Genomic DNA, 57,202 nt, shown 5'->3' on the forward strand with positions numbered 1-57,202 from the left:
TGGTAGGATGCAGGAAACATATTGGTTTAGGGGAGCTGCACTGAGGCTCCCTATTTTTTGTCCCCTTTATTGTCTCAAAGCCCTGTACCGCATGACGTTGAGTACCCTTGTCACCCGTTAAGGCCAGATGGTGGGAAACAGCACCGGCAGCACTACGACAATGACGGCGATGGCGATCGCCCCGCCCAAACTCAATGATTTTAAATAGTCCACAAAGCTGATATTGATGGCATCGCCGACAATAAAGGTGGCCGGGTCGCCCACCAGGGTCAACAATCCGGCACTGTTAGCCACAAACACCATCAAAATCAGCAGCGGCACAAAATTCACCCCCAACTCCATCGCCATGGGAGGAATCAGCGGGGCCAGCAGCATCACCGTGGTGGCATTGGGCAGCACGGCACAGATGGGGGTGGTAATAGCGACAATCCCCAGGAGCAGGCGCTTTCCCTGGCCGCCCGCCATCACCACCATCTGGGTAGCCAGATAGTCAAAAATGCGGGTCGGCTCAAAGGCGCGCACCATCACCATCACCCCAAAGAACAGCGCCAGGGTGGCGTAGCTCTGGGCAATGTAGTCAACGGCTTCGGTCAGAGTCAGCACGTTGAGAAACAGCAGCACCATCGCCCCCAGCATGGCGGCAATGGTGAGCTGAACGCGCTCGGTGATGATGCAGGCCAGCACGCCCACAAAAACGCTCAACGCAGCGACGGCAGCAAAACTTTCCATGGTCGTCTCCTGGATGAGGGGGAACAAACTGAGCCAAACACCAGGAGCACGCATGTCTCCTCTCAAGGCCGACGAAGTTAGCTGACGGGCTGGGCGTGAGAGTTCGCCCCCTTGCGATCGCAAAGTTTGCCCCAAAGGTTGGGTCCTCCGCTTTGGTCACAGACCAAACTAGGCCAATGGCTCAGATAAATTTCTCCAAAGGTAGCACTATTTTATAGAGCTTAAAAGGGTATGACAGATCTCAATGGCAGTCGATGAACTATCACTGGTTCTGTCAGTTCGTTACCTTGTCAACTTTTTTACCCCTTCTCTTACTATGCCTCAGCGCCCTTCCCCAACCACCCGCCTGGCCTATTTCTATGATGTGCCAGGTACCGTACCCGGCACCCTTCAGGCTGCTGCATCAGCGGCCAGCACTCAGCTTGACCTGATTGACTACAACGCCGATACGGTCATGCAATTGTCCCCGGCTACCCCCGAGGACTGTGCCGCTTACCTGGATACGACGTCGGTTTCCTGGATCAATGTGCGGGGCTTAGGCCATGCCGCCACCCTCCAGGAGTTGGGTCAGGTCTTCACCCTGCATCCCCTGGTGCTGGAGGATTTAGTCAATGTGCCCCAGCGCCCTAAGGTCGAAAACTACGGTGACCAGTTGGTGATTGTGACCCAGATGGTGACCTATTTACCCCAGCAAAACCGCTTGGTCCATGAGCAAATCAGCTTTGTGCTCAGTCAGCATTACCTGTTAACCGTGCAGGAAGAGCCAGACTATGACTGCTTTGAACCCATTCGGACTCGCATTCAGCAAAACCGAGGGGTGATTCGCCGCATGGGGGCCGCTTATCTGACCTATGCCTTGCTCGATGCGCTAGTAGATGGCTTCTTCCCGGCTTTAGAAGCCTATGGAGACCGGCTGGAAAGCCTGGAAGATGAGGTCGTCTCTCACCCCAGTGAAAAGACGCTGCACCAGATTTATCGGCTGAAACAGGAGTTGGCCAACCTGCGCCATACCGTCTGGCTGCAGCGAGAAACCCTGGCCAGCCTGTTACGAGACAACGATGAGTTTATGGGGCAAGACCTCGATGTCTACCTGCGGGACTGCTACGACCATGGGGTGCAGCTGTTGGATATTGTGGAAAGCTACCGCGATCGCTGCTCTGGGCTGATGGACATTTATCTGTCGGCGATCAGCAACCGTATGAATGAGGTGATGAAAACCCTGACCGTCATTTCTACTATTTTTATTCCGCTCACCTTTATTGCCGGCATTTATGGCATGAACTTTAACCCGGAGGCATCGCCATACAATATGCCGGAGCTGAACTGGTATTGGGGTTATGTGGCGGTATGGGTGGTCATGGGGGCGATCGCTGCTGGCCTCATGTATTTCTTCTGGCGGCGGGGATGGTTTCGCAATCTTTCCCGCTAACCGGCATTATTCATGGGCAAACCCACGGTTGCGTACTCGATGTCTAGATTTCCAGCATTGGCTGGAAAACGGATGGACATGAATTCTGGAACAGCTTCGCCAAGCGTGAATAAGTAGCAACGCCCAGTCATTTATAAGACGATTGAGCTGCTATTTTAGCGTAGCTGTACAAGACGGATGCTTTCAACGATTAAAATTGCTGCCCATACTAAGATACTAAGGCCAGCCGCTGCCGCAGCAATATCTTTAGTGATGCGGATACGATCGTTCTGTCGAGGCTCCACGAAATCACACAAGACTTCGATGGCGCTGTTAAACAATTCAGAAATCAGCATTAGCCCCATCGTTAACAATATCAAACTGACATCTACCCATTGTCGCAAGAAGAAAGCGCCGCCTAAAATGGGCACTGACAAAATCACTTTATAAGCAACACTAAAGTCAGTTACTACTGCAACATGAAGACCTGACAAGATTATCTTTAGCTTTTGAACTGGATGATATCCAGATGTGCGAAACTTGTTGGTCATGAGTAAATAGTCCTTTTCTGGGTTGAACCTGTTCAGGGTTTATTTGTCATTGCTACATGCTCTCTTTGCAATCCCGATAGTGATGCTTATAGCAGCCGCTGATTGAGCCAGAAGTTGAGGAAGGGCAAGGCAATGCGGTAGCTAAACTGGGGGCCATAGATCAGCCCTTTCTGCTCCAGGCTATTGAGAGCCCCCTGCAAGCCACCGCCCCGCGACAGCTGGTGTTTTTTGATGTAGGCGCTGGCCTGGGGGCTGTCGGTGGGGTCGAGGGCCAGACTCTCCAGCACGCGGGCCTGGGTGGGGGGCAGCAGCAGCAAGAGCGCCTCAAAGGTGACGCTGATATCTTGAATCAGCGACAGAATGCTGCTGTGCACCTGGTGAGCCTGAATCAGGCCATTAGCAGGCTGAGGATTGACGGCGTGGTAGTCCAGCCAGATCCGCTGAGCCAGGGTAATGGCATCTTTCATGTGGCCTTGTACATAGCGCAAGTACAGCTCCAACGCACGGCTATCGGGGTCAAATTTAAGGCCTGCCGTCGCCATACTGCTGATAATCCAGGGATGCAATTCTTCGTCACTCAGCGGTGCCAGAGAGATCACCGGCAGCTGACTGGCCAACATCCAGGGCTCGGCCACGGTGGCGACCAGGGCATAGCTGACCCGACTCTGGCGCTCAATTTCTTGGCGCAGATGGGTTTCCCACTTGCCCTGGCGATCCCAGGAGCGGATGTGGGGAAAGTTGTGAAAGATGATCACCACCTGGCAATCTAGCCCTTCGGCGAGCTGCTGGGGCAGGGCCAGCAGCCCCTCGAACAACGCCCAATCTTTCCCCGAGGGGATCGGCCAGACGAGCCGTCCTTGAGATGAGAGGGTTTTGTCGAGGGTGAGGGGCTGATCCAGACTCCACTGCTGAATTTGGGCTAGCTCGTCTGGCTCTGAAAACGTGTGGATAAGACCGTCGGCCAGAAACCGCAGGAACTGCCCTGCATTGCGGCAGCGGAGAAAGTCGATTTCTAGACAGCGGGAGCCGACCTGCCGCGCGGCGCGGCGGATCAGGGTGCGCCGCCCGGAGCCCGATATCCCGGTCACGACAAAATCCCGGTCCTGCCGCAGCAGGGTGCAGATCTGCTGTAGCTCAGCTTCTCGGCAGACTAGCGATTGAGAGACAAACATAGTTGCCATAGCTAACTTTTGTGTCAGCACTATTTTTTAGTGCTATAGATATCTATTAGGTACGTTTTGATCGTATCACCCCAGTCTTTGAGGTAAACAAAATCCATGGTTCACAGCGCAACCTCCCACCCTAATGCCAGCTCATTTTCCAAACTGCCTTCCAATCAATGGCATACCCTTGAGCCGCAGCAGGCGATGAGGCTGTTAAGCAGCAGCCCCGAAGGCTTGAGCAACAGTGAAGTCCTGCGCAGGCAGCAGACCTACGGCCCAAACGAACTGCAAGAAGGCGCTACCCGCAACCTTTGGATCATTCTGTGGGACCAGTTTAAAAACATCATGCTGCTGATGTTGATTGCGGTGGCCCTGGTGTCGTTGGTGCTGGATCTGCAGCAGGGCGGGTTTCCCAAGGATGCGATCGCGATTTTTGCGATCGTGCTGCTAAATGGTCTGCTGGGCTACCTGCAAGAGAGCAAGGCCGAAAAAGCCCTGGCGGCGCTCAAAACGATGACCTCTTCCCGAGTGCGGGTGATGCGCAGCGGCTTCGAGCAAGAAGTCGATGCCAAGGCGTTGGTACCGGGTGATGTGGTCTTGCTGGAAACGGGCGTCCAGGTGCCCGCCGATGGGCGCTTACTGAATGCCGCAAACCTACAGGTGCGAGAAGCGGCCCTGACCGGGGAAGCTGAAGCGGTGATCAAACAGCCCGATGCCACCCTGTCGTCAGAAGCCGCCCTGGGCGATCGCGTCAATCTAGTCTTTCAAGGCACCGATGTCTTGCAGGGCCGGGGTACGGTGCTGGTCACCCAGACCGGGATGCAAACGGAGCTCGGTCGCATCGCTACCCTAATTCAATCGGTGGAAAGCGAACCCACCCCCTTGCAGCAGCGGATGGCGCAGTTGGGCAACGTGCTGGTATCCGGCTCCCTGGCGCTGGTTGCTTTAGTGGTGGTGGTCGGCCTGCTGCGGACGGGTGACCTCAGCCTGTTTGATGAACTCCTGGAAGTGTCGCTCAGCATGGCGGTAGCCGTCGTCCCCGAAGGTCTCCCCGCCGTGATTACCGTGACCCTGGCCCTGGGTACCCAGCGCATGGTGCGCCGCCACGCCCTGATTCGCAAGCTACCTGCTGTAGAAACCCTGGGCTCAGTTACCACCATCTGCTCAGACAAGACTGGCACCCTGACCCAAAACAAGATGGTGGTGCAGCAGATCCAAACCCTGACCCATGACTATCACGTCACAGGGGAGGGGTATGCCCCGGTCGGCAGCATTCTGGGCAACGAACCAACCAGCAGTCCAGAGGACTCTCCAGCGCTAGAGGGGCTGCTGATCGCCAGTGCCCTCTGCAACGATGCCGCTTTGAGCCAGAGCGGCAGCATTTGGACCGTTTTGGGAGATCCGACGGAGGGGGCCTTGCTGGCCCTGGCGGGCAAAGGTGGCTTCAACGCCGGCAAGTTGAGTCGTCACTGCGATCGCCTGGCCGAAATTCCCTTCACCTCCGAGCGGAAGCGCATGAGCGTGGTCGTGCAGCCCTGTGAAGAAGGCACTTGTCCGCTCACGGGCAGTAGTCCCATCATGTTTACCAAGGGATCGCCCGAGCTAGTGCTGGAGCGGTGCCAATTTTTCCAGGGCGAGGGGGACGCAGAACCGCTGACGGCTGACCTACGGCAACGGGTGCTGGCCCAGAATGACGCCATGGCCTCTCTTGGTCTCCGGGTACTGGGGTTTGCCATGAAATCTCTGACCCCTCCAGCATCCCTCGACAACCTGGAAATCCAGGAGCAAGACCTGATTTGGCTGGGACTGGTGGGCATGCTAGACGCCCCTCGGCCAGAGGTGCGATCGGCGGTCGCCGCCTGTCGGCAGGCAGGCATCCGGCCCGTGATGATTACCGGTGACCATCCCCTCACGGCCCGGGTGATTGCCGAAAATCTAGGCATTGCCCAACCCGGAGACACCATTATGACCGGGCGAGAGCTGACCCATCTCTCCAGCGATGAGCTAAAGCGCACGGTGTCCCACGTCAGCGTCTACGCCAGGGTCGCCCCAGAGCATAAGCTCCGCATTGTGCAAGCGCTGCAAAAGCAGGGAGAATTTGTTGCCATGACCGGCGACGGGGTGAACGACGCCCCCGCCCTCAAGCAGGCGGATATTGGCATCGCCATGGGCATCACCGGCACCGATGTGAGCAAAGAAGCCAGCGATATGGTGCTGCTCGATGACAACTTCGCCACCATTGTGGCTGCCACCGAAGAAGGGCGGGTGGTGTACGACAACATTCGCCGCTTTATCAAATACATCCTGGGCAGCAACATTGGCGAGGTGCTCACGATTGCCGCCGCTCCCCTGATGGGGCTGGGCGGCGTGCCGCTGTCGCCGCTGCAAATTTTGTGGATGAACCTGGTCACCGACGGCGTTCCGGCCCTGGCGCTGGCGATGGAACCTGCCGAACCCAATGTGATGCACCGTCCGCCCCACAACCCCAGAGAAAGCATTTTTGCCCGAGGACTGGGAGCCTATATGGTGCGAGTCGGCATTTTGCTGGCAATCTTGACCATCGGTCTGATGGGCTGGGCCTTTCAACATACCCACGCCGCTGACTACCCTGGCGACCCCGATACCTGGAAGACGATGGTGTTTACCACCCTGTGCCTGGCCCAGATGGGCCACGCCCTGGCCGCCCGCTCCGACGTGCGCCTGACGGCTCAGCTCAATCCGCTATCGAACCCCTATGTGTGGGGCGCCGTGTTGCTCACCACCGGGCTGCAGATGGCGCTGATGTATGTGCCTGCCCTGCGGCAATTTTTTGGGCTGCATCCGCTGTCAGCGCTAGAACTGGCTATTTGCGTTGGCTTTAGCGCGCTGGTGTTCGTCTGGCTGGAGGCCGAAAAGCTGCTCATGCAGCTGGTCTACCGCCGCCAGAGGCAGCCATAATTCCCCCTTATCCCTTTTCCTCATACCCGATGAAACACCCTCTAGCTTTGGCCCAAAGTCCCTGGTTTGGTCTGCCCCAAACGGTGCTGGCACCGATAACCAAAATCGTCATGAGCCTCAAAGCTCAAGCACCAGCGATGCTGACGTCAATGTTTGCGGCATCTAATAGTTTTATGACCCCGATCGGCTACCAGACCAACACCATGATCTACGGGCCGGGGGGCTACCGTTTTGTCGACTTTCTACGGGTCGGCACGCCCTTAAACCTGATTATGGCGCTGATTACGCCGCCTCTCATCATTGCCTTCTATGGACTCTAAACCTTGCCCATCTAAGTTCTCCCAGGAAATTAAAACCCTGCTAGAACAGCTGGCCCATCGGCCCCTGACCCTGGCCCACATCTTAAGCGAAACGTCGGAGCGTGGGTTTAGCCTGGTGATTGGTCTGCTGGTGCTGCCGTTTCTGTTTCCCATGCCCCCTGGAGTCACCACCCTTTTAGGGCCTGCCTGCCTGCTGCTGTCGCTGCAAATGACCCTGGGACGGCGATCGCCCTGGCTGCCCCGACGAGTGGCTCAGCTCCAGTTTCCCTCGGTGCTGGCCCGGCAAGTGCTCAGCAATCTCAGTCGCGTCACCCGCCTGACAGAACGGGTCGTGCGGCCCCGGTTGACCAAAATAGCCGGGAGCGCCCATGTCTGGCAGATCAACGGCCTCTGCATGAGTTGGCTAACGCTGCTGCTGATGGCCCCGATTCCCATGACAAATCCCATTCCCACGGTGGGGATTTTGATCTTTGTGATTGCAACGCTAGAGGCCGACGGGCTGATGATGTGTCTGGGCTATGCGGCCACCGGGCTGACAACAGGGATGTTTGGGCTGTTGATCTACGGTTTGTGGCGATCGCCCGATCTGATCATGCGCTGGTTGCAGTGAAGGTCGTGAGGGCATCGTGGGCCAACACTTTTTCAGGCTGAACCGGCCCGGCTCCCCAAAACCCCAAAAAAAGGGCAGGTGACCCTGCCCAAAGGAGATACGTTTTCGAACCAAGATTCAAGGTTCTCAGGCCCCTAGGCCAGGGTTTCGGGGCAATAGCCCAAGCCCATCACAAACTGACGGCGAAAGGCTTCAATTTCTTCGCGATCGGGTTTGCCGTGGGAGACGATCGCCACCTGGTAGCGGCGCATGACATCAATCGGCGACTGCCCAGTTTCTAGACCCCACAGAGCCATGCGCACCCGAATGCCGGGGTCGTAGGCGATGCCGAGTTCATTCATATAGGCGCGAAAATCTTCGGCGTCGGCAACATCCATATTGCCGTTCATTTTGATGCGAATGACCCATCCGTCAATTTGATGAATCACCGTCATAAACTCTAGGGGTAACCGGGTGCAACCTAGCAGATGTTCGACCACACGGAGGGTCAAACTGGCATTGGCGAGGTAATAGGTGTATTCCATCTTGACCTTTAGACAGGTGCTACAGTTCTTATTGTCTTGGATCAGCCCTGAGGTGGTTAGGGTTAAGTCCCCCAACCTGACCTGGGTGTATCCCCCCAACCTAGAACGGCATGTGCGATAGTCAAAGACTGGCTCCAGACGGCCAACCAGCGTTATTGGATTATTCTCTGGCGGCCTATCAATATAGTCTGCCCTCAGAAAAAATTGCTCAAACCCCGGTTACCCCCAGAGATGCGTCGCGCCTTTTAGTAGTAGACGGTGCGACGACCCAGCGCCATGGCCACTTCTACGACCTGCCGACGCTACTGCACCCCGGTGATCTGCTCGTACTCAACGACACGCGGGTGATTCCGGCTCGGCTGCGCGGGTACAAACCCGGTGGCGCTCGGGTAGAAGTCTTTTTGCTAGAAGACCAGGGCGATCATCGCTGGCTGGCACTAGTGCGTCCGGGGCGGCGGCTGAAGCCGGGGTCAACGGTGCTGTTTGGCCCCAACCCGGATCAGCCCGATTTGGTGGCCCAAGTACTGGCCACTGACCCCGATACCAGCGGTCGAGTGCTGCAGTTTGAGCCGCGATCGGGACAGTCGCTCTGGGATCTGTTTGAGCGGCTGGGGGAAGTCCCGCTTCCTCCCTACATTACGGATACAGCGGCCTCCCCCGATCAGTATCAGACGGTGTATGCCGAGGCCGCAGGGGCGGTGGCGGCCCCGACGGCGGGGCTGCATTTTACGCCGGACTTATTTGAGCGTCTGGAGGCGGCTGGGGTGGCGCGATCGCAGATTACCCTCCACGTGGGTATCGGCACCTTTCGCCCAGTGGAGGTCGACAACATTCTCGACCACAAAATGCACGGCGAATGGATCGACGTATCGGCAGAGACCGTAGAGCAGATTCAGGCTACCCAGGCCCGGGGCGGACGGGTCATTGCTGTCGGTACTACCGTGGTGCGGGCCTTAGAAGGAGCCGCCCAAGGTGGGGAACTGCAACCCTACCAGGGCAAAGTCAACCTGTTTATTTATCCGGGCTACCAGTATCGAGTGATCGAGGGGCTGATCACCAATTTCCATTTACCGGGGTCGAGCCTGCTGATGCTGGTTAGCGCCCTGGTCGGACGTGAGCGGCTGCTGACGTTATACGAAGAAGCCATTCAGCAAGACTACCGATTTTACTCCTTTGGCGACGCCATGCTGATTTTGCCCGAAGCTGTGCAAGCCTCGCCTGCAGGACAAGAATACGCCTGAAGAGTTATGCCGCCGACGCTGGGGCTGCCGAAATCACTGGTAACCCCCTGGCCCTGGTGCGGGCGCTCGAAACCCTGGAAGAAATGCGACAAAAGGTACCAATCCACGGCAACCCGGCTTTTGCGCCGCTGTTTATCGTCAATCCTCTCTCGAAGGTAGGGTTGATGACTCTGTTTATGACCCACCCTTCAACCGAAGATCGGATTCAGCGCTTGAAGGCGATCGCAGAACAGGCTGAAGCCAAGGCTACATCTACGAGTAGTCAGGTATTCAGCCCCAGCACGTAGCACAGGCACCATCGGGGTCTCCAGTTTTTGACTGCTTGGGCTTATTTTTGACCCAATTGTTTGAGCAGGTGTCTGGGGCGAGCAAACACCACGTCTTGATAGCGGTTTGGATGTCGAGTGAACATATAGTGCTCGTACTCATACCAGTGCATCTCAGCCTTCTCCTGATTACATTGGTAGCAAATCACCCAGAGGTTGCTAAAGTCGAGCGCCAGCCACGGATATTGAGCCCGGGGTAGCTTATGGTCAATACTTCTCCCGTTACTGCGGCTAAACCGCTCTCCACAAATCGGACAATGGTGCTCTGAGTTATCCCTGACCCAAGCCTGACTGTCTGGGGTGGTGCCACATTCACTATCGCCATGGATATACCGCCAGTAGTCAAACCGGCGATAGTCCTCAAAATCTTGCTGGGTAAGTTTGTGATAGCGGCGATTGCCTACTTTATTGGCGCGTGTGAAGAGATCTTCTAGGGTTGGATCAGATCCTGAAGCCATAGCTCACCTAAGCAACTATCCTTTTCGAGATTTTGCTGCGTTCCGTTTTGCCCTAGGTCGAGATGCTGCACTATAGTCAATCATTTCGACGTCTTGATCGGGAAACTGGTTGTCGATTTGTTCAGAGATGGCATCTACCTCGACTTGTAACGTTTGCTCAAAAGCCTTAATTTCATCAGGCGTCTGATATTTTTGACCAATTTGATCGGCCTTCAGAAAAAGATCTTCGAGGGTTGGATCATCGGGCTTAGGGGAAGTCAAAATATCATTGATTTTTTGATAAAGCTGAATGACATTGTCCCAGCCAATATTTTTGTAGCCATTGTCCTTTAGCCAGGCTTGGTCAGCCTTGTGTAGTTTTTTTCTGCGGTTGGTGTTAGAGCGCTGAACTTCGCGATAGTTCATGCCACTGAACAAGCGCTGCTTTCGTCTTGTGCCTGCCATAGTTTGGCCTCTTTACCCTAAAGTCCAGCGAAATAGACGAATGATTGCTTTACGCAGTTCACTATCTTCGTACTGCAACAGCATTTTAGTGTCTCGGGCTAAGCGCAGACGAATTTGATCGACAATATTCTTGAGTTCTTTGTTATCTCGCTTGAGCTGATTATTGGCCTCGCTCAACTCATCATTCTGAGTGGTTAGCTGCTGCATCTTCAAGCTTAAATCCCGATTCTGGATGTTGAGCTGATCAACTTGAGCTTGAAGTTCTCTCTGCTCCTTGGATAAGTTTCCTCTACGATTCACTAGGGCCTGATTGGATGCTTCTAGATCTAAGATAGATTTTTCTAATTTCTGATTCTCTACTTGGAGTTGCTCAAATTTCTTCTCTGCCTGACTGCGCTTCAAACCATAGTAACGATTGTTTTGAGATAGCTCACCGTTCTTTTCAACAACAACTTCTACAAATTTTCCTATGGTAGAGTTTTGACCCAGCAAAATCAAAAGATTTTCGCAATCTTCTAAGCTGAGCCCTTGGGTGATATTTTTATTGATGCCGTATTCTTTTTTTAGAATAGTTTGTATATCGCGTTTAGCTGGCATCTGGCTTGTCCCTTTACAAGACCTAAGCTCTAGTCTACCCAGCACTGGGGCAGTTGCCTAAGGCGAGTTCATCGCCACAACATAACTTTAAAGGAATAATTTAAAGAGATGCTGTTAGTGCGATCGCAGGGTAGCTGTCCCTTAATACAATGCTGCTCAGCCATGCTGTAGAAGAATTGAGCAGCGATGACACAGCTTGAGATCAGCGACCAGACCCCTGCTATGGGAGTAACCTGCCGGGTCAAAGCTTGCCCAATAGCGATGCAACGGCAGCCCAATTCTTGGCTTCCTTGCATTATTAATAGTCTGGCTAAGGCGATCGCCCTGCCCATACTGAATTGCGGTAGCCTCAATAGCGATCGCAGTTCAGTCATTCTAGACAGGTTTCTGGCAAACAAGTTAAAGTGGTACTGAGTATGAATTACTTCCCCTGCTATGGATGAATCAGTTGCCCTCAACCAGCCCATCACCTCTCTGGACGATGCCATCGAGCGTTGCCAGACGCTCGGCATGCGGCTGAGTCGGCAGCGGCGTTATATTTTAGAGCTGCTGTGGCAGCATCAAGGGCACCTCTCCGCCCGCGAAATTTACGATCGCCTCAACCAGCAGGGTCGGGAGATTGGCCATACCTCGGTTTACCAAAACCTCGACGCGCTTTCCGAGCAAGGCATTATCGAATGCGTTGAGCGCGCCGACGGTCGCCTCTACGGCCACCTGAGCGATTCTCATAGCCACGTCAACTGTCTCGACACCAACGAGATCATTGATATCCAAGTAACGCTGCCTCCAGATCTGATTCAACAAATCGAGGCCCGCACCGGAGTCACTATCACCGACTACCGCATCGACTTTTTTGGCACTACCACGGCTGTTTAGTAGGGGCATTGAGCCAGTAGGGGCACCGTGGTAGATCCCAGTGCCCCGAACCATCGACTAGGTCGATCGCACCGGTCGCTGGCGCGGTGGTACGGGCTTACCTGGGGCCAACAGTTGAATCATCGACTCCACCAGCCAGGGGGCTAAGCGCTGAGCCCATACCGTTGCATGGCTCTGCCAACCCACTAAAATCTCAGTCTGGCCCTGCTTGAGCCCACGCACCAGGGCGGCGGCCACCTGCTCTGGGGTGGATGGCTGCACCCCCCGAAACCAGTCAAACCCCTTCACCATGTCGGTGTCAGTCAGCGACGGCAAAAGCGCCACGACCCGGACGTGGTGAGGGGCCAACTCGCTACGCAGCGCCTGGGTAAAGCCCACGATCGCAAACTTAGTGGCCGAATAGGTCGCCATGGTGGGGGCCGCCACCTTGCCCATGAGGCTAGAGACGTTGACAATGCAGCCCTCCTGGCGGACGGCCATACGGCGGGCCACGAGCCGAGTCACCGTGTACAACCCAATCAAATTAGTCGAAATCTCAGACTGCACCTGGGGCAGTTTGGCCTGTAAAAACGGGGTTTGATAGGCCACCCCCGCACAGTTGACCAGCAAATGCACCGGGCCGTAATGTTGCCAGGCCCGAGCAATCACCACGTTGGCCTGTATGGGGTCAGTCAGGTCTACGGGGAGAATGATCGCTTCGGCCCCTAGGTGCTCTACCTCAGCCGCAACCATGGCTAAGCGTTGGGCATCGCGAGCAACGAGCAAAATGCGTCCCATACCTTGATGGGCTAAGGCGTGGGCAATGGCCCGGCCAATGCCGCGAGATGCCCCGGTAACTAGAGCGGTTTTACCGTAAAAATCCATAAAATACCTCCTGCTGAATCTGCAATCGGTCAGTCAGCGAAATAGAACTGGGTTGAGAGCGTTCTCAACCATGGGATGAAGTGCTGTGCATGGGCTCAAACCGACCGGGGTGAAGTCCCAGCCATCCAGGCTGAGGGGCAATATCGGTCTGCTGAACGGTTGAGCGACTTGAGGACTGAGCGCAAACTAACCGCGACTGTGCCCAACGAGGGCAGCGAGTATGGGCACAGTCGCGGAGCCGGTAACCCTAGGGGCGATCGCCTAGCCTGCCTAGGCAACTGAATGGTTTGTCTGAGGCATAGTTGTAGTTCTCTCCAATGAAAGATCATCAACGAAAGGTCGTTCAAACCCACGCCTCAGACGTTAGCACCGGGATCAGGCACCGACAACGATCCTGAGGGAAGTGGGCAGATTGTAACGGTACTTATCATCATTCTCAGAAAGGCGTTGTTGGGGAACATTGGCTTTCTCTGAGTTACTTTTAATCGTTCCCAGAGAATTCTCTAGTTGCCGAGATTTGGTAGCTCCATCTACCTCTATGAGAGCTGCCGCGCCAGAAACCCCAAACCTGAGAGGAATGACTTGTAGCCTAAGTTACGTATCGCCATGTTGCAAAACGTAGCGGCGAGAGTTCGGATCGTCGATCGATCGGCGCGTGGGTGAAGTGCGGGGCTGAACACTGTTCAAACCATCGGCTCTGCCCAGGTGTTCACCAGGTGTTCACCAGGGGAGCCCATCTCGCCCCCTGTTTTAGGGCAGTGCTCATCAGTTAGAGAGAACGCGGTAATCTGACGGAACAGCACCCTAGGGTTGCTCACTATCTGTATTGATTGGCGCTGCCTATGGCCTCCACCGATATTTTGATTCTCTCCAATGGGCCAGGAGAAATTTCAACCTGGGTGCGCCCGGTGGTCAAAGCCCTGCGAGGGACAGAGACCGGTTTGCTTGACTCGTCCCAGGCCCGCATTTCAGTGGTGCTGTCGCCCTGTGCCAATGCTTCAGGACGCGAGGCCAAAATGGCCCGCAGTCTGCCCGAGGTCGATCGGGTGCAGGGGCCAGAGCATTTTTTCTCATTTTTGTTGACCGGCCAGACGGCTGACCGATGGACTTGGCACCCCCAAGGCGTGGTGCTGTTTTTGGGGGGTGACCAGATTTACCCGGTGATCATCGGCAGACGCCTGGGCTATCGCACGGTGATCTATGCCGAATGGGATGCCCGCTGGCACCGCTGGATCGATCGATTTGGCTGTATGACCACCCAGATTGTTAAAGCGGCCCCGGCCCCTTATCGGGCGAAATGCCAAGTGATTGGCGATCTAATGGCCGATGTACGGAGTGATGCCGAGGGGATGCAGACGGTGCGCGATCGCCTGGGTCTGAAACCCAACCACGACCTGATCGGCCTCATGCCTGGCTCCAAAAAGAATAAGCTCAGCGTCGGCCTACCGTTTTGTCTGGGCGTTGCTGAGGCCATGCATCGTCTGCGACCCCAGACACAGTTTGTGATTCCGGTGGCGCCCATGCTGTCGTTGGCGGCGTTGGCACAGTTTGCCAATGCGACCCAAAATCCCGACATACAACTGTTTGAAGGGGCCGCTACGGCAGAATTGATGGAGCCAGCAGCCCCCCTACCCCGGTTGCGTACCCCCAACGGAATAGACGTACTGCTATGGCAGGTTCACCCCGCCTACGATGTGATGAGCCAAATGCAGTTTTGTATCACCACCGTCGGTGCCAACACTGCCGAGTTGGGTTCCCTCGGGGTGCCGATGATGGTGCTGCTGCCGACCCAAAAGCTAGAGGTGATGAAAGCCTGGGACGGCATTCCCGGTTTGCTGGCTAATCTACCTCTGGTGGGGGATAGCCTAGCCAAAGCCATCAATCGGCTGGTGCTACGGCAAATCTACAGAGATGGCAAGCTGTTTGCCTGGCCCAATATCTGGGCCCAGCGCGAGGTGGTGCCCGAGCGGATTGGCCCCCTTAAGCCCGCTGCGGTGGCAGCCGAGGTGGTGGACTATTTAGCGCATCCCAGCACCTTGGCCACGATGCGGCAAGACCTGCGATCGGTGCGGGGGGAGGCTGGGGCGGCGGCCAAACTGGCGGCCATTGTAGTTGAAGAGCTACAGTCAGGGTGTTGAATCTGGGGCGATTGATCTATGGCTAGGACACCCATGGCCAACGCTGTTTTCTGGGGGCCAGTGTGGGGCTTGGCCCTGATGCAGGGGGCGATTACCTTGCTCTGGGTGGTGTATAACCTCTACCTGGTGCAGTTGCTGACCGCCCTAGGGTTTGCCCAGGGGCTAGCGTTGGGGTTGCTCGTGCTAGAAAATCTGCTGGCCATGGTGATTGAACCTCTGATGGGCACCTTTTCTGACCAGATGCAGCACCGGATGGGCACCCGGTTTCCGATTATCAGTCTGGGAGTTGTGCTAGCCGCAGGTTTATTTGTGGTGGTGCCTTCAGCGTTGATCTGGGGCCAGGGGCCGCTGCTGCGCTGGGGGCTGCCGCTGCTGCTAGTAGCCTGGGCCCTGGCGATGGCGGTGTTTCGCAGCCCGGCACTGTCGCTGCTGGGGCGCTATGCCATTGGTACGCAGCAACCTCGGGCGGCGAGCATTTTGACCCTAGTGGGTGGCCTATCGGGGGCGATGGGGCCGCTGGCGGGGCAATTTATTTTGGGTCTGGGGCCGTTTGTCGCCTTTGGCCTGGGGTCTGGAGTGCTGGTATTGGCAACCCTGGCGTTGCGGTGGTTGGGGCCCAAGCAGGCTGTGGATGAGGCTCGGGACGTGGCCTCGGTGACGGCCTCAGCCTCCACGCCCTGGTCTGGCCTGGGGCTGGTCTTTGGCGCTGGCGTAGGAGTGGGCCTGGGCTTTAGGCTAGTGATGATGGCGCTGCCTGCGACCCTGACCCAGCAGGTGCCCCAGGCCAATCAGCCCCTGGTTTTGGGCACGTTGTTTGTAGCCTTGGCCCTGACGGCGATTCCGGCAGGAAAGTTGGCCCAGCGCCTGGGCAATCGGCGGGCGATGGTGCTGGGGCTCGGTACCCTGGCAGGCCTGGCAATTTTAGTCGGGGCGATCGCCAGTACAGTCATGGGGGTGGTGCTAGCGGCCCTGTTTGGGGCCGCCCTCAGCCTGGTGTCAAACGGCACGCTGCCCTTTGCCCTGGCGATGGTGCCCCCCCAGCGGGCCGGGCTGGGTACGGGCACTTACTTTAGCGGGGGGGCGCTGGCCGCCAGTGTGGGAGCGGGGTTATTTGGCAATCGGGGGTTGACCCCGGCGGCGATTACCGTGGCCGCTGCGATCGCATTTTTATTAGCCGGGCTGTGTGTGGCCTACAGCAAGCGCTTTAGTCGGCTGTGAGCGGTCTCGTCAGCCCCAAGGTTGAATATTAGAGTTTTAGACCATCAGCCATCGGCGTTTGGATCGCTTCGGTTGGTCGAGTGACTTCGAGATAGATATGCTCTAGCCTGACCGGGTGTCGAGCGATCGAGTCGAGGGGAATGCCCTCGAACTGGCTGATCAGGTCTTTCAGTTCGAGCTGCTCGGGTACCCAAAAAGCCAGGTCGCCGCCGTAGCGACGGTGGGTGTAGCCGAGCTGTTGACCCCGGGCGATCGCCCCCTGGGGGTCGCTGGTTTCGAGGGTGACAATCTCCTTGGCGGGAATCTGCGATCGCAGCTCTGCTAGCGTGCCTTCTGCCAACAGCTGGCCCTGCCGCAAAATACCAATGCGCTGGCACAAACGCTCCACTTCATCCAGCAGGTGTGAGGTCAGCAGTACCGTCACCCCCATCGCCTTAAACTGGCGAATCAGCTGCCAGAGTTCTTGCCGGGCCTCAATGTCTAGCCCCGTCGTGGGCTCATCCAGGATCACCAGCTTGGGCCGATGTAAAATTGACGCGGCCATGCTCAGACGTCGCTGCATGCCGCCGCTCAGACGCTCGACGGGGGTATGTTTTTGGTCGAGTAGATTGACCGCTTCCAGACAGACCTCCACCCGACGACGGCAGTCTTGGCGAGTCAGGCCGTAGAGGCGGCCAAAGAAAAACAGGTTGTCGCTACAGGTGAGACTGCCGTAGAGCAAATTGCCCTGGGGCATGACCCCAACCCAGGCTTTAGTCGCCGCGCTGGCGACCTGGTTGCCAATGATTACCGTGCCGCTATCGGCCTTCAGCAACCCGCAAATGATATTGATGGTCGTGGTCTTGCCAGCACCATTGGGGCCGAGGAGACCATAGATTTCTCCCGGCTGGAGGGCTAAGCTAAGATTTTGCAGTACCGACTTAGAACCGTAGCGCTTACAGAGATTTTCGAGCTTTAACATGCGGGTGCGCAACTTTGTGGCCGAAGGTGGTTCCCCCCCCTTGAGTTAGCTATGCTCAAGACGGGAGGCAGGGAAACGCCCCTGTATCTTATCAGTGAGGACCCTATGGCTGGCGATCGCGAACTGGTGTTAGCTGCAAATAAGGCTTTCTACCGCTCTTTTGAGAAAAAAGACCTGGAGGCGATGGAGGCAGTGTGGTCAAAGGGCATGGGCTGTCTCTGCATTCATCCTGGTCGCGACGCCCTCAAGGGCTGGACTGACATCCGTGACGCCTGGGAGCGCATTTTTCAAAATACCAGCTATATCGAAATTGACATCGATATTCTTACCGTTGAGACCAGTGGCGATCTAGCCTATGTGGTGCTCATCGAGAATGTGCTACAAATTAGCGGTGGTCGTCGCCTAGAGGCCCGATCGATGGCGACCAATGGGTTTGAACGCATGGCCGGACAATGGTATGTAACCCACCACCACGGCAGCCCAGTGATAGATTGAGCCCGTCTCTTAAGTTGGTGCAAGAAAGCGTAGCAGCGGACACATAAAGTTAATTTTTTCCACAGCTTTAGACTCACTTAACGCGCAGCCGATATTGTACGGGTACCTTCTGTGGCTCTAGGAGACTGGCGATGAGTAGCTTTAGTTCTGATTTAACCGCCCGAGACTATGAGGTTAAGATTGGCGATTACTTCAGCCGTGGCTGGGAGATCTTTAAAGCCAAGGCCCCACTCTTTATTTTGTTCACCCTGTTGCTGGTGCTGATCCAGGTCGTGATTGCTGTCCTCCCCTTTCCTATAGGTTCTGGAGGTGGCGAAGATTCCCCCGGTGGAGGCATCTTGAACCTCGCCTTCAACATCATCTCTCCGGTTTTGACCGCAGGCTATTACTTTGTTGCCTTCCAGATAGCGCGGGGGCGCGACACCGACTTTAATAACTTTTTTCAGGGCTTCAGCAAGTTTTTGCCCATCTTTCTCACGGCGTTGGTTTCAAGTATTTTGACAATTATTGGCTTTGCCCTGCTAATCTTGCCAGGAATTTATTTGGCTGTAGCTTATCTGTTTGCCCAGCCCCTCGTAATCGATAAGAGTGCCGACTTTTGGCAGGCTATGGAAACCAGTCGCAAACTGATCACCAAAAAATGGTTTTCATTCTTTGGCCTATTGCTACTGCTGTTCTTGCTTAACGTTGTCGGCGCTATTCTGCTGGGCATTGGTCTATTGGTGACGATTCCACTGTCGATGTGTATTATCACCGCCGCCTATGAAGATATTGTCGGTCTCAACTCGGTCGCTGAAGGTTAGGATCGCATTTGGGAAGCTGACTATACTGGGCCTAGCTAATGCTATTCAGGATGCTGTGATGTTCCATGCCATCAACTGCTCAACCGCGCGGTTGGGTCGGCTGGTTCTAAGATAGATACGGCTGGGTCGTTGCCGGGGAGTATTCTCAGCCCTAGAAGTGTCTGGCAGTGTTTGCGATTGTCCAAACCTTGGTACCTGTCATCTTCGACTGGCTGGCTAGCCTTGTGGTTCTGCCTGGCTCTGGTCATTCGTCTATTATTTTTAACGAGTAAACCCTTCTGGATGGATGAGGTGGCCACGGCGATCTTTACCCTGGGCAATAGCAGTCACTCTGTGCTCCTCGATCAGGTGATTTCGTTAGACCAGTTGCTCACCCCCCTACGGGTGCGCCCAGAGGCAAGCATAGGCTCCACCATCAACTACCTAATGCAGGAAGACAACCATCCGCCGGCCTACTTTGTCTTGGCCCACCTCTGGATGAATCTCTTCCCCCCTGTGCAGGGACTCGCTTCACCGTGGGCGGTGCGAGCTTTGCCAGCCCTGCTCGGGGCCGTCACCGTACCCGCCGCTTATCTGGCGGGGTGGTTGGGGTTTCGCTCGGTGCTGGCGGGGCAACTTGCTGCTGCTTTTATGGCGGTGTCTCCCTTTGGGGTGGCTATGGCCCAAGAGGCCCGGCACTATAGCATGGCCACTCTGATGGTTACTCTAGGGCTAGCCTGTTTTGCGGTTGGGGCCTGGAGCTTGCGCCAAGCTGAGGCCGGAGAGGGATTGCCAGCGCCAATTTCACCAGCTTTTGGGCTGTTGTGGGTGGGGGTCAATGCCCTGGCGTTTGCGACCCATTACTTTACGGCTCTGGCTCTACTGGCCCAGGCGCTGGTCTTGGCTGCCCTAGCCTGGCACCAAGGGCGAGCTAAACTCCAAAATCTCTGGCGACGCCAATGGCAACGGCTGTACTGGGTCATGCTAGGCACATTGGCGGGCTGCGTAGTTTGGTTCCCAGTGCTACTCAATTTCTACGGCAGCAGCCAGGCCTCGAATTTAGCCATTGACCTAAGCCAGCCGATGCGATGGCTGGATCCTATTGGTCAAACACTTGCCGGGCTGATCTTTATGCTGATGACCCCAATTACCCACGCCCAGGGTGTAATCGGTATCGGGGCCGTTGTGCTGTCAGTGTTACTCATGCTGCCACTGCTGCTGTGGACAGGGTTACGGCTATTTCAGGCTAGGCGCTTGGTTTGTCAGTCAGCCTCGGGTCGGTTTGGTCTGTTCATTATGGGTGGGTTTGTGCTGGCGGCGATCGCCCTATTTTTTGCGGTGAGCTATGGCTTGGCCATGGACATTACCCGCGGCCACCGCTATAACTTTGTCTTTTATCCAGGCGTTATGGTGCTGCTGGGGGGGCTATTAGCCGTCTACTGGCCAGAGCCCAACGGGCCGCAGCAAACAGCTACCCTTCCCGTTACAAAACGGCAAATCGCGGGATGGCGCAGTGTACAGGGGCTCTGGATCGCTGGCCTAGCGAGTGCTCTATTTGTCGTGAGCAATCTAGCCTTCGCCAAGTACTACGAGCCGGCTGACTTTGTGCGCACCATCCAGACTGAGTCGATCCACCCGGCGCTGGTCGGCTTTCCAGCTGTGATTGAAACAAAACCTACGGTAATTGGCCTGGAGTTGCTGAGTATCGGCTGGGAGATCCAACGCCATTTCGACCCAGACACCCCAGAGAGCGGCTGGCTGGTACCTCCCCAATTTTTCATTTGGTCTTTACCCAGCAACCCTGTTGTTCCTCCTCCGGAAAAGCTGGCTGACCTGCTCTCAACGCTGCCCCGGCCCTTCGATTTGTGGTTTCTCCATACTGACTCAGACCTGAGCGGATACGGCTGCACCCAGGTGACCCAGGCGAGTAAGGGCAGCCATAACTACAGCCACTATGAATGCACAACCTTCTGATGCCGTGGATCTCAAGGCAGACGGTGCTTGGCAACATACTGGGCTCCAGAGCATGGGATCATCTGCCAGTACGGGAATTGGCTAGTTGTAGTAACCTAGTCCTTTGGATATATGTTACGAATGTGTCCTAACTGAAGCATTTTTTAACTTGTATCCTTAAATAAGAAGTGGTGCCTGTCTATGCTTCTTGACTGTGACGAATGGGTATTGGGTTAAACCACCATGAGAAATCTCTGGCACGCTCGGCTGCCAAAGCTGAGGCCGGTGCGACTTAAATCTGTTCGGCTCAAGCCGCTTAAGCTACCGACATTGCGATGGTCGAAGATCGGCTCGCCGCGATCGCTGCCCTGGGCCGCAGAGGTTAACAATGCGCGGCTCAAAGCTTTTGGCGGTCTGGCCTTTGCCAGCTTGGTACTCGTGCAGGTCTCGTCTCCTTGGGGCCGCAATGCCGATCAGGCCACGGTACTAGGGTCTGACTTGTGGCAGACCACGGGCATGGTGCGGCAGTCAATTGTTGATTTATACCGGGCGCGAAGGGTGCTGGTACAGACCGCCGTACCCGCTGATGCTGAGGTCGCCAATGCTGCTCCTGAGGCTGCTACCAAGACAGCAGCTGCCGCTGGTCAGCCGACCGTTGCTAGTGCTCAACCGGCAGTGGCTGCTGGCCCTAGTCGATCGGTACCGCAGCCCGCAGCCCCGCCAACTCCTCGAGCAGCGGCTAGTGCTTTTGATCCTGGCAAGACGATTGATACCAATTTGGAGATGCGGGTCGCGATCGCAAAAAACGCCGCCAGTCTTGAGGTCGCCACCTCTGTCGATGGTTACTTGATGGATCTGAGTGGCCAAAACCACTGCAATTTGCCCGCCCAAAAAAGCCTGGTGCTCAGCCCGCGAGGCTCAGGTATGGCCGGTGGCGGTGGCTGTACCCTCTCCGACACCGTTTGGCTAGAGCCCGGTGAAGGTGGCTATGTCTATGTTGGCGACAGCTGGTACAAAGGTCGAGTGCTACTGCTGACCGACGGCTCTGGCCTAATGGCGGTTAACTTTGTGCTCATGCACGACTACCTCAGCAGTGTTGTCGGCAGCGAAATGTATGTAAACTGGCCGCTGGAGGCGCTTAAAGCCCAGGCTGTTGCAGCCCGCTCCTATGCTCTGGTACACCATGTGCGCCATGCTCAGCGGGCCTATGACCTTGACAATACCCAGCGCTACCAGGCTTACCTAGGCATTGCCAAAGAAACCAACACGACCCAAGCGGCCGTAACGGCTACCACAGGCGAATTTATCAGCTACGACGGCGGTATCGTTGAATCGCTCTATGCGGCTTCCGATGCCATTGTGCAGGCGGCCCACGGCGGCAACGGCATGAGCCAAACCGGCGCGATGGAACTGGCCTCTAAGGGTTACGACTATAGCCAGATCTTAGGTAATTACTACCCCGGCACCAGCCTTTCCCGCCTGGTGGTCGAGTAGGCTGCCCCTTTCGCCACCGTCACACTCGCTTGCTGGGCGCGACTAATGCTTGAAAGCGTTAGGAGTAAACCCCTATGGGCTATGTGTCTGCCTTTGCCTTTTACATGCGTGCCATGGCGCTAGGTCTGTTGATTATCGTTGGTGCCTGGTCAAGCATTCACCTCGATGGTGCTGGCTACCGACCCCAGTGGCAGCTGATTAAAATTTGCCACTTCTCAGCCTTTAGCTAGCACTGAAAATTATTACTTTGCCTGCCCGCCCCAATGGACGGGCATTTTTATAGAGCAACGTACTACAACTTGTCACACATTCTCTCTCGCCGCCACTAACTCATAAGAGAAGACAAGGAGGTGGTAAACCATGCCCAGCTTGAATCAGCCTATGAGCGCTGTTTTGGCGAGCAAACTCTACCCCGGCGAGGGCACCATTCATTCGGTCGTGACTCCCGGCCTGGAATGGGTTGTGCGCGTCAACGGCGTTTACTGGACGGCCCGCGCCGCCCTGGTCGATTACACCTTTAAGGCAGGAGATGCGATTCGGCCCATCGATCGCCAGGGCAATACCCTGCTGATTGAACCCGCCTAGGCCCCATGGTTAGGAGCGTTGATGCTATCGACCATCTATGGGCGTAAAAAAATAATAGCTGAACTGAGTCACACTTTGGCACCTGCGCCGACTACCCCCATAGATGGTTCGATTTTTGCCACGTTCATCGAGGACATAGATCCATGATTGCCCACTTTATTGCCACAGGCGCAGATGCTGCGGATATCCCGGCTCGTCTGCGGTCTAGAGGCTGGATTGCCAGCGCGCTGCGGTTTACTCGCCAGCGCGCCGAAATCTCCGATCCTAAGCGGTTTAGAGATTTCTTAGCCAGCACAAGGCGGTGTATTCAGCGAATAGCTGATCGCCTAGGTCGGCTGATGCAGCGTCAAGCTCAAGCTCAACTTGACCTGATAGCGCCCCAACCGTCCCTGTGCGAGCTACTGCACAGCCCGCCGTTTTCCTTGGAGTGCACCACCATTCTCACCCCGATCAATCTCGACCGATACATGTTTTCTACCATTAGCCCGCCCCACACCCAGCAGCGAGGACTACGCTATGCCTACCGCTAACCAGAACCCACAGCAGTCTGGTCACAACAAGCTGGTCGATGAGTTTGTTGCAGCAGTTAGTTATCTATTGATGCCGGATGAGTTCAAGGGAACGTCGCTGTATAAATTCTTAATTTGTTTCGTTCGCCAGTGGCACATTCCCCATGTTGATCTCGACGAGGTCATTATCGAGGGCATTAAGCGGGGGATTGAATATATTCACAAGCACAATCAGCCCATCAGAAAGCCTGAGTCTTGGCTACGTCAGGTTTGTCTGAATATTCTCAGAACTAAAGTTGACGTCACAATCAAAGAGGAGCGTAAAGCAGAACGGCTGACGACGCTAGCGCAACATTCGAGAAGTCCACTGATTGAGTCAGAATTGATTGAGCAGCTAGAATTCCTGGAGAAAGCTCTGAATAAGCTTTCGAGAGAGGAACAATCGCTCATTCGCATGAAGTTTTTGCAGCGTAAAACCTACGAACAAATTCGTCAGCATTATAAGTATATTGCCGAAGGCGAAGACAAGCAGGCTCCGACTGTACAAGCGCTACGAAAGCGTGAATCTAGAGCCCTAAAACGTCTTAAAGAGCACTTCTTCAGCCTCTATGAAGGAGGTGCTCGCTCCAAGTCTTGAGATATCATGTCGAACCGAATCAGACTATTTCAAAATCATCCGAAATTCATGGTAGATAGGTTGTTTCCTAACACACCGGTCAGTATGTTGAAATGGTCTGATATCTTGGTCATATCAAGCACTATCGTAAGAACGTAAAACGTTCGTAAAACACCATGAAAAATCCGACTCTGGATCAACAATTTCTTGCCCACCTCAATCCAGAACAAAAAGGACAGGTGTGGAGCTATTATCTGTTGATGACGAGTCCAGATATGGACCCCGATCAGCAGATCGCTCAGATCTCCCAAATTTGGCAGCAGGCCGAAAGTGATGAACAACTGCTGGAATGGCTAGAGTTTATTGACTACTTCTATACCGATGTCGACGAGAGTGAGCTGCCCACAGACTCTAAGCGAGCGTATCTGAGTGAATACCTGACCGAAAAGGTTGGCCTACCGCCTCAAGACGGTGATACCGATGGGCCCATGTTTTTGAAATGCCCCAGGGGCAAGGGGTATGTCGTAGTTCTAAACGATGAGCGAGCCTCCTATGACCCGGTCAAATTTCAACAGCAGCGCTGCAAAAACTGTGGGTATGAGTACCATCAACATACCGCCCTTAATCAGGAAGCCTTCTCGCCTGATGCTTGATCCCCTGGCTGATGGGGAATGTAGGACAAGACGACATATAGAGCAATAGCAGCCTGCCCTGACGACCGGGGCAGGCGTTTGTTTTTAGGGCTTGGTGTTCTTCAGCACGGTAGTGGTCAACTGCTGTTGAATCAATTCGGTGAGCTCGATCGCCAAGGGTTGGGAATCGGCGATCGCATCGAGCGGCTCCATCGGCAACAGCAGGCTCACGGCCACCCAGGGCGTCAGGGTTCGCTGGGTAAGCTGCGACCACTGGTCGGCCCAAAACCATTGCCCCGGCGAGGGATGACCTCCCCCCGGCAGGGCGTACCACTGCACTACCGCAAAGCTCTGGCGATCGCCCCAGGCCCGAAAGAATCTTGCCTGCACGGCCCCAGATTTCGCCGTTGGAGCGACCTTGAGCCCCTGGCGTGAATCGATTCGCCAGTTTTGGGCACCGGCGAGGTCGAGCCATTCGAGCTGGGGCTGGTTGTTGTGCCAGGGCTGGGGATATAGCAGCAGAGCAAACCGCTGCTCTGGGGTGTTCGCAGAGAGAGAGCTATATTCACCCAGGACCCAGGTTTGGCGATTGACCGTGATGGGTTCAGCCGTGGTCAACTGCCAACCGGGTAGGGCCAACCCGTCTTGTTGCAAGGCCCGCAGCTGGTCGAGTTGCGCCACCTGGGGGGTGTGCGCCCAGGGCCATTGACCGTTGACATAGGCAGGCAACATGGCGACGCCGGCTAGCGTGGTCAGCACCACCACCAGGAGCAGGTTGACCCAGCGGCGGGGGAGCAGGCTAGAGCGAGAAGGGCTGGGCTGGGTAATCATGGCAGGCGATCGCGCTAAATAACAATAGGGTTAGACCATTGACGATGGCGACTGTACCGCCAACGTTAAGCTGACGGGTACTCTGGCTTGAATCAGCCTGAGCAGCAAAATAATGCTGAGCAGCATGAGAGCCGAGTAGAGATCGCCACCCCAGCTTTCATGCAGCCATTCAAAGGCACCGTCTTGCCCCATACCGTGGAAATAGCTCAGCAGAGCATTGCGCAGAATGTTGCCCACTACGCTAATAGCCACCGTACCGATCAAAAAGAGACTGCTTCTCAACCGCGATCTATAGGCTCCAGTCCAATAGACCAGCATGAGAGCCACATAGAGGCTGGTAAACAACATTTTCAGCCCAGCGCAGTGGGGCGCCACCTCCACCGTTTGGCCATTGACGAACAGGTAAATGCTCTCGACCGTGACGGGCACCCCAATCTGAACCAACAAAAACCCGGCGACCGAGGCAATCAACTGCTGTAGTGGCAGAATATAAGGCTCAATCAGGTAAGGTAGCTGATTTGGCGTCGCCAGAGCGACTAAAATCAGCGGCATCGCCTGCAACCTTAGCCCTGCTGTAGATTTTAGGCTCAGACACAGCCCTGCCAGCATTACGGGCAACGATAGATTCATCCAGTCGGGTAGGCGGGTGAGGTACATCAAACAGGCCAACCCTACCAACCCCAGCCCCAGGGGATGACAGCGATCGGGTAGCGAGTGCCATGGTTGTCGCTTGTCCCAGGCTATGTAGGCCGCGAAGGGCAGACCCAACAGCCCGTGACTAAAGTACTCGTGCTGAATGCTGATAGATTTGTGCAGCCAGCCATCGACCCAGTGCACTAGCAGCGGCCCGTAGAGAATCGCTAGCAGCGCGGCGATGACCCAGGTTGTAGAGAGATGGCGGCGAGAAGGCATGGGAGGGTAAGGAGGTGGGAGGGTAAGGAGGTGGGGTAACGTGACTTCGCCCTTGCCCCGGATTAACTGTTTACGCCTTGCAATCGGCGGACGGGTGGTCTGGCCATGATTGCTTCTACCATAGCGTCTACGACATAATCGGCCTGTTCCAGCGTCATCCCCGGATACATGGGCAGCGAGAGAATTTCCTGGCTGAGGGCCTCGGCTTGGGGCAAACTGCCGAGGCCATGGCCGAGGGCGCGAAAGGCCGGCTGTAGGTGGCAGGGAATGGGGTAGTGAACGCCGGTTTGTACCCCAGCAGCAGTAAGTTGAGCCTGGATATTGGCGCGGCTGCTGGGGCAGGTTTCGGTGATGCGAACCACGTAGAGGTGGTAGATATGGCCAGGGCCAGCCTCGTTTTGGATGGGGATAATGCCGTGTTCGGCCAGGGGAGCCAGTCTGCGATCATAGTGCTCAGCCAGGGCGTAACGCGTCTGATTCCAAAGGGATAGATGGGGCAGCTTGACATTGAGAACAGCGGCTTGCAAGGTGTCTAGGCGGCTGTTAGTGCCCTGGGGCTCGGTGTGGCAGTACTTACTGGCCGCCCCGTAGTTACGCAGCGATCGCGCTGTGTTGGCTACCACTGCATTGCGCGTGACAAACATACCGCCGTCACCCAGGGCACCCAGATTTTTGCTGGGGTAAAAACTAAAGGCCGCACCGAGACCAATAGAGCCTGCGGTATAACCCTCGCGCTCAGCCAGGTGGGCCTGGGCGGCATCTTCGAAAATAATTAGCTGGTGGCGATCGGCTAAGTCGATCAGCCCCTGGGGCGACACCAGTTGGCCGTAGAGGTGCACCGGCACAATCGCGCGGGTGCGAGGGGTAATGGCTCGCTTGGCGGCGGTCAGATCGATCAGGGCGGTAGCGCGATCGCAGTCCACTAATACCGGGGTAGCCCCGGTGCGCAGCACCCCGATCAGGGTGGCCACAAAGGTATTGGCGGGTAAAATCACCTCGTCGCCTGGGGCAATACCGCAGGCGACCAGCCCCAGGGCGATCGCATCGGTGCCGCAGCCTACGCCGACCCCAAACGAGGTGCCGCAGGCGGCCGCAAAATTGGCTTCAAAGTCTCTCAAGGCTTGGCCCAGCACAAAATCACCCTGGGTGATGACAGCGCTAATTACTCTGCCAATGGCCTCTTCAAGAGGCGCATGTTGCCAGGTCAAATCTACAAAGGGAATAGTCTGCAGAGAGGAAATAGACATACTTAACAGGGTAAGTGTGGGCTGAGGCTGTTCATGCTCAGATTGCCCGGTTGCACACAGCCTGTAACTGGGGGTAAGTACGGAGGAGAGCGCTCGCTACGGTAAAGCTATGGGCTCAGTTCAGCGCCCAAATACAGTCTGATCGTATCTGGAACCTCGCCCAGGCGATAAACTAGGTCAAGCCTGGCACCAGTTCCCACCATCAGCATCCTGACGCCAGGCTGGCACACGCGGAGCTAGACCCACCCTATACGGCTACCGTTATCTCTATGGATTTTCAAACCGCTCGTGAGTTCGTGGTGCGCCAGACCCTGGGCACCCGAGAAGATTTGCCCGATACCTTCATTGCCTGCCTACGTCAGGGTAAGCCGCCTGTGCCCGGGCAGGTCACCTCCCTATTGCTCGCGCTCAAAGTACTGTTTGAAGGCTTAAAGAACGAGCCCACCCTCGATCGCACCCTCACCCAGGCCCTGTTCATTCTGGCCTACGAAAGCCGCCAACTCTACACCCAGGGTAAAAAGGCCGGGGTCTCTTGGCCACCCATGCTGGACGAAGATCTCGGTCGCATTGGCAAAGCGGCCCAGTCGATTGTATTTGGAGAATGGATGGGGTAGGTGGGTTCGGTAGGAGATGGGCTGCGGTAGGAGATGGGCTGCGGTAGGAGGTGGGCAAGGAGTGTGAAAGTTTGCCCAAAAAAGTTCGGCAAACCGCACCTGATAGAGAATTGTCTAGAGCACTTTTGGGCGGCTAAATTAGCACTCAGGATGCGAGAGTGCTAAAGCATCCTGTCTATCGACAACATCTATTGCTTAACCATTTGGAGGTACGTCATGGCCGCAGTTACCCTGAGCGTGTCTACTGTTAAACCCCTGGGCGATCGCATTTTGGTCAAAGTTAGCGAAGCCGAAGAAAAAACCGCTGGCGGCATTTTGCTGCCCGACACGGCTAAAGAAAAGCCCCAGGTGGGGGAAGTGGTGCAGGTTGGCCCCGGCAAACGCAACGACGATGGCTCGTTCCAAACCATGGAAGTTAAGGTCGGCGACAAAGTGCTCTACTCCAAGTACGCTGGCACCGACATCAAGCTTGGCAGCGACGACTACGTGCTGCTGCGCGAGACCGATGTGCTGGCCGCCCTGGGCTAGGCAATTTTGAACTTTGGATTTGCGATTTTGGCTCTCTCCCGCCAACCTCTGCTCCGTAGGGTGGGCATTGCCCACCATTCACTTCGGCAATCGCAACCCACCCGTAGAGTGCATAACGCTAAGACGAGGCTCCGCCAACGCCCAGCAATGCACCACGCGAAAACCCTTGCCTAGCAATGTCTCATCCATTCGAGACATCCGTTTAGCTCAAGCTCGGTGGGTGTCGGCGCAGCCGACACCCACTCTCAAACACAACGTAGTTTAGACACTTCACCTTGCGAGGAGAATTTTTCCTATGGCTAAAACCATTACCTACAACGAAGATGCCCGTCGCGCCCTAGAGCGCGGCTTCGACATGCTGGCCGAAGCCGTCGCCGTCACCCTTGGCCCCAAGGGCCGCAACGTGGTGCTCGAAAAGAAGTTCGGTGCTCCCCAGATCATCAACGACGGCATCACCATCGCTAAAGAAATTGAGCTCGAAGATCATATTGAAAATACCGCCGTCTCCCTGCTGCGCCAGGCGGCCTCTAAAACTAACGACGCCGCTGGCGACGGCACCACCACCGCTACGGTGCTCGGCCATGCGATCGTTAAAGAAGGCCTGCGCAACGTCGCCGCTGGGGCCAACGCCATTTCCCTCAAGCGCGGCATCGACAAGGCCACCGCGTTTCTGGTCGAAAAAATTGCCGAGCAGGCCCGCCCCGTCGGCGATTCCAAATCCATTGCCCAGGTCGGCTCCATCTCCGCTGGCAACGACGACGAAGTCGGCCAGATGATCGCCGACGCTATGGATAAAGTGGGCCGCGAGGGCGTCATTTCCCTAGAAGAGGGCAAATCCATGACCACCGAACTGGAGGTCACCGAAGGGATGCGCTTTGACAAGGGCTACCTGTCGCCCTACTTTGTCACTGACACCGAGCGCATGGAAGCGGTGCTCGAAGACCCCTACATTCTGCTCACCGACAAGAAAATTGCCCTGGTGCAGGATCTGGTGCCCGTGCTAGAGCAGGTGGCCCGCTCCGGCAAGCCCCTGATGATCATTGCCGAAGACATCGAAAAAGAAGCCCTGGCCACCCTGGTAGTCAACCGCATGCGCGGCGTGCTGAATGTGGCGGCGGTAAAAGCGCCTGGGTTCGGCGATCGCCGCAAGGCCATGCTGGAAGACATCGCCGTGCTCACTGGTGGCCAGGTGATCAGCGAAGACACCGGCCTGAAGCTGGATAACACAACTGTGGACATGCTCGGCCAGGCCCGCCGCCTCACCATCACCAAAGACACCACCACCATCGTCGCCGAAGGCAACGAGCAGCAGGTCAAGGCCCGCTGCGAACAGATCCGTCGTCAGATCGACGAAACTGACTCCACCTACGACAAAGAAAAGCTGCAAGAGCGGCTGGCCAAGCTCTCCGGTGGCGTGGCCGTGATCAAAGTCGGGGCGGCTACCGAAACCGAAATGAAAGATCGCAAGCTGCGCCTCGAAGACGCCATCAACGCCACCAAAGCAGCGGTGGAAGAGGGCATCGTCCCCGGCGGCGGCACCACCCTGGCCCACCTGGCACCTCAATTGGCCGACTGGGCCCATGCCAACCTCTCTGGCGAAGAGCTGCTGGGGGCGGAGATTGTCACCCGCGCCCTGACCGCCCCCCTCAGCCGCATTGCCGAGAATGCGGGCGTCAATGGAGCTGTCATCGTCGAGCAGGTGAAGGAAAAGGACTTCACCATTGGCTATGACGCGGCCACCAACCAGTTTGTCGATATGTATGCCGCTGGGATTGTAGACCCCGCCAAGGTCACCCGCTCTGGCCTGCAAAACGCGGCTTCGATCGCCTCAATGGTGTTGACCACCGAGTGCATTGTGGTTGACAAGCCCGAGCCCAAGGCCCCCGCAGCGGGCGCTGGCGCTGGCATGGGCGGCGACTTTGACTACTAAAAACCGCTGAGGTAGTCCGTGTTTAGCTGGTTCTAAGGGATAAGCCAACAAATAGGGTATTATCGGCGTTATGCCCGCGTTCGCGTAGCGAGGCCAGCGGCCTCAGGCGGGAATCTACAGGGGAGCATCCACCCTGGCTGGTACCTCCTTTCAACACAAGTCCCTAAGCGAGCCTCAGAGATCCCTGGATTCGTGAAGAATCCAGGGATTTTCTTTTAGCAAGCAGACATAGACTCAAAAGGTGAGGCCTACAATCTAAGAGATAGCGCCCGTCTAGAGGACGTTAAGTGGGCTTCTCCCTTTCCTGGGATGGATCCTTATCTGGAGCACCCGGAGATTTGGCCGGGGGTTCACCTGCTACTAATTGCCGCTCTAGCCGAGGCGCTAGGCCCGCAGTTGCGACCCAAGTATTCGGTTTCGGTAGAAGTACGCATGTACGAAACCAGTGGCGATCAGGCGCTGCTGGTGGGCATTCCCGATGGGGCCATTCAAAGGGCTAAGCCGCAGGCCGAGATGCAGCCAACCACTGTGGCCGTGGCCCCACCACCCCAGCCAATTCAGGTAAGAGTGCCAATGCCGTTAACCGTTCGGCAGGGGTATTTAGAAGTTCGAGAAGTAGCTACTCGGGAGGTAGTGACGGCAGTCGAGTTGCTGTCGCCAATTAACAAGCGATCGGGAAGAGGACGACAGCCCTACGAAAACAAGCGAGAGCAGGTGCTCAGCAGCGCAACTCATTTTGTCGAAATTGATTTGCTGCGGGCCTATGAGCCAATGGCAATATTTGGGGCAGCGGGGCAGAGCGACTATTGCATTTTGGTCAGCCGTAGCGAGCAAAGACCGATCGCAAGTCTCTATGCCTTTAGCGTGCAGAATACGATTCCAGCGTTTGCGCTGCCGCTGCGCGAGGACGACTTAGAGCCTACAGTTGACCTGCAGGGATTGCTAAACGAGATCTACGACAAGTTTGGCTATGACCTGAAGCTCGACTATCGAGCAGAACCCGTATCACCGTTAGCTAATGCCGTGGCAGCTTGGGGCAATGAGCTGCTAAAACAAGCTGGTTTTTGACCACAGCTAACGACAGCCATGTCCCGCATTGAGTTGTTACCCGCCCCAGCGGCACCCCCTAAAGCTAGGGCCATGGCTTTGAGCCGTATCCAAATCCCAGTGCTGCAAGCTCAATTCAGTTTGGCTGGGGAGTAGATGCGAGATGAGGTCCATAGGCTTAGCACAAGCGAGAGTGGATCCTCCTATTGTCTATGGCTCTCCCTAGATGGATCACTAAAAGTGGTCAAGAGCCCGAAGTTGACGCGATTTTGCAGCTGGGACTGAAGCTTGTCTGAAAGCCCGACGAAACCGAGGCTAATGGGAGGATTCATGCGGCACCTCCTGCCTGAATTGGGCACTCAGGTGCTGTGACAACATCTGACTGACCACACAAATCAGGCGTTGACGGTTCGGTTGCGGGAGGCGTGCCCACAAGCTCTGATTCAGCGGGCAGGTAGGCGGGGGGGCTCGTATCGCTCGGGCATGGTAAAGCGTCCTCCGAAGGCGATTGGGTTGCCTTAATTTTGGCGATCGTTTCAATCAATCGCTGTAAATCCGCCAGACTGATCTTCGGATACTGAGGCGACGACCGATTTATGGGGGCATTATGGCTGGGGCATTGAGACCAGTTATCGGGTGAAGAATCAATGCCGGATTCGCACCACCACCAAGCATCCTGGGGTGCGTCTGTTATTTGTGGTGGTGGCGTTTCTGCTCGTGAATCTCTGGATTTGGCTGTTGTGGACTCAGCTCAGCGTGGGGCGTCGAGGTGGACGACGGGTCTACCAAGAGCGATTTCCTTTGAAAACGATGCTGGAATTCCTCTGCCATGCTGTTGAGCGCCGTTTCCCGCTCATCCAAGCTATTTTCCTACCCGCTACTGGATAATCTTTTTGATCTACTGATACTGTACCGATGCTCTAGCGCCTGACCTCTAAGGCCATCGCTACTGGGGCAAAACTTCGGGAGCGTCTAGGGGCTCAGCCATGTTGCCCATCACGCTCTTAGAGCGCTGATTCCCAGGGCCAAAACCGCCGTGCAGCAGCGTGTAAAAGCACGGAATAATAAATAGCGTCAGCACCGTGGCCAGCGACAGCCCCGAAAACACGACCACGCCCAGGGGCTGCAAAAACTCTGACCCCTCACCGACGCCCAGGGCTAGGGGAAACAGACCCAGCACAGTGGTAAACGTCGTCATCAAAATTGGTCGCAGACGCCGAGGTGCTGCCTGTAGTATGGCCTCACGACGAGAACAGCCGGTGGCCTGATAAATTTGGTTGGCCAACTCCACCATAATGATGGCGTTGTTGACCACAATGCCTACCAGTAGCACGGCGCCTACCACCACGGTGGCCCCGATCGCCGTCTGGGTGACGTACAGCCCTAAAATGCCCCCCGCTAATGCCAAGGGTACCGTCAGCATAATCACCAGTGGGTCGATAAGTGAGTTGTACTGCACCGCCATCACCACAAACACCAAAAAGGCCGCCAGCGCACCCAGCACCGCTAGAGAGGCCTGTAGCTCACGGTTAGTGGCCGCAGTAGAGCTAGGCAGCTGGGTAATTCCTAGAGGTAGCTCAAGCCCTGCTATGATCGCGTCGGCCTCAGCCAGTGCCTCGCCCAGGCTAGCGCCCTCAGTTAGGTCGCCAGCAATCAAAAACACCTCTCGCCGATTAATTCGCTGAATCTCGCCCGGTGCAGGCCCCCGCCCCAGGCGAGCAATATCGCCCAGCTGAATCAGATCTCCCCCCTCGGTAAACAGGGGAATATCGAGCAGCTGCGTCGATCGCTGCACGCTGCCGGGGGCAAGCTGCACCTTGACATCCACCAGACGGTTGCCCCGTTGGAGCTGAGTCGGCACCGAGCCATTGAGGGCCGTTTGTAGCGTAGTGCCAATGTCCACTGCCGACAGGCCCAGGTCTTCGGCCCTGACCCAGTCGGGCAAAATGCGCATCTCGTCTTGGGGTGTTTCACCATCGGGGCGGTAGCGGGCTAAGGTCGCCTGTTCACCTAGGGCTGCCAGTACCTGTCGCCCCGCCTGTAGCAATGCTTCGGTATCTGCGCCCTGGAGCCCTAGATCGATATCTGAACGCACTGGAGAATTGCTCACAATTAGGCCGCGCACCGACTCAGGCCGAATGCTAATGCGAGTATCGACGACGGGGAGCTGGTTCAATTTGGCGCTCATGCGCTCTACAAAAGCCCCGGTATCGGTGCCTGGCTTGAGCGTGATCGTGCTGCTACCGCGCAGGGTATTTGCGCTGGTGCTAGAGCCAAACAGCGAGCCTCCAGCGGTGGTAAACACATACTCGGTTTCGGGCTGGGCCAGCAGCTGTTCGTCAATGGCCGCCATGACTCGCTGATTGGCCTCTACGGTCGTCCCGGCCGGAAAGCGGGCACTAACGCTGGCCTGGCCAGTGCTGATGGTGGGTAAGATCTCCTGGGGAATTTGGCCCAGCATTAAGTAGCTGCTGCCGCCAAACACCAGCAGCGCCACCAAAATCACCACCAGCTGTCGCTGTAGCACAAGGCTCAGCAGCTGCCCGTAGCCCAGTGTCACCCCCTCCAGCCGATTGTTAAACCAGCGAAAGACGACCCAGTTTTGCAGGGAGCGTGAGCTGCGCCCCATGATCAGCCGCGAGGCCAGAGTCGGTACCACCGTTAGCCCCACCACTAGCGAGGCGGCGATCGCAAAGCTGACGGTCAGAATCAGTTCGTTAAAAATCAGCGAGATGAAGCCGCCAATGAGCAAAAAGGGCAACACCGCGACCAGGTTAGTGGTCGTAGAGGCCAGCAGCGCGCTCTCCAGTTCTTGGCTGCTGGCTTCGGCCTGGAATATCGCCTCTCGAATGCTGTAGTCTTCTGTCTGACGAGATATCTCCATCTCCTCAGCCCGTTTGGCCATGTTTTCTAGCATCACAATAGAGTTATCCACCACGATGCCGACACCCAGAGCTAGGCCCCCCAAGCTAAATACGTTGAGCGATAAACCAAATAGCCCCATCAATACCAGGGCCGTCAACGTCGCTAGGGGAATCGCCGTGACAATAATCAAGGTCTGTCGCAGCGATCCTAAAAATAGCAGCACCGAGATGCCTGCCAGGGTGGCCCCGGTCAGCCCCGCCACGGCCACATTGCGAATGGAGTTGCGGATAAAGCGCGACTCATCAAGGGTGGCCGTCATCTCCATGCCCTCGGGCATTTGACCCACCCGGATCATCTCCGCTAGCTTGGCTTTGACCCCATCTACCACCTCAATGGTGTTGGCGCTGGGCTGCTTTTGAACACTGACTTTGACTGCAGGTTGGCCATTGAGGTTGACGAAGACGCGCTGTTCTTCCGTGCCATCAATCACCGTGGCTACATCCCGTAGATCCACATGCTGAGGCGGATTGGTGCCGGGTACGGTAATGGGGAGATGGCGGATTTCCTCGGCGGAGTCAAAGCGACCCACTAACCGGGTCAAGGTCTCAGTCTGGCCACCGCGAAGGCGACCGCCGGAGAAATCCTGGTTGCGATCGCTAAGGGCATCAATGACATCGGCCACATCGATGCCAGCCGCCTGGAGACGGCGCAGGTCAACATTCACCTGTACCTGCTCGTTGACACCGCCCGATACATCGGTATTGGCGACGCCAGGTACCTGCTGCAGCTCCCGTCCCAATTCTTCGTCAGCAAAGATGCGCAGATCTTGCAGGCTGAGACTGTCGGAGGTCAGCGCCATTTCGTAAACCGGCAGTTGGGAGGGGTCAAACTTAAACAGTCGCGGGGTATCGATGGCATCGGGCAGGGTACTGCGGGCGCGGTTGAGGGTAGCGGTGGCGTCGTTGAGAGCCTGGTCGATGTCGCCACCGGGCTCAAAAAATAGGTCAATGCTGATGCGTCCTTCGCGGGTTTGAGAAAAGATCTGGACTACCCCCTCGGTAGCGGCCAGGGCCTCTTCTAAGGGGCGGGTAATCTCGTCTACCGCCACCTCTGGCGACAGCCCCGGTGCGTCACCGCGCAGCCCGATGCGAGGGTAGGTAATCGAAGGCAGCAGATCGACTGGTAGCTGCGAGGTAATAAAGAACCCCATTACAAAGACGGTCAAGGTCAACATCAGGGTGCCAATGTGCCGCCGAATGGCCAGACTGCTAATGCTAAAGCGATGGTTGGGGAAAGAGGAGGGAGTGGTCATTGGAGGAGAGGGTGAGGAGAAGGAGTTGAGGAGAAGGAGTTGAGGGGGATAAGGAGGGGGTTGTGGGTACCCATCCACCCATCTGCACATCCACCCATCTACCCTTCGGAGGTCAAACTGAGCTCGACCGACTGACCCGTTTTGAGGGGCTGGCTACTGCGCACAACATACTGTTCCCCCGGGCTCATGCCGGCGATTAAGGTCACCTGACCATCGGTGCGATCGCCCACCTGCACCCGGCGGGCTTCAACCACTGCTTGACCGTCTGTTTGAGTGACGACAAACACCTGGTTGGCCCCTGAATCGCCGTTACCCAGGGCACCTTCGGGGATAACTACCGCCTCAGACTGGCTGCCACTGCTGGTTACCCGAGCTAGCAGGCCGCTGCCGACTCGACTACCGGGGTTAGCGATCGTAATCTCGACGGGCAGCAGCCGTGAGGCGCTGTCTGCCACAGGTGAAATGCGCGTTACCTGCCCGGTAAAGGCCTCGCCGGGGAAGGCGTCAATTTGCAACTCCACCGATTGCCCGACCTGAAACTCCCCCAGGGCACTATCGGCCACCTCGGTCACTACCAGCACCTGCGACAGGTCCCCCAATGACAGCACGGCTTCGCCCGGTAGCACCAGATCCCCCGGTTCAGCCAACCGTTCTAACACCACCCCGGAGAGGGTAGCGGTGAGGTTGGTAAAGGAGAGGCGCTGCTGAGTTTCGCGCAAAATTGACCGCTGGGCCTCGACCCGCTGTTGAGCAGCGGCAATGGCCTGCTGGCGGGTGCGCACCTGGGCTTGGGACGATTGCAACGCCTGGTCTGCTGTGACTAATGTGGTCTGAGCCTGCTCGGCGACCTGGGTAGATACGGCCCCCTGGCTCGCTAAGGTCTCAAGGCGTTGGGCATCATTCCTGGCCTGCTGTAGCCTTACCCGCGCCTCTTCAATGGCGGTGCGAATGTCAGCTAACTCAGCCTCGGCCTGGGCTACCTCAAACTCGCGGGCGGCTAGCTCGGCCTGGGCCTCACCAACAGCAGTCTGCAAGATCACATCGTCTAGGGTGCCGACGAGTTGCCCCTGGGCGACGGCGTCACCAACATCGAGGGAGAGGGCGAGCAGATGACCTTCGGCCTGGGAGCGCAGCGACACCTGGCGCACCGGGCGCGTGGTGCCGGTATAAACCCGACTGCTATCTTCGGCGGCAGCGGCCACGGCCACATCGACTACCGCTGGCCCGGCATCGCGCTCGGCTTGAGCCTGGGCGACGGGTTCAACAGGTTTACCGCAGGCTACCGTGGCGATCGCCACGCCGCCCACTGCGACCCAACCAGTCAGCGTACCCAGGTCTCGACCCAACTTTCGCCATCGACTGAAGACCATTGTGCCAAGTCCTAAATCGCCCGTTAGCTTTTACTTTACTTTACTTTACATTCGCTGGCTCAGCTTCTACCCTTCAGCAGAAGACGCCACCGCAGATGGGGCGGCTAGGGCACTTGATTGCTTTATTTAGAATTTGAATTAGAGTCTGACTCAGACTCGCAATGGAAGGCTAGATTAGGCCGGATCCCGTGCCTCTGCCCCAGGTCTTTCTAATGTATCTCCTGTTGTATCTTCTGGGGATTGCTGTAGGGGGGTCATCTGCCACTGCACGGGCTCCCCGGCCCGCGCGATCGCAGGCTCAACCAAGCGCCACTGTCCCTTGGCATCTCCCCGCTGGAGATACACCTCAAAATTGCGGGTTTGTCGCCGTTGGGCACCGCTCAGCCCACCACCTTTGAGATGGTAAGTACCGACGACGGCAGCCGTCGGCTGGCCAGCCACCGCAGTCCACTGGTGAGCGGTAATGCGAATGCGACCCACCTGGGCCAACTCATCCGGAGCAGCAGGGGTGAGTTGGCGGTAGAGCACTGCCTGGGTCTGGGAAAGTTTGTGGGCGATCGCGCTTTCGATCACGGCTCGCGGCGGCCTTGGGTTTACCAGGCCACAGCTCCATAGCGACAGGCACAGCAGCAGCACGACTGCCCTGCGGATTGGCCTCCAGTAGGTTGAGTTAATTGATGCTACTTTCCCCATCAGACTTGCCCCCTTGTCGCCCGCTATCTCCAGGCTACTGCCTCAGGCCTCTAGGCGAAAGACAACGGTGAGGCGCGCCCCTGGCGCCAGTGCTGCGAGACCGCCGGGCAGGCGAAATTTAGAAAACAAGCCCAGAGCAGCTAGACCTGCAATTGCCCACGCCCAGAGTCATCGTCTTATTGTCATGAAAAGACTACATAGCTACCAGTGAGCTCTAGCCGCTACTGCCTAGAGCCATTGACAAAAAGGCCGTTCAGGAACACCAAAATTAGGGCACATTAGGGTCGCCCTGACAAACACGTTTGCCCTGCCATGGAAACGGTGTCAGACGTACCCCCATCGTGCTCCAATCCACTTTCTTGACGCCCTCTTCTCAAGGGTGAGAACCAGAGTAAGCGCTTTCGAGGGTTTTACCGAAAAGTTTTGCCAGTCAATCAGTGTTCAACCCTACCTACTTAGAAATAAATCAGTAATTTTGCTGAGGCTCTAGATTGGGGGTTGATGGAATTAGTAAAATTACTGATTCTTAGATCAAAATAACTTCGTATTCTCTTAATAGTTCAAGTTATAAACTTAATGTACGCTTGAGAGCGGCTTTTTAGCCGATTTTACTATGATAGCCACCCAGATATCATTTTCTCAGCCCAGTACTCGACCAGTTACTAGCTCGCTTAATAGCCCAATTCAAGCTCTTCAAGAAATTGCTGATAAGTGCGCCAATGGATATTTGCAAGCTGTCAATGATGATGTGGTTTGGCGAATTTACTTTCAGGATGGTCGGCTTCAATATGCCTCGAGCTCATTTCAGTCTTTAGCGGCGCTAGACTACCATTTTCGCTGTTTGGGCCTGAAAAACTTTGGATCAATTACCCCAGAGCTGTCTCAATCAGGTGTCATTGTTAGAGCTACAGATTGGCTGCAAGTAGAAGTGAAGAGATCGGTAATAGATTGGCTCTGCGATCGGGGATTTCTAAATCAGATCCAGGGCAACCAAATTCTGAAAAATCTCACTAAAGAAGCTATTGAGGCATTTCTCTGGCTCACTGAAGGTCACTATCAATGGGAGCAAAGAGAGATAGAGTCTGTTCCTAAACTAAATCTAGAATTAGGAGACTTATTAAGCTACTTCCAAGACCGAATACAGAAATGGCAGGAAATTGGAACATTGATAGCGTCTCCTCACCAACGCCCCTATCTATTTTCACAGGTTTCTGAAGACACGAGTTCGCCGACTTTGGTAAAGCTGAGCAAACTCTTGAGAGGAATGAGTATTCGTCAATTAGCCCTAGTCTTAAATCAGGATGAAATTGCATTTGCAAAGCTACTCTATCCGTTTATTCAGCGAGGAGATATCCTGCTGCGCGATCCTCAGCAAAGCTATCTCAAACTCCCCAAAATTCCTCAGCAGTCTCTTGTAGAAGCGAACAAAATACTGCCGACAAAAACATTCAAAATTGCCTGTATAGATGATAGTCCAACGATTTTGGATGAAATGCATCGATATCTCAGTCATGATGAATATGAAGTCACCAAAATTGATGATCCTGTCAAGGCCGCATCAGTGCTTTTTCGATTGAAGCCAGACTTAATCCTGATGGATATTACCATGCCTGAAATCAATGGATATAAGCTCTGTGGATTATTGCGAAACAGTGTTGCGCTGCGTGAAAAACCCATTGTGATGGTGACAGGTCGTTCTGGTTTGGTTGATAAGGCCCGAGCTAAAGTTGCTGGTGCGACAGACTATTTAGTAAAACCCTTTACGCGCGGTAGTTTGCTGGCCGTTGTCGAAAAATACTTGCGCTGAACGTCTTGCTGCGTTTAGTTATTAACAGATTTTTAAGTTATCAGTAGTGAACGTTTCTTGGTGTATATCGCTTCTCAAGGGTCGAGATAGTCTCTCTTCTGAGGCGTTAAGAGAGACTATCCCGACCCTTGAGTCGGCATTTGTTTGACTAATTCCCTAGCTAAATTAAAGGCGAAATTATGAGTAAGGTTCTTGTTGTTGACGATTTGCAGTCTGAGTTGCAGCTAATTAGTGGTTTCCTTTCTAAAGGGGGTTACCAAGTTGCAACCGCTATCAATGGCTCAGATGCTTTAGAAAAGGCCAAGGCCCATACCCCTGACGTGATTGTAACTGATTTGGTCATGCCGGATATGAGTGGCCTGGAACTTTGTCGAAAGTTGAAAAAGACCCCTGCAACGGCCAGTATTCCTGTTATTGCCTGCACAACAAAAGATAGTCAGGTTGACCAGGCTTGGGCCAAAAAACAGGGGATTGTTGCCTACCTGGTTAAACCCTGTAACCAAGAGCAATTGCTGGAAGCCGTCAAGTCTGTGATGAATTAGAGCAATGTCAGCTACTCCATTGACAACCACGGCATCCACAGCTCGACTGCAGCAACTGCTGCCTCAGCTGTTTCAATCGGATACTCAGCCCGGCGATCGCTATTTAAAGCTCGACATCTCGCCCGATCTGTCAGCCTTAATTGCGCTGGCAGACGTCCAAGAATCTGTCCAGCTTCCAACCCATATGGTGACTCCGATTCCCAATCTGCCCGCCTGCATTTTGGGAGTAGTGAACTCTCGTAACCAAGTGCTGTGTGTTGTTGATCTGGCCCAGGTATTGCAAATTCCTGCGCGTACAGTTCATCGTCAGCACTATTCGATTGTCGTCGTTCACCTGGACTCAACCACCGGGGCTACTGAAGACGCTAATTTATTGGCGCTTACGCTCCACGGTATTCAGGGGATTATTCGTCTCCAGCCGGAGGAGATCGAATCACCCATGAGCGAATTTGCTGCCGAATTGACACCCTTTCTACGTGGCTGTGTTGTCCGAGATGGGCAAAGTATTCCGGTTCTCGACGTAAACGCGATCGCCACTGCCCCGATTTTGAACTCGCTCTAGCCGATAGCTGGTTTCTGACGGCTGATTGAGGGCAGCAGCATTCCTGCTGTCCCCCTTCCTTTCATCTAACTCCACCCGTTGATACTAATGACCTCTTGAGGATTGACCTATGACGACTACTCAGCCTTTTCCCTACTCAGAGAACCCTCAACCTGGCAACGGGAAGCCTGTGCCCCCGCCGCCACCCTCTTTTATGTCGTGGATTAAAGGAAAGAGCCAACCGTCTGGTCAAACACCTCGACCTACACCGGAGTCAGAGCCAGAAGACATCAGCACGCCCCCAAAGGAGGAAGCGGTAAAGTCTCAGACGTTGCGGAGTCGCCTGTTACTTGTTCTGCTGCCGACAACGTTGCTTCCCCTGGTCACTATCAGTGCAGTCAACTATTGGATTTCGCAAAATCAATTGCAGGAAGAACAAGAGTTCATTCTGGAGAAAACCGCTTTCAATGCGGAAGAGCTGAGTGCCAGCTTTGTTGAAGAACTCCGAACGGATGCTAAGAGCTTGGCTGTCAATCCTTTGCTACAGCAAGCTTTGCAGTCAGCCGACCAAGAAGTTGCCCAGAAAAACTTGACCCAGATCCCAATTGAGCGGCTGGAAGAGTATTACGGTGGCAGCAAGTTGTTGCAGCCGAGTACCGCCGTTAATGTCTATTTGCAAAATATTGCAGAAACCGAGAACCTGGCGGAGATCTTTGTCACCAACCGGGATGGTTTTAACGTTGCCTACAGCAACCGGACGTCTGACTTTGTGCAAAACGATGAGGCTTGGTGGCAGGGTGCCAAGGCAGACGGCTTTTATGTTGAGCCACCAGAATATGACGACTCTGCAGATGCCTACGTGCTGCCCCTATCGACGGCGATTCAAGATGCCAACACGGCTGACTTTGCCGGTGTGATCAAATCAGGAGCCTCTTTAGAGGGGTTAAATACCGCTCTCCTCGATTTTCTAGACGGCACAATGAAAGACCTGAAGCAGGTGCAGATTGTTGACCCTTTTACGAGTCAGATTATTGCGTCAGTGAGTTCAGATGCCGATGGTCAGGTGACCGCAACGCCGGTTAGCGAGGTGGTTTCACAAGCGGTAACGGGAGGGGATGCCGTCGCCGCAGTGGCCGTCGACCTAAAGGAAGCTGTTTTAGATCCGACCCAAACTCCAGATCAACTGGTACAGACGCTTGAACAAGCTCACAACCTCAAAAAGACCCGCATTGAGCGCTTAGGCACTGAGCAGAACGGTTTCATCATGGCTCAGTTTGCTTTAGATGGTCGAACCTACGCGATCGCCACGATTCGCGACACAGACTGGGTCGCGATTTCTTCCATTGAGACGGCTGATATAAGGTCAGTAAACTACTTCATCTTATTCGAGTTTCTGATTATTGGGGCGCTCATGAGTGCGATCGCCGTGGCCATCGTGCTGTATCTATCGCGGCAGATTTCAAACCCAATTAACCAGTTGTCGGCTGCGGCTAACCAAATGGCCAGTGGTGATTTGAATGTCACAGCAGAGGCTACAGGCACGGTCGAGACTCGGCAGCTAGCGGGCACCTTTAACAACCTGGTGCAGCAGGTAAAAGCTCTGCTCAAGCGTCAGCAAGATGAAACCGAGCGGGTGCAGTTGTTAGCGGCGATCGCTCAGTCAAAAGACGATGACGACATGCAGGTACCGCTCAACAAGCATTTAGACGAAATCCGTCTCAAGCTCTCTGCTGATCGGGTAGTGGTCTATCGTTTCAAGCCCGATATGAGTGGCTACATTACCGGTGAAGCCGTCGTTCAAGGCTTTCCTACAGCTTTAGGGGATACCATTAGCGACCCCTGCATTCCTCCAGCCCTGATCGATGCCTATAAAGCAGGCCGAGTCGTCCCCACCGATGATGTCATGAGAGCGGGCTTCCATCCCGATCACCAACAACTGATGGTACGCCTGCAGATCAAATCGAACCTGGTGGTACCGATTGTGATTGCGGGCAAGTTGTTTGGCTTGTTGGTAGCTCACCACTGCGCTCAACCCCATGCCTGGCAAACCGAAGAAATCAATCTACTTCAAGCAGAAGCCGAACAACTCGGGGTGTCCATAAGTAGCTTGGCTGCCATTGAAGCTCAAACGCTGGCCGCAGAAGAACAACAGCAACGCCGTCAAGATTTAGAGATGCAGCTCCTGGGCATGATGGAACGCATTGAAGGAGCCGTTGAAGGCGACCTGACCGCTCGGGCGCAGTTAATGGAGGGTGAGATTGGCATTGTCGCTGACCTCTTCAACGCGGTCATTGAGAACCTGCAAGAAATTGCGGTTCAGGTGCGAGATTCATCGGGTCAGGTGAACCAATCTCTGAACAAAAATGAAATCGCCATTCGTCGCCTAGCTGAAAAGGCCATCTCAGAAGCGAAGGAGATTCAAAAGGCGCTGGGTTCCGTACAATCCATGTCTCAAGCGATTGAAACGATCGCCCAGAATGCTGATGAGGCTTCGACAATTGCCAACTCAGCCTATGCTGCGGTGCAGGAGGGCAACCAAGCCATGGATCAAACCGTGAATAGTATTCTCGGCCTACGAACCACCATCGGCGATACCACCAAGAAAATGAAACGTCTGGGCGAATCAGCTCAGAAGATCTCCCAGGTAGTTGCCTTGATTGACGAGTTAGCGCTCAAGACCAACTTGCTCTCAATTAACGCCAGCGTTGAGGCGGCTCGGGCCGGTGAGCTGGGCGAAGGCTTCACGGCAGTTGCGGAGCAGGTCGGTACCCTGGCAGAACAGTCAGCTTCAGCTACCAAAGAAATTGCCAAAATTGTTGCCAGCATTCAGTCTGAGACTCAGGAACTGGTAGAAGCAATGGAAACAGGGACAACTCAGGTGGTAGATAGTACGCACCAGGTCGAAAATACTAAACTGCAACTGACTGAGGTGTTACACCGATCGCAGGAAATCGACCAATTGATGCGAGCTATTTCTGAAAGTACGATCGCCCAGGCGGAGTCAGCCCAGAGCGTGACGACGGTGATGCAAGCGGTAACGCAAGCGTCAAAACAGCGTTCCTTGGCGTCGCGTGAAGTAGCCCAGGCCATGCAAGCGACAGCGCAGGTCTCGCAAAAACTACAGGCCTCCGTGGAGCAGTTTAAGGTCGATTAAGCAGCTTGAGTAGCGTTTTCGCTTCACCCCATTGCGTTCCCTCTCTCATCGATGAGAGAGGGAAAAATCCAGCCAAATTCGTTACCTGGCTTGCCTTTGCTTCCCAAGGGATGAGGGACAGAGGATAAGGCCAAGGGGCGCCTTTCTGAATGTCGTAAACGAGAAACTGTCATGGATGCAGAACAACAGGTTCGCCTCAATTTCCTGGAAGAAGTCGAAGACTATTTTGATCAGATTGAAGCTGTTGCCCTGGAGCTGACAACGGCTGAACTGGATGCCTCACAGCTGGATCGCGCCATGCGAGCAGCCCACTCCGTGAAGGGAGGAGCGGCGATGATGGGGTTCATTCCATTGAGTCAAATTGCCCATCGCCTGGAAGATTTCTTCAAGATTCTGCGCGTTCGTGGAGATTCAGTCGAGCTCACAGCCCAGGTCGAATCGCTATTTTTGCAAGGCGTTGATGCTCTGCGCTTAGCCAGTAACTATAGTCGTAAAGGCGTCACCATTGATGCCCCTTTGATGCAAAACAAGTTCCAGCCAATTTTTGACCAACTGCGATCGCACCTGGGAGATCTGCGTCCCGAAGATGAAGATCAGCTACTGGCCCAGGAAGAAAATGTTGATGTAGCAACCATTATCTTCTCTAGTGGGGTTGAAGACTGTTTGGATAGTTTTGAATTGCACCTAGAACAGTTGCCCGTTCAGCAAATTGCGGCTGAACTCTCTAGTACGGCAGAACAGCTGGCTGAGTTTGGCCGCATGAGCGGCCTAGAGCTGTTTGTAGACCTCTGTGAGGAGGTCAAATCTCACCTACCACAGATTCAAAGGGAGTCGATTGCTGACTTTGCCCAAGAAGTTCTATCTACTTGGCGGAGATCCCATGCGCTAGTGTTGATTGGTCGAACCAGCCACTTGCCGCAAACTGTTTCTGTTGAAGCCAGTTGGCTAGGCGAAAATCTTCATTCCTCGACCCAAATGACAGAGGGCGTTCAGGGCTTGAGTCATCTTGACCCTGACCTTGACGAGGCTGATTTGCTGGCGAATGTCACCAGCATTTTCAGCGAACTGGATGTGGATGCTGAACTAGATATTGATGCTGACTCTCTGGCTCTGGAGTCTCTAGATTGGTTAGCCAGCAACAATCCCCAAGCGTTGCAAGAATTCGTCGGTGACCTTGGTGACACTGGCCCAGAGGCTAACTTAAAAGCCGATTCAGAGTCTACCGCAGTCGATATCGTGATGGCCCTACCCCTAGACAGGGTGCTGCCAGAGGCAGAAAAGGCAGAGGCTACTGCTCTGATTGGCGCGATGATCGACCGCGATGAGATCCGCTCGCTTCAGGACAATTCCTTTCAAATAACTCCCTTTCAGGACGAGGGTCTACAAGCGCTACCGGATGAATTAACCTTCTCAGGGGAAGAAACTGCTCTCCCTGAACTAGATACCCTATCCCCAGCGACTGTCTCAAAGCCGGTTCTGAAAACGGTGAGCACGACGCCTAAGACAATGGGTTCAATACAAAACACAACCGTTCGGGTCTCTGCTCAACAACTACAGCACCTGAATACCTTGTTCGGTAAGCTCATTGTTGAGCGGAATGCCATTAACCTGCGACTCTCCCAGTTACACGACCTGGTAGCTCTGATGCAGGATCGAATGGGTCAGTTGGAGCAATCGAACTACCAGCTTCGGCGATGGTATGACCGCGCTTCAATGGAAGGTCTGATGTCGGCTACGGTTGCTTTGGATGCCAATGCCGAGAAACCTGCTTTGGGACAGGAGGACATATTGGCAAGTCCTTTCATGACGGAAAGCCGCTCACAATTGCAGCATCAATTTGATGCGCTGGAGTTCGATCGCTATACCGATTTGCATATTCTCTCTCAGGAACAAATGGAGCGAATTGTGCAACTTCAAGAGGTATCAACCGATATTGTGTTGAGCCTTCGAGAGGCCAACACCGCAACGACGGATCTGCACTATACGACACGGGCGCTGCAAGGTGGCATCACTAAAATTCAAATGCGCCCCTTCAGTACCCTGGTCAAGCGCTTCCCAAGGGTAATGCGAGATTTGGCATTGCAACACCATAAGCAGGTGCATCTCAAGATTGAGGGTGAGATCACCCTGATTGATCGGGTTGCTATTGAAGCCCTCGCTGACCCTCTCAATCACCTACTTCGAAACGCCTTTGACCACGGGATTGAGCCGCCTGATGAGCGCGTCGCAGCTGGCAAGCCCGCCGAAGGAACGATCACAATTCGCGCCATGCACCGGGGTAACCAGACGTTAATCACCATTCAAGACGATGGCCGGGGCATTGATCCAGCTAAGATTCGCCATCGCTTACGTCGCTTGGGCATGTCTGAAGGGGAAGTTCAGCAACTCGGCGATCGCGATCTGCTGGATATGATTTTCGAACCGGGATTCAGTACCACAGAGCGGGTAACTGAGCTTTCGGGCCGGGGGGTGGGTATGGATATCGTGCGGACTAACTTGCAACAGATTCGAGGCGATATTCGGGTTGATACACAAGTTGGTCAGGGCACGACATTTGTGATTCAAGTTCCCTTAGCTGTTTCAGTGTTGCGCGTCATGCTCGTTGAGAGTGCTCGCATGGTGTTTGCGGTTCCTCTCGATAGTATTGAGGCGATATCTAGCTTACCATCTGAGGCTTTTCAGAATTGTGAGCAGGTTGCAAAAACTAGCGAAATCGTTTGGAAAGGTCAACCGGTTGAATTAATTTCCTTGGCAGACTGGCTAACATTTAATACGGCAGGTCGAGCGTTTGAAATGGATGGTACGCCAACCATTAACCAGCCGACCGTGTTAGTCATCAATCAAGATGGCAGCTTGAAAGGGCTCTGTATTGACCGCTTTTGGGGTGAGCAAGAGATTTCTTTAAGCCCACTCAAAAGCCCAATTGCCTTACCGCCTGGGTTTAGTGGCACCAGCATTCTGGGGGATGGTCGGGTGATTCCGCTAATTGATCCGTTCCAATTATTAGAATCTCTTCTAAACGAGAAAGAAGCTCAGACGACTGAGCTATCAGCAGCGCCCGATCTGTCGCGCTCTGTACCAATTACAGCGACCCCGACTGGGGCAGAGCGCCAGTTGCCCACGATCCTGATTGTGGATGATTCTATCAATGTGCGTCGTTATCTAGCGCTTACGTTGGAGAAGGCGGGTTATCAAGTTGAGCAGGCCAAAGATGGTCAAGAGGCGATCGATAAGCTGTTGGGTGGATTAGAAACTCAGGCGGTGATTTGTGATATTGAAATGCCCTGTTTAGATGGTTATGGTGTCTTATCAGAATTGCGATCGCGATCGGAGTACGAGAAGTTGCCGATTGCGATGTTGACCTCGCGGATGAATGACAAACACCGTAAACTGGCTATGAACTTAGGCGCTTCTGCTTACTTCTCGAAACCCTATAATGAGCAAGAATTACTCAAAACCTTGCAGGAGTTAATGGGAGTAATCTCAAAACAACCGGCAATGAGTCATCGGTAACGAGTTGCTACGTTAGTCCTATGCGCCATCGTGGGTCATTTCTAGGGCAGTTGCCATGACCCATGACCCATCAGCAACGCGATCACCCCCGGCCGAGCTCCACCGCAATGATTAGTAGCCTAATCATTGCGGTGGAGCTCAACCCATGACGCGACTGCGCTGCTCGGTCTACTGCTTGAGCGTTCGGGGATCTAGCGCATCGCGCAGGCCGTCGCCCAGTAGGTTGAAGGCCAAAGATGTAATCACAATTAAAATCGCCGGAGGCCACACCAGCCAGGGTTGCAACACCAATATCGAGGCGTTGGTCGCCAGGGTCAGCATGTTACCCCAGGAGGCATCGGGCTGCTGAATACCCAGCCCAATGAAACTCAACACCGCCTCGGCCAGAATAAAGCCGGGAATGGCCAAAGTAGCGGCAATAATGCCGTAGGTCGCCGTCTGCGGCAGGATGTGGCGCGTAATGATGTAGAGCGATCGCCCCCCCATCACCCGGCTGGCCTGCACAAACTCCTGCTCTTTAATCGACAGCACCTGCCCGCGAATCACCCGCGCCAGCCCGGCCCAGCCCACCAGCGATGTAATTAGAATAATTAGCAAAAATCGCTGGGTGCTAGAAATCCCCGCCGGTAGCACCGCCGCCAGCGCGACCAGCAAATAAATGCTGGGAATGGTCATCAGCACCTCGACAAACCGCATCAGCACCCCGTCTATAGCGCCGCCAAAGTACCCGGCTAGACCACCCACCAGCATGCCCAGCGGAAACGAAATCGCAATGCCGATCAGCCCAACGCTGAGGCTGACCCGACTGCCGTGGATCAGGCGGCTAAACTGATCGCGAGCCTGCTCATCGGTGCCGAGCAGGTTGAGCTTGCCGGGGCCGGTGGTATCAAACAGCGTCAGTTGGCCCTCGTCGTTGCGGTGCAAAATGCGAATAGCAGACGGTTGCGTGCGGTCTACCACAATCTCGCGATCGCCGGTTTCCACATCTACTGGCCCTTGGGTGGTGGGGTAGACGTGGGGAAAGAACTGACCGGTTTCAGTATCGCGCCAGTAGACCTGAGTGGGCGGCAGCAGCGACCCGTTGGGCTGGGCCGCGTAGGGGCTGTAGGGAGCAAAGAAGTCGGCCCCCAAGGCCACCGCGTACAAGCCGATGAGCAGCAGGGCACCCACCTGGGCCAGACGGTTTTTCCTTAGCTTATGCCACCAAGTCATAAACACCTTAGGTGTGAATTACGGTTTGCTCATTCTCTTTCTCTACCATAAACACATTCGAATAGAGGTTTGCAATAATTTGCTTCCCTTCCTGGGTGAGCGACAAATAGCGTAGCCCATCTTGGATGTAGGGGTGCACAACTTTCCAATAAAACTTAGGGTAGTTGGCTCTCAGATCGCCAGGATGCTGATAATTCAAGAACTTGTTTTGGCCAGTTTCTTCAAACTCATAGTACAAAGCACCAATTTTTTTCAGGTAGCGGGGATCGCTGAGCTGGCCAATCAGGTCAGCGGCCCGCACTAGCCCCGGAAAGTTGTGGGTATCTTGGTGGTCTTCTTGGTTGGGAACTGGGAATCGCGTCAGCTCGATGTTGTACTTGATGATCTCAGCTTCAATCACTGGATTATTGCCAAAGCGCTCTTCGATGAATCGCTTGCCACGGTCGACGTGGTACGGGGTGAGCGAGGCATCAGAGGCCCCAGGCTTGAGCGGCACCATGTCCTCGCCCTGGCCCGTGGAGTAGAGATGGTTGCTATCTTGGTCGCTGCGACAGACGCCTTTGACGTAGCCGATATCGTGGCAGACCAGCGAAATAATAAAGTGCATCCAGTCTTTGCAGGTGACCCCGCCTTCGCGGATATGCTTACCCCGGAGAATTTCCTGGCCCACCAGCGCTACTAAAATAGTGTGCTCTACATTGTGATAGAGGGCATCGCTGTTGGCGATGTTCTCTAGGGCCATGCTGCCAGCCCAGGCAATAATATCTTCGTAGTCGGGGTTTTGCCCGCCGTAGGTGCGGTGATACCCAACCCGCAGCTTGTCTACAAAATCGCTGATGAGAATTTCGGTCGCGTTAAACATTCCCAAGACCTGCCTTTATGGAGTCGATCTATTGGCGTGAGAGAGCAGTGACGACGGGATAAAAAGTGCTCACGCAATAACCACTCTGCTATTAGACCAAACCTTTCCCCTCCAGGGTTGTGATTTAAGTCAGGAAAACCCATGAGATGCGCCTCCCAACATGGCCACGAACCTGAATTTCCTCCGTAAAATAGGCATTCCCAAGAATGGCGTGCTTTAAGCCATAATGGAAAAGTAAACATTTCGTAATGTTCTGAGTCGTTATTGCTGAGGCTTGGCTGTGCAAAATCTCCACTCGTCTCATTCCCATGGGGCGAAGGCTGTACCTCCCAGGGCAGACGAATCTGTAGACCACTACAGCGAAATTGCGCCGCCCAGCGCTGCCCCCACGCGCCGATGGTCTGGGATGCTACTGGGGCTGGGGGCGGGAGTGTTGCTCACGCTAGCCGGTACTCGTATTCTAGGTGGTCGTGAGGCGGCTCCACCCGATGCGGCAACGCCCCCACCGACCGCAACCCAAACGGTGACAGCTGCTGCGGTGAGCCCAACGTCTGTGGCCGATACCCTGGCTGTCAATGGCACGGTGCAAGCTGTTGATTTGCTCACGATCGCACCCCAGGCCAGCGGCTTGCAGATTCGCCAGATTTTGGTGCGAGAGGGCGATGCGGTAGCGGTGGGGCAGGCGATCGCCACCCTTGACGATGCCACCCTCCAGGCCGACCTGCGCCAGGCCCAGGCCCAGCTCTCTGTTGCCCAGGCCCAGGTGACCCAGCGCCAGGCGGCCCAGGCCCAGGCCCAGGCCACGCTTGGGGAAGCCCAGCAAAACCTAGAGCGCACTCGGGCACTGGCCGAGCGCGGTGCCATTAGCCAGCAGGAGCTGACCCGCCAGCAAACCCAGGTCGTCACCGCCCAGGAGGCGGTCGGGCTATCGCGGGCCGAGGTGACCAGTGCCGAAGCGGGGGTGCGATCGCAGCAGGCCACCCTCGATCGGCTACAAACTGAGCTGGCCCAAACCACCGTGCGCGCCCCTGCCGCCGGGGTTGTGGCCGAGCGCCTCGCCACCGTGGGCGATGTCTCCTCGACGGGTACCCCCATCGTGACCCTAATTGAAAACAACCAGCTGGAGCTGACTGCCGAGGTGCCCCAGGCCCAGCTCGATCGGATATCCCTAGGGGCCCCGGTCGCCGTTGCCTCCAATGCCGACAGTCGCATCACCCTGCAGGGCACAGTGCGCTCGATCGACCCGGTGATCGATGCGGCCACTCGGGTCGCGAACGTCAACATTACCCTCCCCGCCAGCGACCTGCTCAAGCCCGGCATGTTTCTGCGCGGCGACATTACCACTAGCTCTCGCCAGGGCCTGACGGTTCCTGCCACCGCTCTGCAACCCCAGCCCGATGGCATCAGCCAGGTGTTTGTGCTGGGCGACGGCAACCAGGTTGAGGCCCGTACCGTAGAACTTGGCAACCGCATCGCCGCCAGTGGCGATGACGTGGCGCAGGTCGAGGTGCTCCAGGGCCTGCAATCTGGGGAACAGGTGGTCATCTCCGGCGTCGGGTTCTTGCAGGACGGCGACGTAGTGAGCGTGGTGGAGTAGCCCTGGAGGCACATAACGCTAAAGAGAGACCCCGCTAACGCAAAGCGATGCGCAAATCTCCTAGGGCAAATATCTTCTTCACGCTAACTGCTTGATAACAATGATTTTGGTGCATTGCTGGCGCGAATGCACCCTACGCTCCTCTACTACCCACCCAACTACTGTCCATGAACCTCTCCGGCTGGTCCATCCGTCGCCCGATTCCCGTTATTGTGCTCTTCCTGGTGCTCACCCTGGGGGGGCTGATCTCCTTTGGTCAGCTGGGCATCGACGAAAACCCCGATATTGAGTTTCCGTCGATTATTGTCACCGTGACCCAGACCGGGGCCGGGCCTGAGGAACTGGAAAACCAGGTGACCAAGAAGGTCGAAGACGCCGTGGCGGGTCTGGGCGATATCGATGAAATTCGCTCCACGGTGCGGGAGGGCTCGTCGACAACGGCGATTTCCTTCGTCTTGGGCACCGATATCGACCGGGCCACCAACGATGTGCGCGATGCCGTCACCCGCATTCGCCAAGACCTACCCGGCAGCATTCAAGAGCCGGTGATTCGGCGGCTGGAGTTTGGCGGCGGCGTGGTGATGACCTATGCGGTGAATTCTGACCGGCGATCGGTCGAAGAAATTAGCGATCTGGTCGATCGCACCATCAGTCAGGAGGTTCTAACGGTAGAAGGAGTGGCGCGGGTCGATCGAGTGGGCGGCGTTGACCCCGAAATTCGAGTTGACCTCGACCCCCAACAGCTCGACGCCCTGGGCATTACCGCCACCCAGGTAAATGACCAAATTCGCGCCCTAAACATTAACCTGCCCAGCGGTCGGGCAACCCTGGGGGGCCAAGAGCAGAGCTTTCGTACCCTGGGCAGCGCCCCCACCGTTGAGACCCTACGGGAGGCGCGCATTGCCTTGCCCAACGGCACCACGGTGCCCCTCAGCAGCCTGGGTACCGTCGAGAGCGGTTTCAAAGAAGCGCGCCAGTCGGCTCAGCTCAGCAACCAGCCGGTGGTGGCGTTTCAGGTCTATCGCAGCACCGGCAGCATTCTCGTGTCGGTGGAGGATGGGGTGCGGGCAGCGGTGGCGCAGCTGGAAACAACCCTGCCGGAGGATGTCGAGATTGAGCTGATCTTTACGCGCGCCGATGAAATTCGCGACTCCTACCAGGCCTCGATCGACGCCCTGATCTTGGGCTGCCTGCTGGCGGTGGTGGTGGTGGGCGTGTTTTTGCGCGACTGGCGCGCCACGCTGATTACCGCCACGGCGCTGCCGCTGTCAATTATTCCTACGTTTTTGGTGCTGGGCTGGTTTGACTACACCCTCAACAGCATGACCCTGCTGGCGCTGACCCTGGCGGTTGGGAACCTGGTCGATGATGCGATTGTGGAAATCGAAAACGTCGAGCGCCACATTCGCATGGGCAAGCGACCGTTTCAGGCGGCCCTCGACTCGACGGCGGAGGTGGGGCTGGCGGTGCTCACCACCACGGCGACGATTGTGGCGGTGTTTTTACCGGTGGCCTTTATGGGCGGCATTCCGGGCCAGTTCTTTCAGCCCTTTGGGGTGACGGTGGCCACGGCGACGGTGTTTTCGACCATTGTGGCGCGGCTGATCACACCAATGATGGCGGCCTACCTGCTGAAATCAAAGCCCCAAACTATCTTTGGTGAAGAAACAATAGAGGCCTACCACGGCAGACCCGGCCCCTACCGCCGGTTGCTGACCTGGGCCCTGCGCCACCGGGGGCTGACCCTGGCCTTGGCCCTGATGTTCTTTGTGGGCAGCCTGCGGCTGGTGCCCTACATTCCCACCAACCTGTTTGACAGCAGCGACACGGGCCTCTCGACCATTGCCGTGGAGCTGCCGCCGGGCGCTACCCTGGCCGACACACAGCAGGCGACCGCCCAGGTCACAGAGGGGCTGCTGGACAACCCGGCTGTGGCCACGGTGCTGGCCACGGAAGGGGGTGACGATGGCGTCAACCAGGCCACCCTCTATGCTCGACTGTTGCCGAAGAACGAGCGCGATTTGTCGCAGGCAGGGTTTGAGCGGCAGGCCCGCGACGGGTTTCAGCAGGTGCCTGGGGCCCGCATTAGCTTCCAGAGCCAGGGGGCCTCTGGAGATGGCAAGGACCTGAGCGTGGTGCTCAAGAGCGATGACCCAACGGCCCTGCGCCAGGTCTCAGACGCGCTCACCCGAGAAATGCGGGACATCACTGGCCTGGTGGATGTCAACTCCAGCGCCAGCCTGGTGCGGCCCGAGGTGCAGATTATTCCCGATATCGATCGCGCCGCCGATCTTGGGGTCACGGTGCAGGCGATCGCATCTACCGCCTCCCTGGCTACCCTGGGGGACACCGACTCGAATTTGGCAGACTTCAACCTGGGCGATCGCCAGATTCCTATCCGCGTGCAGATTGACCCCACCTTTCGCGATGACCCGATCATTCTGCAAACCCTGCGGGTGCCCAGCCAAACCGGTGAGCTGGTGCCAATCTCAGCGGTGGCCGATGTGCGCTATGGCAGCGGCCCGGCCCAAGTCGATCGCTTTGATCGGTCCCGCCAGGTCACCATTGGGGCCAACCTCCAGGGCATCACCCTGGGCCAGGGCTTGGCCGCCGTCGATGCGCTGCCCACCATGCAAAGCCTGCCGGCCAGCGTGACCCAGCAGCCTGCGGGCGATGCCGAAATTATGCGGGATGTGTTTACCCGCTTTGGCCTCGCCCTCGCCACGGCGGTACTCATGATCTTTGCGGTGCTGGTGCTGCTGTATAACAGCTTTATCTACCCGATGGCGATTATGGCAGCTCTGCCGCTCTCGGTGGGGGGCGCGCTGATCGCCCTGTTGATTACCCAAAAGCCGATGGGCCTGTTCGCCCTGATTGGCATTGTGCTGCTGATGGGCCTGGTGACCAAAAATGCCATTTTGCTGGTGGACTATGCCTTGACGGCAAAGCAGCAGGGCAAATCTCGGCGAGAGTCCGTCGTCGAAGCGGGCGTCACCCGCCTGCGCCCGATTTTGATGACTTCAATTTCGACCATGGCGGGGATGGTACCCATTGCCCTGGAGCTGGGCGCGGGCGGGGCAACCCGCAGCCCGATGGCGATCGCGGTAATTGGCGGCTTTACCACCTCGACCCTGCTGACGCTAGTGGTGGTGCCGGTGCTGTTTACCTATATTGACCGGGTGAATGGGGCGATCGCTAAGCTGTTTGGCCGTTTCAGAGGCAAAGATATGGACTCAGAACCGCCTGATACCCCAGAACCTACACCTAGGGAATATACCTTGAGCAAATAACCGTATAATAAGAATCCGTTGGCGGGTTAGAGCCGCAACGGCACTCCTGCGGGTGTAGTTCAGTGGTAGAACGTCAGCTTCCCAAGCTGAATGTCGACGGTTCGAGTCCGTTCACCCGCTTTCAAGTGTTTCAGCCTCAAACGCTCTTCCAGAAAGGGATTCAGCCATCAAGGTCTTGATTGCTTTTTGGCAAAGTGGCCGTGACGTTGGGTCACTTTGGGGCAGTTTGGGGGTAAAAACTGGTACGAAATTGGTATAAACCTCCGGGCACGAAAAGCGGATTGATGGGGTCGGATAACCGTAGATAACGGCAAGGGTGCAGGCGATGTACTTTACCCCCACCCCGAACTATGGCTAAAGGACAAGTTAAAGTCGAAGTTTACTCCGAGCGCTTGCGGCTGCGGTGGAGCTACCGAAGCCAGCGCTACTGCCTGTCGGTTGGCTTGCCAGATAGCATCATCAACCGCAGGGTTGCCACGCAAAAGGCCCAACAGATCGAGTTAGACATGCTGAGCGGCAATTTTGACCCCACGTTGCAAAAATACAAGCCTGAGGATCCACTGCCAATGGTTGTAGCTGGCTCTGAGGCGTCTCAGAGCTATACCGATGTCTTTAAGCAGCACTGGGATGAGTTTGTGGACGATAAGGGGCAACGGCTAGAGAGCCCCTTCACCATCGTGAGCATGTACAACCCGATTCCCAAGAAGGTGCGCAATTTTGGGCGCAAGATCCTTGGCCGCCGAGAGGCCCAAGAGTTCGTCACGTTTATGCTGCAAAGTGCTTCTCCTGCCACCATTAAGAAGCAGGTGATCATCCTGAATGATTTTGGCAACTGGGTACAGCAGAACAAACTGGTGGACGCAGGCTGGGAAAACCCCTTTACCGGGCTGACGGAGATGTGCCACCCGGTGCCCCCGCTCAAAGTTCCTCCCTTTAGCGAGGCGGAAATTAAGCAGATTATCGGTACCTTTCGCGACGATCGCTACTACGCCCACTACACCGACTATGTGCGGTTCTTGTTTATGACGGGCTGTAGAACCAGTGAGGCCATCGGTCTCCAGTGGAAGCATGTCCGTCGCGACTGTACCGGGATTACGTTTAATGAAACCCTAGTGCGTAAGGGCACCGGCACGGCTCGCCTGCGAAAAGCCACCAAAACCAATCGGGCTCGGTTCTTCCCGTGCAATGGGGACCTACAGAACCTGTTATTAGCCATTCGCCCGGAAGACTACAAGCCCGATACCCTGGTCTTCCCCAGCCCCAAGGGTAAGCCGATTGATGCGACGAACTTCCTCAATCGGGCCTGGCAGAGCATTTTGAAGAAGTGCGGCATGACTCAGGAAAACGGGCTGTATCGCACTCAGTACAACACCCGGCACACGTTTATTAGCCACATGCTGGCAAAGGGGATGTCGGTGATTGAGGTGGCCAAGCTGACTGGTCATGATCCTAAAGTTCTGTTGGAGCACTATGCTGGCCTCATTAGTCAGATTGAGGTGCCCACGTTCTTTTAGGGGTTGGTGTTTGTCGAGGAGCGCTATCCGTCATGACCTGGAATACCAATTTTGGCAAGCGCGTGCTGGAGGGGGCAGAGGCTAAGTTTTACCTGCACATTCTCCAGGCGGCGGTTGAGTTCAGCCGGGAAGCGGTTGAATTCGACGATGGGGGAGAGGTTATCACTGGAGACCGCATCTTCGACAGCGCCAGCTTTGAGCAACGGGTGGTGTTGTGGCATCGGTGCCTGGAGGCGTTACTCAAGCCCGAGGTGCCGGTGCCACCTCTCACCAATGTGCTAGAAGCGGCGGCCTATTTTCCTTTCGCCTGGTTGACCCAACGGGTGGAGGATGAAATCGCCTTCGCTGACTGTATTGAGGAGGATGGCGATCCGTTCTATTGGCGAAGACTGATTTGGGAAACTCTGAGCGCCCTGGGAATGCTCAAGGTTTTAGAAGCCGAGTTTGAGGAGGAGGAGGACATTCTGCCCATTGAGGTGGACTGTGAGGACTCGCTGGAATGGGAAAACTGCATTGATGAACTGGCCGATCGCATCTTTTGGGATCGCGACTGGCAGGTGACCTACAACCATCCTCAGTTGCTAGATGGCATTGAGGAGGAGTTTGCCAATCAAACGGGAATCTCGGAAGACTATGTTCAGAATCGTCTGCCTAAAGTGACCCAGGCAGAAGCCGATGCTGTGTTGCAGAAAATTTTACATTGGCAATGATATCTGTCCTCAGCACCTTCCGGGGGGCGTCGCGATTTTGAGGTAAGCACTGTTGACACCTCAGGCCAGCAAAGACCCGCGCCAGTGACGGCAGAACCGTGATGATTGAGGTAGAAACTTGGTTGGCTTATTGCTCTGGGTTGCTGACCTCATAGGCTGATCGTGAAGAATAACGGTGTAAGAAGGAAAATGTTCCTCTTAACCAGCCAAAGGTGCGCTCGATAAGCCATCCACAAAGACAGCTTAGGCAGGGCCACCTCGTAGGCGCTACCTCTGTATTGAGTAGTCAGCGGTACATAAATAGCCAAGACCCTAGGTGGGTTAGGATCCAAGCGAGAAACAATTACAACGGGCCGGGTCTTAGCCGCAAGCCCTAGATCAGCCAGCCACACTTCACCAGGTTTCAGGCTCATCTGACTCATCGAGTAAATCCAGCACCTCTTGCTCTACAGCCCGCGATCGCATCAAATCAACCGGAATGCCTTGATCCGCCAGTTGTATAATCTCCCAGATAAATCGACGTACCTGGTCGGCAATCTCAGGCTCCCACTCGCCAAGCTTGGTATCGAGCTGTTCAACGATAGTGTCCATAAACGCTTCTACCGACTGGGTAAAGTAAGCATTGCTTTTGATCAAATTATAGGGTTGCTAATCACATCCCAGCCAACCATCACTTTGTC

49 protein-coding genes, 1 tRNA gene, 3 pseudogenes and 1 riboswitch are annotated in these 57,202 nt (G+C 55.6%); of the genes and pseudogenes, 34 read left to right on the plus strand and 19 right to left on the minus strand.

Going from position 1 to position 57,202, the window contains the following annotated elements; translation table 11 throughout:
• Positions 1-120: 120 nt before the first annotated feature.
• A pseudogene (locus tag IQ254_RS03920) lies at positions 121-729 on the minus strand (SLC13 family permease); the annotation flags it as partial.
• A 52-nt stretch (positions 730-781) separates the two neighbouring features.
• Positions 782-914: riboswitch (cyclic di-AMP (ydaO/yuaA leader) on the minus strand.
• 131 nt (positions 915-1,045) lie between these two features.
• Here IQ254_RS03920 and corA point away from each other — a divergent pair.
• Positions 1,046-2,158: a magnesium/cobalt transporter CorA gene (corA, locus tag IQ254_RS03925; protein WP_193964606.1), complete on the plus strand. Its 1,113-nt coding sequence runs from the start codon at positions 1,046-1,048 to the stop codon at positions 2,156-2,158.
• Between the two features lie 155 nt (positions 2,159-2,313).
• On the opposite strand, the gene IQ254_RS03930 is transcribed toward corA, so the two are convergent.
• Positions 2,314-2,688 carry a diacylglycerol kinase gene (locus IQ254_RS03930; RefSeq protein WP_193964608.1) on the minus strand — a complete coding sequence of 125 codons (375 nt, stop codon included), beginning with the start codon at positions 2,686-2,688 and terminating at the stop codon, positions 2,314-2,316.
• Positions 2,689-2,774: 86 nt separating this feature from the next.
• Entirely contained in the window at positions 2,775-3,869 is a 1,095-nt protein-coding gene (locus IQ254_RS03935; RefSeq protein WP_193964610.1) for an ATP-binding protein, read from the minus strand.
• A gap of 96 nt (positions 3,870-3,965) precedes the next feature.
• Here IQ254_RS03935 and IQ254_RS03940 point away from each other — a divergent pair, with 96 nt between their 5' ends.
• From IQ254_RS03940 to IQ254_RS03950, 3 genes are read left to right on the plus strand one after another with little or no spacing between them, the layout of a single operon-like run.
• Positions 3,966-6,788 (plus strand): cation-transporting P-type ATPase, encoded by a 2,823-nt coding sequence (locus IQ254_RS03940; RefSeq protein WP_193964612.1) that lies wholly within the window; start codon positions 3,966-3,968, stop codon positions 6,786-6,788.
• A 29-nt stretch (positions 6,789-6,817) separates the two neighbouring features.
• Complete coding sequence (locus tag IQ254_RS03945) at positions 6,818-7,108, plus strand: anion permease (protein WP_193964779.1); 291 nt, start codon at positions 6,818-6,820, stop codon at positions 7,106-7,108.
• Positions 7,098-7,718 (plus strand): exopolysaccharide biosynthesis protein, encoded by a 621-nt coding sequence (locus tag IQ254_RS03950; RefSeq protein WP_193964614.1) that lies wholly within the window; start codon positions 7,098-7,100, stop codon positions 7,716-7,718. The genes IQ254_RS03945 and IQ254_RS03950 overlap by 11 nt, the downstream gene beginning before the upstream one ends.
• A 134-nt stretch (positions 7,719-7,852) precedes the next feature.
• Here IQ254_RS03950 and IQ254_RS03955 read toward each other — a convergent pair whose 3' ends face one another.
• On the minus strand, positions 7,853-8,242 hold the full coding sequence (locus IQ254_RS03955; protein WP_193964616.1) for a hypothetical protein: 390 nt from the start codon (positions 8,240-8,242) through the stop codon (positions 7,853-7,855).
• 110 nt (positions 8,243-8,352) lie between these two features.
• Between IQ254_RS03955 and queA the strand changes: the two genes are divergently transcribed.
• Both queA and IQ254_RS31325 read left to right on the plus strand, forming a co-directional pair.
• Positions 8,353-9,483 carry a tRNA preQ1(34) S-adenosylmethionine ribosyltransferase-isomerase QueA gene (gene queA / locus IQ254_RS03960; protein ID WP_193964618.1) on the plus strand — a complete coding sequence of 377 codons (1,131 nt, stop codon included), beginning with the start codon at positions 8,353-8,355 and terminating at the stop codon, positions 9,481-9,483.
• Between the two features lie 47 nt (positions 9,484-9,530).
• On the plus strand, positions 9,531-9,770 hold the full coding sequence (locus IQ254_RS31325) for a hypothetical protein (RefSeq protein WP_369011286.1): 240 nt from the start codon (positions 9,531-9,533) through the stop codon (positions 9,768-9,770).
• A 41-nt stretch (positions 9,771-9,811) separates the two neighbouring features.
• Here the strand turns inward: IQ254_RS31325 and IQ254_RS03970 are convergent, their stop codons facing one another.
• From IQ254_RS03970 to IQ254_RS03980, 3 genes are read right to left on the minus strand one after another with little or no spacing between them, the layout of a single operon-like run.
• Positions 9,812-10,267, minus strand: coding sequence for an HNH endonuclease (locus tag IQ254_RS03970; protein ID WP_193964629.1), 456 nt, complete (start codon positions 10,265-10,267; stop codon positions 9,812-9,814).
• Between the two features lie 15 nt (positions 10,268-10,282).
• The gene (locus tag IQ254_RS03975; RefSeq protein WP_193964630.1) at positions 10,283-10,711 is read right to left on the minus strand and encodes a hypothetical protein; all 429 of its coding nucleotides are present in this window, start codon (positions 10,709-10,711) and stop codon (positions 10,283-10,285) included.
• Between the two features lie 12 nt (positions 10,712-10,723).
• On the minus strand, positions 10,724-11,308 hold the full coding sequence (locus IQ254_RS03980; protein WP_193964632.1) for a hypothetical protein: 585 nt from the start codon (positions 11,306-11,308) through the stop codon (positions 10,724-10,726).
• A gap of 435 nt (positions 11,309-11,743) precedes the next feature.
• On the opposite strand from IQ254_RS03980, the gene IQ254_RS03985 reads away from it, so the two are divergent.
• Positions 11,744-12,184 carry a Fur family transcriptional regulator gene (locus tag IQ254_RS03985; protein WP_193964634.1) on the plus strand — a complete coding sequence of 147 codons (441 nt, stop codon included), beginning with the start codon at positions 11,744-11,746 and terminating at the stop codon, positions 12,182-12,184.
• Between the two features lie 57 nt (positions 12,185-12,241).
• Here IQ254_RS03985 and IQ254_RS03990 read toward each other — a convergent pair whose 3' ends face one another.
• Positions 12,242-13,048: an SDR family oxidoreductase gene (locus IQ254_RS03990; protein ID WP_193964635.1), complete on the minus strand. Its 807-nt coding sequence runs from the start codon at positions 13,046-13,048 to the stop codon at positions 12,242-12,244.
• A gap of 75 nt (positions 13,049-13,123) precedes the next feature.
• Here IQ254_RS03990 and IQ254_RS03995 point away from each other — a divergent pair, with 75 nt between their 5' ends.
• The 3 genes from IQ254_RS03995 to IQ254_RS04005 all read left to right on the plus strand — a co-directional run bounded on the left by IQ254_RS03995 (position 13,124) and on the right by IQ254_RS04005 (position 16,404).
• On the plus strand, positions 13,124-13,330 hold the full coding sequence (locus IQ254_RS03995; RefSeq protein ID WP_193964637.1) for a hypothetical protein: 207 nt from the start codon (positions 13,124-13,126) through the stop codon (positions 13,328-13,330).
• A 560-nt stretch (positions 13,331-13,890) separates the two neighbouring features.
• Entirely contained in the window at positions 13,891-15,186 is a 1,296-nt protein-coding gene (locus tag IQ254_RS04000) for a lipid-A-disaccharide synthase (protein ID WP_193964639.1), read from the plus strand.
• 33 nt (positions 15,187-15,219) lie between these two features.
• Positions 15,220-16,404 carry an MFS transporter gene (locus tag IQ254_RS04005; protein WP_228040114.1) on the plus strand — a complete coding sequence of 395 codons (1,185 nt, stop codon included), beginning with the start codon at positions 15,220-15,222 and terminating at the stop codon, positions 16,402-16,404.
• 28 nt (positions 16,405-16,432) lie between these two features.
• Here the strand turns inward: IQ254_RS04005 and IQ254_RS04010 are convergent, their stop codons facing one another.
• Positions 16,433-17,365, minus strand: a complete 933-nt coding sequence (locus IQ254_RS04010; protein WP_193964641.1) for an ABC transporter ATP-binding protein — start codon at positions 17,363-17,365, stop codon at positions 16,433-16,435.
• 105 nt (positions 17,366-17,470) lie between these two features.
• Here IQ254_RS04010 and IQ254_RS04015 point away from each other — a divergent pair, with 105 nt between their 5' ends.
• From IQ254_RS04015 to IQ254_RS04055, 9 genes are all read left to right on the plus strand, one after another.
• Positions 17,471-17,860, plus strand: coding sequence for a nuclear transport factor 2 family protein (locus IQ254_RS04015; RefSeq protein ID WP_193964643.1), 390 nt, complete (start codon positions 17,471-17,473; stop codon positions 17,858-17,860).
• Between the two features lie 131 nt (positions 17,861-17,991).
• The gene (locus IQ254_RS04020) at positions 17,992-18,663 is read left to right on the plus strand and encodes a hypothetical protein (protein ID WP_193964645.1); all 672 of its coding nucleotides are present in this window, start codon (positions 17,992-17,994) and stop codon (positions 18,661-18,663) included.
• A 177-nt stretch (positions 18,664-18,840) separates the two neighbouring features.
• Entirely contained in the window at positions 18,841-20,616 is a 1,776-nt protein-coding gene (locus tag IQ254_RS04025; protein ID WP_193964647.1) for a glycosyltransferase, read from the plus strand.
• Between the two features lie 222 nt (positions 20,617-20,838).
• Positions 20,839-22,089, plus strand: a complete 1,251-nt coding sequence (locus IQ254_RS04030; RefSeq protein ID WP_228040116.1) for a SpoIID/LytB domain-containing protein — start codon at positions 20,839-20,841, stop codon at positions 22,087-22,089.
• A gap of 74 nt (positions 22,090-22,163) precedes the next feature.
• Positions 22,164-22,319 (plus strand): hypothetical protein, encoded by a 156-nt coding sequence (locus IQ254_RS04035; protein WP_193964649.1) that lies wholly within the window; start codon positions 22,164-22,166, stop codon positions 22,317-22,319.
• Positions 22,320-22,449: 130 nt separating this feature from the next.
• Entirely contained in the window at positions 22,450-22,674 is a 225-nt protein-coding gene (locus tag IQ254_RS04040; protein WP_193964651.1) for an NfeD family protein, read from the plus strand.
• Positions 22,675-22,817: 143 nt separating this feature from the next.
• Entirely contained in the window at positions 22,818-23,204 is a 387-nt protein-coding gene (locus tag IQ254_RS04045; RefSeq protein ID WP_193964652.1) for a hypothetical protein, read from the plus strand.
• Positions 23,191-23,820 carry a sigma-70 family RNA polymerase sigma factor gene (locus tag IQ254_RS04050; protein WP_193964654.1) on the plus strand — a complete coding sequence of 210 codons (630 nt, stop codon included), beginning with the start codon at positions 23,191-23,193 and terminating at the stop codon, positions 23,818-23,820. The genes IQ254_RS04045 and IQ254_RS04050 overlap by 14 nt, the downstream gene beginning before the upstream one ends.
• A gap of 155 nt (positions 23,821-23,975) precedes the next feature.
• Positions 23,976-24,452 carry a hypothetical protein gene (locus IQ254_RS04055; RefSeq protein WP_193964656.1) on the plus strand — a complete coding sequence of 159 codons (477 nt, stop codon included), beginning with the start codon at positions 23,976-23,978 and terminating at the stop codon, positions 24,450-24,452.
• An 84-nt stretch (positions 24,453-24,536) separates the two neighbouring features.
• Here IQ254_RS04055 and IQ254_RS04060 read toward each other — a convergent pair whose 3' ends face one another.
• The 3 genes from IQ254_RS04060 to IQ254_RS04070 all read right to left on the minus strand — a co-directional run bounded on the left by IQ254_RS04060 (position 24,537) and on the right by IQ254_RS04070 (position 27,421).
• Complete coding sequence (locus IQ254_RS04060; protein WP_193964658.1) at positions 24,537-25,262, minus strand: cyanoexosortase B system-associated protein; 726 nt, start codon at positions 25,260-25,262, stop codon at positions 24,537-24,539.
• 30 nt (positions 25,263-25,292) lie between these two features.
• Complete coding sequence (gene crtB, locus IQ254_RS04065; protein WP_193964660.1) at positions 25,293-26,174, minus strand: cyanoexosortase B; 882 nt, start codon at positions 26,172-26,174, stop codon at positions 25,293-25,295.
• 62 nt (positions 26,175-26,236) lie between these two features.
• Positions 26,237-27,421 carry a DegT/DnrJ/EryC1/StrS aminotransferase family protein gene (locus IQ254_RS04070; protein WP_193964662.1) on the minus strand — a complete coding sequence of 395 codons (1,185 nt, stop codon included), beginning with the start codon at positions 27,419-27,421 and terminating at the stop codon, positions 26,237-26,239.
• Between the two features lie 269 nt (positions 27,422-27,690).
• On the opposite strand from IQ254_RS04070, the gene IQ254_RS04075 reads away from it, so the two are divergent.
• From IQ254_RS04075 to IQ254_RS04095, 5 genes and pseudogenes are all read left to right on the plus strand, one after another.
• Positions 27,691-28,035: a Dethiobiotin synthetase gene (locus IQ254_RS04075; protein ID WP_193964664.1), complete on the plus strand. Its 345-nt coding sequence runs from the start codon at positions 27,691-27,693 to the stop codon at positions 28,033-28,035.
• Between the two features lie 216 nt (positions 28,036-28,251).
• A complete protein-coding gene (gene groES / locus IQ254_RS04080) occupies positions 28,252-28,563 on the plus strand; it encodes a co-chaperone GroES (protein ID WP_193964666.1) in 312 nt (103 codons plus the stop codon).
• A gap of 295 nt (positions 28,564-28,858) precedes the next feature.
• Complete coding sequence (gene groL, locus IQ254_RS04085; protein WP_193964668.1) at positions 28,859-30,493, plus strand: chaperonin GroEL; 1,635 nt, start codon at positions 28,859-28,861, stop codon at positions 30,491-30,493.
• 294 nt (positions 30,494-30,787) lie between these two features.
• Positions 30,788-31,561: pseudogene (locus IQ254_RS04090) on the plus strand (DUF4058 family protein); the annotation flags it as partial.
• A 615-nt stretch (positions 31,562-32,176) separates the two neighbouring features.
• Positions 32,177-32,428, plus strand: a complete 252-nt coding sequence (locus tag IQ254_RS04095) for a hypothetical protein (RefSeq protein WP_193964672.1) — start codon at positions 32,177-32,179, stop codon at positions 32,426-32,428.
• Between the two features lie 58 nt (positions 32,429-32,486).
• Here the strand turns inward: IQ254_RS04095 and IQ254_RS04100 are convergent, their stop codons facing one another.
• The 3 genes from IQ254_RS04100 to IQ254_RS04110 form a co-directional block, all read right to left on the minus strand.
• The gene (locus tag IQ254_RS04100; RefSeq protein WP_193964674.1) at positions 32,487-35,717 is read right to left on the minus strand and encodes an efflux RND transporter permease subunit; all 3,231 of its coding nucleotides are present in this window, start codon (positions 35,715-35,717) and stop codon (positions 32,487-32,489) included.
• A 98-nt stretch (positions 35,718-35,815) separates the two neighbouring features.
• A complete protein-coding gene (locus IQ254_RS04105; protein WP_193964676.1) occupies positions 35,816-37,087 on the minus strand; it encodes an efflux RND transporter periplasmic adaptor subunit in 1,272 nt (423 codons plus the stop codon).
• 174 nt (positions 37,088-37,261) lie between these two features.
• Positions 37,262-37,780, minus strand: a complete 519-nt coding sequence (locus IQ254_RS04110) for a hypothetical protein (protein WP_193964684.1) — start codon at positions 37,778-37,780, stop codon at positions 37,262-37,264.
• A 613-nt stretch (positions 37,781-38,393) separates the two neighbouring features.
• Between IQ254_RS04110 and IQ254_RS04115 the strand changes: the two genes are divergently transcribed.
• The 5 genes from IQ254_RS04115 to IQ254_RS04135 all read left to right on the plus strand — a co-directional run bounded on the left by IQ254_RS04115 (position 38,394) and on the right by IQ254_RS04135 (position 47,337).
• A complete protein-coding gene (locus tag IQ254_RS04115) occupies positions 38,394-39,587 on the plus strand; it encodes a response regulator (protein ID WP_193964686.1) in 1,194 nt (397 codons plus the stop codon).
• Between the two features lie 179 nt (positions 39,588-39,766).
• Positions 39,767-40,129 carry a PleD family two-component system response regulator gene (locus IQ254_RS04120; protein ID WP_193964688.1) on the plus strand — a complete coding sequence of 121 codons (363 nt, stop codon included), beginning with the start codon at positions 39,767-39,769 and terminating at the stop codon, positions 40,127-40,129.
• A gap of 4 nt (positions 40,130-40,133) precedes the next feature.
• Positions 40,134-40,691 carry a chemotaxis protein CheW gene (locus IQ254_RS04125; protein WP_193964690.1) on the plus strand — a complete coding sequence of 186 codons (558 nt, stop codon included), beginning with the start codon at positions 40,134-40,136 and terminating at the stop codon, positions 40,689-40,691.
• Between the two features lie 109 nt (positions 40,692-40,800).
• Positions 40,801-43,824, plus strand: a complete 3,024-nt coding sequence (locus tag IQ254_RS04130; protein WP_193964698.1) for a methyl-accepting chemotaxis protein — start codon at positions 40,801-40,803, stop codon at positions 43,822-43,824.
• A 171-nt stretch (positions 43,825-43,995) separates the two neighbouring features.
• Complete coding sequence (locus IQ254_RS04135) at positions 43,996-47,337, plus strand: hybrid sensor histidine kinase/response regulator (RefSeq protein ID WP_193964700.1); 3,342 nt, start codon at positions 43,996-43,998, stop codon at positions 47,335-47,337.
• 168 nt (positions 47,338-47,505) lie between these two features.
• On the opposite strand, the gene IQ254_RS04140 is transcribed toward IQ254_RS04135, so the two are convergent.
• Together IQ254_RS04140 and IQ254_RS04145 are read right to left on the minus strand one after the other, a co-directional pair.
• On the minus strand, positions 47,506-48,549 hold the full coding sequence (locus IQ254_RS04140; RefSeq protein ID WP_193964703.1) for an ABC transporter permease: 1,044 nt from the start codon (positions 48,547-48,549) through the stop codon (positions 47,506-47,508).
• A gap of 7 nt (positions 48,550-48,556) precedes the next feature.
• Positions 48,557-49,411, minus strand: coding sequence for an Npun_R2479 family HD domain-containing metalloprotein (locus IQ254_RS04145; RefSeq protein WP_193964705.1), 855 nt, complete (start codon positions 49,409-49,411; stop codon positions 48,557-48,559).
• 280 nt (positions 49,412-49,691) lie between these two features.
• Here IQ254_RS04145 and IQ254_RS04150 point away from each other — a divergent pair, with 280 nt between their 5' ends.
• The 5 genes from IQ254_RS04150 to IQ254_RS04170 all read left to right on the plus strand — a co-directional run bounded on the left by IQ254_RS04150 (position 49,692) and on the right by IQ254_RS04170 (position 56,522).
• A complete protein-coding gene (locus IQ254_RS04150; RefSeq protein ID WP_313887360.1) occupies positions 49,692-51,008 on the plus strand; it encodes an efflux RND transporter periplasmic adaptor subunit in 1,317 nt (438 codons plus the stop codon).
• A gap of 167 nt (positions 51,009-51,175) precedes the next feature.
• Complete coding sequence (locus IQ254_RS04155) at positions 51,176-54,298, plus strand: efflux RND transporter permease subunit (RefSeq protein ID WP_228040118.1); 3,123 nt, start codon at positions 51,176-51,178, stop codon at positions 54,296-54,298.
• 48 nt (positions 54,299-54,346) lie between these two features.
• A tRNA-Gly gene (locus tag IQ254_RS04160) sits at positions 54,347-54,418 on the plus strand.
• Positions 54,419-54,648: 230 nt separating this feature from the next.
• Positions 54,649-55,812, plus strand: a complete 1,164-nt coding sequence (locus tag IQ254_RS04165; RefSeq protein WP_193964714.1) for a site-specific integrase — start codon at positions 54,649-54,651, stop codon at positions 55,810-55,812.
• Between the two features lie 32 nt (positions 55,813-55,844).
• Positions 55,845-56,522 carry a hypothetical protein gene (locus IQ254_RS04170; RefSeq protein ID WP_193964716.1) on the plus strand — a complete coding sequence of 226 codons (678 nt, stop codon included), beginning with the start codon at positions 55,845-55,847 and terminating at the stop codon, positions 56,520-56,522.
• 239 nt (positions 56,523-56,761) lie between these two features.
• On the opposite strand, the pseudogene IQ254_RS33440 reads toward IQ254_RS04170, so the two are convergent.
• Both IQ254_RS33440 and IQ254_RS04180 read right to left on the minus strand, forming a co-directional pair.
• Positions 56,762-56,935: pseudogene (locus tag IQ254_RS33440) on the minus strand (type II toxin-antitoxin system PemK/MazF family toxin); the annotation flags it as partial.
• A complete protein-coding gene (locus IQ254_RS04180; protein WP_193964773.1) occupies positions 56,916-57,113 on the minus strand; it encodes a hypothetical protein in 198 nt (65 codons plus the stop codon). The pseudogene IQ254_RS33440 and the gene IQ254_RS04180, both read right to left, overlap by 20 nt.
• Positions 57,114-57,202: the final 89 nt, after the last annotated feature.

The organism is Nodosilinea sp. LEGE 07088, assembly GCF_015207395.1.
GTDB lineage: Bacteria > Cyanobacteriota > Cyanobacteriia > Phormidesmidales > Phormidesmidaceae > Nodosilinea.

Excerpts from the sequence above, each read along its gene's own strand:
- groES (WP_193964666.1), top strand. The coding sequence starts at position 28,252 with ATGGCCGCAGTTACCCTGAGCGTGTCTACTGTTAAACCCCTGGGCGAT.
- IQ254_RS04050 (WP_193964654.1), top strand. The coding sequence starts at position 23,191 with ATGCCTACCGCTAACCAGAACCCACAGCAGTCTGGTCACAACAAGCTG.
- IQ254_RS04075 (WP_193964664.1), top strand. The coding sequence starts at position 27,691 with ATGGATTTTCAAACCGCTCGTGAGTTCGTGGTGCGCCAGACCCTGGGC.
- IQ254_RS04045 (WP_193964652.1), top strand. The coding sequence starts at position 22,818 with ATGATTGCCCACTTTATTGCCACAGGCGCAGATGCTGCGGATATCCCG.
- IQ254_RS03975 (WP_193964630.1), bottom strand. The coding sequence starts at position 10,711 with ATGGCAGGCACAAGACGAAAGCAGCGCTTGTTCAGTGGCATGAACTAT.
- IQ254_RS04135 (WP_193964700.1), top strand. The coding sequence starts at position 43,996 with ATGGATGCAGAACAACAGGTTCGCCTCAATTTCCTGGAAGAAGTCGAA.
- IQ254_RS03955 (WP_193964616.1), bottom strand. The coding sequence starts at position 8,242 with ATGGAATACACCTATTACCTCGCCAATGCCAGTTTGACCCTCCGTGTG.
- IQ254_RS04070 (WP_193964662.1), bottom strand. The coding sequence starts at position 27,421 with ATGTCTATTTCCTCTCTGCAGACTATTCCCTTTGTAGATTTGACCTGG.
- IQ254_RS04010 (WP_193964641.1), bottom strand. The coding sequence starts at position 17,365 with ATGTTAAAGCTCGAAAATCTCTGTAAGCGCTACGGTTCTAAGTCGGTA.
- IQ254_RS04170 (WP_193964716.1), top strand. The coding sequence starts at position 55,845 with ATGACCTGGAATACCAATTTTGGCAAGCGCGTGCTGGAGGGGGCAGAG.
- IQ254_RS03950 (WP_193964614.1), top strand. The coding sequence starts at position 7,098 with ATGGACTCTAAACCTTGCCCATCTAAGTTCTCCCAGGAAATTAAAACC.
- IQ254_RS03930 (WP_193964608.1), bottom strand. The coding sequence starts at position 2,688 with ATGACCAACAAGTTTCGCACATCTGGATATCATCCAGTTCAAAAGCTA.
- IQ254_RS03945 (WP_193964779.1), top strand. The coding sequence starts at position 6,818 with ATGAAACACCCTCTAGCTTTGGCCCAAAGTCCCTGGTTTGGTCTGCCC.
- groL (WP_193964668.1), top strand. The coding sequence starts at position 28,859 with ATGGCTAAAACCATTACCTACAACGAAGATGCCCGTCGCGCCCTAGAG.
- IQ254_RS03985 (WP_193964634.1), top strand. The coding sequence starts at position 11,744 with ATGGATGAATCAGTTGCCCTCAACCAGCCCATCACCTCTCTGGACGAT.
- IQ254_RS04000 (WP_193964639.1), top strand. The coding sequence starts at position 13,891 with ATGGCCTCCACCGATATTTTGATTCTCTCCAATGGGCCAGGAGAAATT.
- IQ254_RS04120 (WP_193964688.1), top strand. The coding sequence starts at position 39,767 with ATGAGTAAGGTTCTTGTTGTTGACGATTTGCAGTCTGAGTTGCAGCTA.
- IQ254_RS04125 (WP_193964690.1), top strand. The coding sequence starts at position 40,134 with ATGTCAGCTACTCCATTGACAACCACGGCATCCACAGCTCGACTGCAG.
- IQ254_RS04005 (WP_228040114.1), top strand. The coding sequence starts at position 15,220 with ATGGCCAACGCTGTTTTCTGGGGGCCAGTGTGGGGCTTGGCCCTGATG.
- IQ254_RS04115 (WP_193964686.1), top strand. The coding sequence starts at position 38,394 with ATGATAGCCACCCAGATATCATTTTCTCAGCCCAGTACTCGACCAGTT.
- IQ254_RS04100 (WP_193964674.1), bottom strand. The coding sequence starts at position 35,717 with ATGACCACTCCCTCCTCTTTCCCCAACCATCGCTTTAGCATTAGCAGT.
- IQ254_RS04015 (WP_193964643.1), top strand. The coding sequence starts at position 17,471 with ATGGCTGGCGATCGCGAACTGGTGTTAGCTGCAAATAAGGCTTTCTAC.
- IQ254_RS03990 (WP_193964635.1), bottom strand. The coding sequence starts at position 13,048 with ATGGATTTTTACGGTAAAACCGCTCTAGTTACCGGGGCATCTCGCGGC.
- IQ254_RS04040 (WP_193964651.1), top strand. The coding sequence starts at position 22,450 with ATGCCCAGCTTGAATCAGCCTATGAGCGCTGTTTTGGCGAGCAAACTC.
- IQ254_RS04155 (WP_228040118.1), top strand. The coding sequence starts at position 51,176 with ATGAACCTCTCCGGCTGGTCCATCCGTCGCCCGATTCCCGTTATTGTG.
- crtB (WP_193964660.1), bottom strand. The coding sequence starts at position 26,174 with ATGCCTTCTCGCCGCCATCTCTCTACAACCTGGGTCATCGCCGCGCTG.
- queA (WP_193964618.1), top strand. The coding sequence starts at position 8,353 with ATGTGCGATAGTCAAAGACTGGCTCCAGACGGCCAACCAGCGTTATTG.
- IQ254_RS04030 (WP_228040116.1), top strand. The coding sequence starts at position 20,839 with ATGAGAAATCTCTGGCACGCTCGGCTGCCAAAGCTGAGGCCGGTGCGA.
- IQ254_RS03995 (WP_193964637.1), top strand. The coding sequence starts at position 13,124 with ATGAAGTGCTGTGCATGGGCTCAAACCGACCGGGGTGAAGTCCCAGCC.
- IQ254_RS04060 (WP_193964658.1), bottom strand. The coding sequence starts at position 25,262 with ATGATTACCCAGCCCAGCCCTTCTCGCTCTAGCCTGCTCCCCCGCCGC.
- IQ254_RS04180 (WP_193964773.1), bottom strand. The coding sequence starts at position 57,113 with ATGGACACTATCGTTGAACAGCTCGATACCAAGCTTGGCGAGTGGGAG.
- IQ254_RS03935 (WP_193964610.1), bottom strand. The coding sequence starts at position 3,869 with ATGGCAACTATGTTTGTCTCTCAATCGCTAGTCTGCCGAGAAGCTGAG.
- corA (WP_193964606.1), top strand. The coding sequence starts at position 1,046 with ATGCCTCAGCGCCCTTCCCCAACCACCCGCCTGGCCTATTTCTATGAT.
- IQ254_RS04055 (WP_193964656.1), top strand. The coding sequence starts at position 23,976 with ATGAAAAATCCGACTCTGGATCAACAATTTCTTGCCCACCTCAATCCA.
- IQ254_RS04145 (WP_193964705.1), bottom strand. The coding sequence starts at position 49,411 with ATGTTTAACGCGACCGAAATTCTCATCAGCGATTTTGTAGACAAGCTG.
- IQ254_RS03980 (WP_193964632.1), bottom strand. The coding sequence starts at position 11,308 with ATGCCAGCTAAACGCGATATACAAACTATTCTAAAAAAAGAATACGGC.
- IQ254_RS03970 (WP_193964629.1), bottom strand. The coding sequence starts at position 10,267 with ATGGCTTCAGGATCTGATCCAACCCTAGAAGATCTCTTCACACGCGCC.
- IQ254_RS04140 (WP_193964703.1), bottom strand. The coding sequence starts at position 48,549 with ATGACTTGGTGGCATAAGCTAAGGAAAAACCGTCTGGCCCAGGTGGGT.
- IQ254_RS04130 (WP_193964698.1), top strand. The coding sequence starts at position 40,801 with ATGACGACTACTCAGCCTTTTCCCTACTCAGAGAACCCTCAACCTGGC.
- IQ254_RS04110 (WP_193964684.1), bottom strand. The coding sequence starts at position 37,780 with ATGGGGAAAGTAGCATCAATTAACTCAACCTACTGGAGGCCAATCCGC.
- IQ254_RS04035 (WP_193964649.1), top strand. The coding sequence starts at position 22,164 with ATGGGCTATGTGTCTGCCTTTGCCTTTTACATGCGTGCCATGGCGCTA.
- IQ254_RS04105 (WP_193964676.1), bottom strand. The coding sequence starts at position 37,087 with ATGGTCTTCAGTCGATGGCGAAAGTTGGGTCGAGACCTGGGTACGCTG.
- IQ254_RS04020 (WP_193964645.1), top strand. The coding sequence starts at position 17,992 with ATGAGTAGCTTTAGTTCTGATTTAACCGCCCGAGACTATGAGGTTAAG.
- IQ254_RS04165 (WP_193964714.1), top strand. The coding sequence starts at position 54,649 with ATGGCTAAAGGACAAGTTAAAGTCGAAGTTTACTCCGAGCGCTTGCGG.
- IQ254_RS03940 (WP_193964612.1), top strand. The coding sequence starts at position 3,966 with ATGGTTCACAGCGCAACCTCCCACCCTAATGCCAGCTCATTTTCCAAA.